The following is a 56,505-nucleotide window of genomic DNA, read 5'->3' on the forward strand; positions in this document are numbered from 1 at the left end:
CCGACGGCAAGATGATCCGCGACGCTCACGTCGAGACCAGCACGTACGCCCGCACCTTGGCGAACGACGCTGTCGACGAGAACGGCACGGTCATCGTCGCTCGCGGACACGATCTCGGTGACCCGGCCATCGACGCGCTGCTCGCTGCGGGCATCACGTCGGTCAAGGTTCGCTCGGTGCTCACCTGCACCACGGGAACCGGCGTCTGCGCCACCTGCTATGGCCGTTCGATGGCCACCGGCAAGCTGGTCGACATCGGTGAGGCCGTCGGTATCGTTGCCGCACAGTCCATCGGTGAGCCCGGAACCCAGCTGACCATGCGTACCTTCCACCAGGGTGGTGTCGCCGGAGATGACATCACCGGCGGTCTGCCTCGCGTGCAGGAGCTGTTCGAGGCACGTGTGCCGAAGGGCAAGGCTCCGATCGCGGACGTGTCGGGACGCATCCAGCTCGAGGACGGCGATCGTTTCTACAAGATCACCATCGTCCCGGACGACGGCGGCGAAGAGGTTGTCTACGACAAGCTCTCCAAGCGTCAGCGTCTGCGCGTCTTCAAGCACGACGACGGCACCGAGCGCCTTCTGGCGGACGGTGACCACGTCGAGGTCGGCCAGCAGCTCATGGAAGGTGCTGCCGATCCGCACGAGGTCCTGCGCGTGATGGGTCCCCGTCAGGTGCAGATCCACCTCGTCAACGAGGTCCAGGAGGTGTACCGGTCGCAGGGTGTGTCGATTCACGACAAGCACATCGAGACGATCGTGCGCCAGATGCTCCGTCGCGTGACGATCATCGACAGCGGCTCCACCGAATTCCTGCCCGGTTCACTCACCGAGCGCAGCGAATTCGAGTCGAGCAACCGTCGCGTCGTCTCCGAGGGTGGCGAGCCCGCAGCCGGACGTCCGGTCCTGATGGGTATCACCAAGGCGTCGCTGGCCACCGACTCGTGGCTGTCGGCAGCGTCCTTCCAGGAGACCACTCGTGTGCTCACCGACGCGGCGATCAACTGCCGTAGCGACAAGCTCATAGGTCTCAAGGAGAACGTCATCATCGGTAAGCTCATCCCGGCTGGTACCGGCATCAACCGGTACCGGAACATCACGGTGCAGCCGACCGAAGAGGCACGTGCCGCGGCATACGCGGTGCCGTCGTACGACGATCAGTACTACAGCCCGGACGGCTTCGGCCAGGGAACCGGTGCTGCAGTGCCGCTCGACGACTACGGTTTCTCCAACGAATACCGCTAGAGCGACTCCGTCGCACGTGAGCGGAACTTCGTAGCCCACTACGAGTTTCCACTCACGACGACAGGGCGTGACCAGCAAAGCCCCGCATCGACTTCGGTCGGTGCGGGGCTTTGTTCTATGTGGAGGGGGCGCGGTGAGTTTGCCGCGGCACTCGAGTCGGTACCGGTATGACCGAGCAAACACCCAGCACAATCGTGAACATCGGCGTGGCCATGTTCACCGTCGCCGATCAGGACGCAGCCCTCGATTTCTACTCCCGCGTTCTCGGGTTCGAGATTCGCGGTGATCTGCGCTTCGGTCCCGAGAGTGAATACCGGTGGTTGGAAGTGGCCCCGCCGGGTTCGACGGCGCGGCTCGCCCTGAACCCGCCGATGGGAGGTACGCCCGGCGGTGGATCCATCGGTGTCGAGACTGCCGATGTCGCGGCCGAGCACAAGCGGCTCAGCGCTCTCGGCGGCGTCGATCTCGACGACTTCATGGAAGAGGTGGACGGCGTGCCGCCGATGTTCGCCTTGCGAGACCCCGACGGCAATTCGATCTGGGTCGTCCAGACCTGATCCGGGCAGCCGACAACCTACGCGCGCTGCGATCGCGCCGCCGCTGCAACACCGATGAATGCGAGCGCCGCAAAGGTGAACAGCAGCAACTGAGCCGATCCCACTGTCGCCGGTTCTCCGAGGTTCACCAGGACGCCCGCCAGAGCTGCTCCGAAGGCGTTGGCGATCAGCTGAACAGTGTTGATGGCGGCCGAGGCTCGTGCGCCTTCGCCCGGTTCGGCGACCGATGTCATGGCACCGACGGCCAAGTGTGGCCACGCGATTCCGATTCCGACGCCCGCGACGAGCAGACCCACTACCCACGTAGTGATCGAACCGGGACCTGCCTGGTCGGTGAGAAACGCTGCCACGATGCACAATCCGGCGGCGACGAGGATCGGGCCGGCGATGACGATGCGTCGTACGACGCGTGGAGCGGTGGCCGACGCGCTCGGTATCTCGCCGAGTGTCCACCCGAGCGCCAGTGCGGCTCCGAGGAATCCGGCGGCCAGCGGTGCCAATCCGGCGAGACGTTGGCCGAACAGTGGGATGAAGGTCTCCACTGTGGACGCGACGGCGAGGACCACGATGGTCAGGTATATCCATTTCAGCGCGGACGCGCCGAAGGTCGACGGGGGGAGCACGCCGTGCGCTGCGCGACGGTCGGCGGCCACGAAGGCGATCAGCAGGAGTGCTCCTCCCAGGACCATTGCGGCGGTGATCGCGAGGTTGGAGACCACGCCGGCGATGCTCACCAGCAAGGAAGCCGTGGTGAGCAGGGTCAGCGACAGTGTCGGTACCGGGCTGGGTTCGGTGGCCTCAGCGGTGTGGGCGGGCAGTGCTCGCGGGATGAGGGCAGCCATGGCCATAGCTGCGAGAACGAGCACACCGAAGGCCATTCGCCAGGCTCCGAATTGCGCGAAGATGCCGCCGACGGCCGGTCCGGCGAACGTTCCCACACCCCACATGGCCGAGACCAGAGCCGCACCTCGCGTCCAGAGGTGTTGCGGCAGTGCGGCATTGATGACGGCGTAGCCGAGTCCGGCCAGTAGGCCACCTCCTGCGCCCTGGATTGTGCGGCCCACCAGTAAGAGTTCCATCGTGGGGCTGACGGCACACACGACGGTGCCGAGAGCGAAGACCGTCAGGCCGATCAGGTAGGCACCGCGAGGTCCGCGGGCGGCCAGAACTTTGCTGACCAGCATCGAGGAGATGACGGACGCAACGAGGAAAACCGTTGCAGTCCAGGCGTAGTAGCGCTGGCCGCCGATCTCGTCGATGGCCGTGGGGAGCAGGCTGGTCGTCAGGTAGACGTTCGTGGCGTACAGCGCGACGCCGCCGGCGAGAACGGTAGCGGTGCCGAGGTAGCGAGCGCCGAGCAGCTGTCGCCAGGTTCCGGTCGTGGATTCGGTGGGGGAGTGCATGGTGTGGAAGGCTACGATCTCGAGTGCACTTGAGATCAACTCGTCGTGTCGGCTGGGAGGCAGCATGATCCGTATCAGTGACGAACTGTTGTCCATCGGGGAGATCGCGGCCAGAACCGGCGCCGCAGTGTCCGCGGTCCGGTATTACGAGACTCTCGGGCTCGTTCCCGCCGAGCGGACGGCGGGCAACGTCCGAAAGTTTCCCCGTCACGCGATTCGGCGGATCTCGCTGATTCAGGTGGCGGTGCGGTTCGGAATACCGCTTGCCGAGGTGGCCGAGGTCTTTGCGTCCCTACCGTCGGGGCGCACCCCGAACAAGCGCGACTGGGCCAAGATTTCGGTTGCATGGAACCAGCGGTTGGAGGATCGGAAGCAGTCGATTGCGCGGATGCAGGAGCAACTCACCGGCTGCATCGGCTGCGGATGTCTCTCCCTCAACAAATGCAGTCTGCTCAATCCAGGCGACGAGCTGGGCAAGGCGGGCCCCGGGGCGCGGCTCATCTGACGCGTGCGTCGGCGGTGTCGAGTCTTGTGGGTGGCCGGCTATGGCTGGTCGATGAACGTGTACAGCTCGGTGATCAGGTTGTTCTTCACGACGACGAAGTCCTGGCCCGAGACTACGGCGGGGGCGTCGGGCGGCGACAGTGCCCAGGAGATTCGGGCGACGTCACCCAGGGCGGTGGGCTCGGCAGTGACGGCGAATGTCAGACCCGCGGAGGGCCCGACCAGCGCTCGAATCGCCTCGATGACCGACTCTGAAATCTCGGATGACGACCTGGTTCATCCGTGGTGACACACGGCCTCGAGGTCGATGCCGTTGAGGTCCCGCACGAAGGATCCGTAGTAGGTCGCGTGGTATTCCGGCTGTAGTCCTGGAGGCCGGAGTTCGGTCGCGCCCGCCGACAGTGCTGCCGCGTGGAATGCGTCGACTGTGGTGCGGTCCGGGGCGCTGAACGCGAGATGGGTGTGGGGGCCGATGGCCGACCCGGTGCGTCGACGATCCAGAAGAAGGGCTTCACCTGCGCCCAGCCGAATGCGACCATGGCGAGCTGGTTCGCTTCGGGTGTGAGCGGCACGCGCATGATCTCGGTGATGCCGAGCGGTGCCAGAGCGGCACCGTACAACTCGGCACTGGCGGCGAGATCGGCGACGCCGATATTGAGGTGGTCGATCTGGGATCCTGTGCGGTCGATGTTCGTCATGCCCTGACGATTCCCGAGATCGCGGACGGTTACGGTCCTGAATCGAATGGATCTACCGTGTTCATTTCTGCGTCGAATCGATGACGGATGTAGTTTGCCCGGGCACGAGAGTCTCGGGCAATGGTGAACCGAGGTAACGACGTCAGGATCGGCCGCGACATTTCGCTGCGGGCCGGAGCCACACGTCGACAGTTTCTGACGTGGAGTGCGTTGGTGGGGGCGCTTGCCTTCACGCCCGAGCTCGCGGGGACATCCGCGACTGCAGGTGCGCAGTCCGTGATCACCCCCGACTATCCCTTCCGTCTCGGTGTTGCCTCCGGTGATCCGTTGCCCGATTCGGTGGTGCTGTGGACCAGACTCGCCACCGATCCGTTCGCCCCGCTGGGCGGCATGACGCCCGGCGTGGTGCCGGTCCAGTGGCAGATTGCTGCCGATGAAAAGTTCGGTCGTATCGCAGCGCAGGGTATCGAGCTGGCAACCGAATCCGACGGTTGGTCCGTTCACGTCGATGTGCGCGGGCTCGAGCCGGCGCGCGCATATTTCTACCGTTTCCTGGTCGGCCCACATGCGAGTCCCGTCGGTCGCACCAAAACTGCACCCGCACTTGGGCAGCCGCTGAGCACCCTCGATTTCGCCTGGGCCTCGTGCCAGAAATGGGAGGACGGGTTCTTCGGCGCGTACCAGGACCTGGCGGCCTCGAATCTCGATGTGGTGTTCTTTCTGGGCGACTACATCTACGAGTACGCGATCAAGAACGAGGGTGCGCGGGCGGGCGAGCCGCGCACCGAGTCGGCGGCCCGAGAAACCATGGTGCTGGCCGATTATCGCGATAGGTACGCCCTGTACAAGGCAGACGAGAATCTGGCGGCGGCACATGCGTCGGCACCGTTCGTCTCGACGTTCGACGACCACGAGGTGGACAACAACTGGGCCTCGCAGATCAGCCAGGACAACGACGATCCACGAGAGTTCCTGCTACGGAGGGCCGATGCGTTCAAGGCGTGGTGGGAGAACACTCCGGTGCGCGCGAACCTGCGGCCCGTCGGCCCGGACATGAAGGTCTATCGCCGGTTCTCGTTCGGTGATCTGGTGGACTTCTCGGTACTCGACACCCGGCAGTACCGCAGCGATCAGGCTCATGGAGACGGTGAGCACGCGCAGGACGCCGAGACGGCGGATCCGGCGCGCACCATCACCGGTGCGGCACAGGAACAATGGATCCTCGACGGATTCGCGTCACCGTCGAGGTGGAACTTCCTGGCGCATCAGACCGTCATGTCCGATCTCGCGCAGGGACAGGGCAACGACCGGAAGGTCGGCATGGATCCGTGGAGCGGCTACGAAGCGTCCCGGCATCGAATTCTCGACGGAGCCAGGGATCGTGGCACGAAGAACGTGGCGTCGATCGTCGGCGACATCCACCGGACGATCGTCTCGGAGTTGCGACGCGACTACCAGGATCAGGTCTCGCCGTTGCAGGGAGTCGAGATCGCCACCACGTCCATCGCGTCGGGCAAGGACGGTGCCGTCATCGACAAGACCGGTGCTGCGATCGCCGACGGTTCACCCCACGTCAAGTACGGAAACGCCCGTCGCGGCTACCTGCGCAGCACCCTGACACCCACCGAATGGCGTTCGGAGGTAAGGGTTCTCGACGCCGTGTCGACGCCGGGTAAGCCGGTTCGCACGGCCATGACGGTCACCGTTCCCGAGGGGCGGCCGGAGATTCAGCTGGGGTAGCGCCTGGTGCCGCAGGCTCATCCCGTGCCGAATGTTCGGATCATGGACCACACCTCGGGCCCCTCACTCGGTGTGGCGTGGCTCGAAACACGGAACCCGGCCCGCTCGTACAGGCGAACGTTGCGCAGATCCGATGTGTCCAAGACCAACCCGGAGGCACCACGTTGCTGAGCTTCCTCGACGGCCTTCTCGAGCAGTAGTCCGCCGATCCCGTGCCCTTGCCGATGCGGTTGCACGCCGAGCGTTTCCAGTGTCCATGACCCCGGTGCCGCGTCGCTGGAGGACAGTCGGTCGATCCGATCTCCGTGTAGCTCGATGATCCGCGCGATGGATTCGTCATCGGGCGGAGGGGCATTTGCGGGCAGTAGTGCAGCGACCCCGGCGTAGTCGGCGGTGAGCAATACGATTCCGTGTCGATGCGCATGTTGTAGGTACAGCTGCTGGAGTTCCTGCAGCGTGGCCAGGTAGTCCTCGGCCGGGATCACCCATCGCGTCCATGGGTAGTCGGCAAATGCGTCGCGCAGTGTGTCGGCCGCTGTTGTCAGATCGTGGTTTTCGGCGAGTCGGGTGGCGGGATGGTGCATGGGTAAAACCTCTGGAAAGACGGCTCAGCGCCCGTCGGCGATGATCTGTGCGACGTTGCGTTCGGCGAGTGCGGTGATGGTCAGTGACGGGTTGGCGGCACCGGTGCTGCCCGGGATCAGGGCACCGTCGACGACGTAGAGCCCGGGGTGGCCCTTGACGCGACCGTAATCGTCGGTGGCGTCGCCGAGTACTGCGCCGCCCAGGGGGTGCGCGGTGAAGGTGTCGTCGACATCGCGGGTGAACGGTTCGGCGGCGACGATGGTGCCGCCGGCCTGCGCCATGCGATTCTGCACGGCGCGTAGGGCTTCGACGGTGTCTCGGCTGCCACCCTTGGGCCAGTTCAGGGTCAATCTGTTTGCGGCGGAATCGAATCCGAAGTTTCCCCGAAGCGGGTCGATGGTCATACCGAGTGAGCCGAGGAAGCCCATGTTCACGGGAACGCCTGGGGTGTACCAGTTCTCGACGGTCAGGGGCAGTCCGGAGTCGTCGACGATGCGGGATGCGCAGGGCGCAGCCTGCGGTCCGGCAGACATCGGTCCGAGGGACCTGGTCATCGAGGCGTCGCCGTTGGTGCCCCAGCCGGTGCCGACGAATTCGTTGAGGTTCGACAATGCTCCGGTGGTGCGTGCGCGCATCAACAGTTCGGTGGTACCGATGGATCCGGCCCCGAGGACGAGGGTGTCGCACGTGAGTGTCCGGGTCTCGACGATGTTGCCGAACGGGTCGAGGCGTTCGATGTCGACGCGGTAGCGGCCGCCGGATTCGCTGCCGATCGCTGCGACGCGGTGGCTGTGGCACACCGTCGCGTTACCGGTGGCTTCGGCTTGGGGGATGTAGTTCTGGGTCAGGTCGTGCTTGGCACCGTTGGAGTTACCGAAAGTGCTTTCCCCGACGGTCGCGGACGGCCGGGAGCGGCCGGCGATCTCGTCGCGCACGACGTTCCAGTTCCAGTTGCCGTCGACTGCTTCGGGGCGGAAGCCTGCACGGCGGGCGTGATCGTCCCAGGTTCGTGAGTGAGCGAAGTTGGGGCTGTTGTAGACGTCCTCGGGCATCGCCGACGGCCGGAGCATGGAACGGGCCTTGGGATACCAGGTGGCTGCCATCTCGTCGTAGTTCAGGCGTCCGCCGAACGAGAGGTCGAAGAATTTCTTGTTCGGTGCGATGGTGACGCCGGTGTAGACCACGGAGCCGCCGCCGACGGCTGCGCCGCGCCAGACCGAGAGGTTCTCGTAGCGGGTGGTGTCGAGGACGCCGCCGAAGAGGTCGACCGGTCCGACAGGGAGACCGGTGATGTTGGTGAACGAGGTCTGCTGCCACAGTCCGCGGCCGTCGGCCGTCATGTCCGCCGTGAAGATTTCGCGCCAGGGGTCGCGCGGCCAGCGCAGTCCGCGCTCGAGAACGGTCACCGCGGTGCCGGCCTGGGCCATGCGTAGGGCGGCGGCGCTGGCTCCGAAGCCGGAACCGATGACGATGACGGGCGAGTGGTCCGGTGGCCGGGGAGGGTCGGCGAACAGTTCGGGTACCAACGACCGGATTCGGTCTGCTCCGATCGGCAGAGCGCCGGCGACGGAGGATCCGGGCAGTCCGGTCGAACTCAGGACCGGGGCTGCAGCGGCGCCGAGCATTCCGGCAGCGGCCAACCGCAACAGTTGCCTTCTATTCACGGCAGTACTTCCCCCTCGGACACCTCGCGGACAGCGCTCCCGATTCTGTCGTGTTTGCGACAAGAAAGCCAACGGTCCGGTCGTATTTCGGGACGGCTCCCAGCTCGGCCTCAGGTTTGCCTGCCAGACTCCGCTCATGGTGTCGGCATCGGTGGCTGTATTACTGCTCGTCGTAGCGGTCACGGGGGTCGTCGCGCACCTGTTCGACGGACGTGGGCAGCCGATGGCGGTCGCTGCGGCTTTGGCACATGTCCTCATGCTCGCGGCTGTGCCCGGAACCGTGTTGGCAGGTGTGGCCTTCGGTGGGTGGGGGCTGGCGGCAGGATCGGCGGTCTCTGCCGCGGCGGTCGCGACCCAGTTCCGGCTCCGCTACCGCCGCGTCGCCCGGAGGCCGAGCGAGTCGGACCTGACGGTGTTGCACGCCAACATCTGGCTGGGCCAGGCCGATCCGGATGCGTTGATCGCGCTCGTCGAACACCATCGGCCGGACGTGCTCACTCTCGTCGAGCTGACGCCCGAGGCCGATGCGAGTCTTCGACCCAGGCTGTCCGAGCTGTTACCGCACGCCCACGTCAGCGCCGGACCCGGAGGCAACGGAACCGGCATCTACAGCCGATTTCCTCTCGCCGACGAGCAGCGGCACGACGGCTTCGTGACCGAACTGCTGTCGGCTCGGGTACAGATGCCGGGCCGGCCGCTGGTGTTCGCGGTCCATCCTGTTCCGCCGTGGCCGCGGGAGCCGTCCGAATGGGTACGTGAGCTCGGGCTGCTTCGGCAGCTGCTGGCCAAGATCCCCGCCGACGACGGACCCGTCGTGGTGGCCGGGGACTTCAATGCCACGCAGGACCACCGGCGCTACCGCGATCTGCAGGACGGCCGATTCGTCGACGCCGCGGTGGCCACCGGAGCAGGCATGCTCAGGACGTATCCGGCGCACACCTGGCACCCGCCGGTCATTGCCATCGACCATGTTCTGGTGGCAGACATGGGGGTTCGTTCGGTGGAGGCCGTGACCGTCCCCGGCTCCGACCACCGCGGCATCCTGGCGCGATTGGCTTTCTTACCGAACCAGGGCTTTCCGAACTAGGGCTTTCCGAACTAGGGCTTTCCGAACTAGGGCTGTGCCGGCAACTGCTGCAGCGACCACTTGTTGCCGTCGGGGTCCGCGAAGTACACGAATGTTCCCCAGCCCTCGTCCTTCGGCTGCTCGACGGTCAGGCCCACCGCGGTGAGGTGGTCGTAGGCCTCCTGGGCACTGTCGACGACCATCAGAATGCCTGCGCCGGCACCGGGTTCGGCGTCGGTGATGCCCTCGCCGATGGCGATGGAGCACGCCGATCCCGGGGGAGTGAGTTGGACGTACCGAATGCCTTCCCACGGGCGTGCGTCGTGGTCGGCATCGAACCCGATCGAGGTGTAGAACTCCTTGGCGCGGTCGACGTCGGTGACAGGGACGGTGATGAGTTCGATCTTCATGGTGAGAGTCATGAAGCAATGATGAGCCCCATTGCGGACAGATTCGGTCCGCGATGAGCAGGTCGTTCCGAGAAATATGCCCGACGCCTCGCCGGTTGCAGCTGATGTGTTCTTCTCACTGCTCGACCGATCCCGCACGAGGGCAGGCGTCGACGACGCCGCAGCGCTCCGTCACACCGTCGAACGCGGCGTGCACGCCGAAAAGCTCGGGCTGCACCGGTTCTGGGTGGCCGAGCATCATGCTGTACCCGGTATCGCTTCGGGCGCGCCTGCGGTTCTCGCAGCGGCGGTGGCGTCGCAGACCTCGCACATTCGCGTCGGATCCGGCGGGGTGATGCTGCCCAACCATCAACCGCTGATCGTGGCCGAGCAGTTTCTGATGCTGGAGTCGCTGTTTCCGGGTCGGGTAGACCTGGGCGTCGGGCGGTCGCTCGGGTTCACCGAGCCGGTGCGCGCTGCCCTGCGTCGAGACCGCGACGCCCCGGATACGTTCGAGGCCGACGTCGCCGAACTGCGGTCGTATCTCGACGGGTCCGGTCCTGTGACTGCGAGGCCGGCAACCGCGCCGCCGCCGATGTTCGTGCTCGCGACCGGTGCCGGTCTCGAGGTCGCCGCCCGCGCCGGGCTGCCGGTGGTCGTCGGTGGCCCGGTATTGCGCGGGGACGACCCACTGGCGCTGTATCGCAAGCACTTTCGGCCGAGTTCGCAACTGTCGGATCCGTACGTGATCGTCTCGCTCGATGTGACGATCGCCGCGGATGCAGCAGACGCGCGCCGTCTCGCACTCCCGGAGGCATGGGCGATGGCGCGATCGCGGCGCGAGGGCGAATTTCCGGCGCTCGAACCCGCCTCGTCGATCGACGAAACGCGGTGGACGCCGCGCACCCGAGATCGGATCGAATCCTCGTTGGATGCAACCATCCTCGGCACGGCCGAGCAGGTCCGGCCCCGGCTCGACGAGCTGATCGAGCGCACCGGCGCGGACGAGGTCATGGCCTCCACGTCGACGTTCGACCGGGCCGAACTGTTCGCCGCGGACGCTGCTTTCGCTCAGCTCTCCGGCGCTGTTTCTTGAACCGGAGCTGTGGGCTGAACCGGAGCTGTGGGCTGGGCCGGTGCCGTATCTGCCAGCGCGGCAACCAGATCGCGTTGAATGTCGGTGGCCGGCACGGTCGCGTCGACCACTGCCGAGACGGGTAGTCGCAGCCGACGGTCGGCCTCGGTGCGAAAGACGAGGCCGGTTTTGGGTGTGCTCTCGGCCGTGCTGGCGTAGAGGATCGACCAACATTGCGGGTGGTTGAGCAGTTCGGCGCTCGCGGTGTGATCGGACGCCACCGGCGGGCCGAAGGTCAGTGGAAGCCCACTGCGTTTCATCTCGCGTTCGATGACGCGGTGCAACAGGATCTGCTCGCTTCGTTTGGGCAGCAGCAGTGGGTATTCGGCGAGTTGGCTCAGGCTCGGGTTGGGTTCCCCGGCCAGGGGATGGCCCTCTGCGAGGACGACGACGAGGTCCTCGGTCCACAGTTCGGTGACGTGCAGACCGGAGCGTTCGACGCTGCCGCGGATCAGTGCCACCTGGCAGTCACCCGACGTCACCGCTTCGATCTGTTCTGCGAATCGTTTGAGAACGAAGTCGATCTCGGCGTCGGGATGGCGTTCGCGTACCGCGACGATCGCCGAGATGGCGTTCGCGGCGAAAGTCATGTTTCCGGTGAGGCGGAGTTGGTTTCGACGCCTGGTCGTCAGCGCCAACGCTGCCTGTTCGAGCTCCACCATGTGGCGGGCGATGGACACCAATTGTGCTCCGACGACTGTCAATCGGACTGTGCGTGAGGTGCGCTCGAACAGCGGCTCACCGATCTCGCGTTCGAGCTTGGAGATCTGCAGACTGATCGCCGACTGCGAGACGTAGCACCGCTCGGCGGCACGGGAGAAGTTGAGTTCTTCCCCGACCGCGAGGAAGTACTTCAGTTGCCGCAGCTCCACGGCTACCTCCATTCATGAGTTCTGCTCATGGATGCTATTTCAACTTTCGCGTTGATAGCGCAGGAACGGCGGAGTTTCATGGAGGTAGTTCTTCGATCTACAAGAAATGTGTGCTCGGAAAGGGAAGTGCTGTGAAAACGTACGACGTCGTCATCGTGGGTTCGGGATTCGGAGCGTTGGCCGCGGCCAAGGCTCTGGGCAAGGCCGGTGTGACGTTCTCTCTGATCTCCAGCACCACCGAGCACCTGTTCCAGCCGCTGCTCTACCAGGCAGCCACCGGGATGATCTCGACAGGCGAGATCGCCCCGCCGATCCGGCGCATTCTCGCGCAGTACGACTCAGCCGATGTGCGTCTGGGCCGAGTGGTCGACGTCGACCCCGAGAGCCATCAGGTCACCTACGTCGGTGGCGGCGAACGCCACACCATCGGTTTCGGTCGCCTGATCGTCGCAACCGGAGCCACTCAGGCCTACTTCGGTCGCGACGAGTTCAAGGACCGCACCTTTGCGCTCAAGACCGTCGACGACGCAATCGCCCTGCGTGAGCAGATTCTGAGCTGCTACGAAAAGGCGCACCAGACCACCGATCTCGACGTACGCAAGGAGCTGCTCAGCTTCGTGGTCGTCGGTGCAGGCGCGACCGGTGTCGAACTGGCCGGCCAGATCAGGGATCTCGCGCACCGCTACTTCGCCGGTTCGTTCCCCGATATCGGACCCGACGACGTCACGGTCACCCTCGTCGACGGTGTGAAAGAGGTGCTCCCCGCTTTCGGCGGCAAGCTCAGTGCCTATGCGCGCACCAAGTTGGAGAAGTCGGGCGTCGACGTCGTCACCGGTGCCATGGTCACCGATATCGCCGACGACGTCGTGACTGTGCAGGACGTCGACACGAAGACCTCGCGCACCTACCCGGCCAAGACCGTGATCTGGTCGGCCGGCGTTCAGGCCAGTGAGCTGGCGGCGACGATCGCCGAGCGCACCGGGTGCGAGACCGATCGGGCCGGTCGGTTGCTCGTGCACGACGACCTCACCGTCGGTACCGCGAAGGACATCTACGCGATCGGCGACGTGACCTCGCTGCACAAGCTGCCGGGACAGTCGCCGGTCGCGATGCAGCAGGGTCGCCACGTAGCCAAGACGATCATCGGAAAGGTCGACGCGGGAACGCCGTTCAAGTATGTGGACAAGGGCAGCATGTCGATCGTGGGCCGATTCAGTGCGGTGGCTCGGTTGTTCGGCAAGGTCGACATGTCCGGACCGATCGCTTGGTTGATGTGGCTCGCGGTGCACCTGATGTACCTGGTGGGCTTCCGCAATCGTTACGTTGCAGTGGTGTCGTGGATGACGTCGTACATCGGCGACAAGCGACCGCACTTCCAGTACACCGACAAATCCGGGTCGATGCTGGAACTTGCCGACGAGACATCGGACAGCGAGACATCGGACAACGAGGAACGTTCAGCGGCCTAGGATTCGGATAGGGTTAGCTGCTCACCAGACCGTTGCGGTAGGCCCAGATCACCACGTGCACTCGGACGTACGACGCGGTGGTCCACAGAAAGCCTTAGCACTGCCCCCACACCAGGCAGGCGGCTAGGCTCACCGGCGTGATCGTCCTCCGGGCCCTAGGGCGTCAACCCAAGATGTTCTGGGTCTTCGTCTCGGTTGCAGTCATCGCACTGGGAGTGATCGTGGCGGGCCTCCGTGCGCCGATTGCCGGGGACATCGACATCCCCGAGACCCCAGGATCGACCGACGCTCTTGGAGAGTCTTTTTCCCCGAGGGATTCGTCGGCGACGATCCCTGGATGCGACGTGGTCGAGGCCCTGGACGGGCGAGCCGTTGCGTTCTATCAGGCCTTGGAAGAGTCCTACGACAATCCCCGTTACCCGTGGTTCTCCGGGCGGAAGGCAACCGCCCTGTCCGACGCTCTAGCGGCGGCGCTACCGGCGGGCACGGATATCGAGTTTCCATCGGCCGGAACGAGTGCGTTCGGCACGGAGTCGGCGCTTCGTTTCGGTCCCGTTCAAGGGCCGTCCTCCGACAGCTCGGTGGATGACCCATCGTTGTTTGCGGGCAGCAAGGCAGCAGGATTGCTCATTCGACACGGCCGGGGCGTCGACATCACCGTCACCATCTCGAAGCAGACATACGGCGTGCCGCCCTGCGTCGGTGGCAGTCTGGACAGCAGACAGGTGCTGGGAGACGGCACGGTGATCGACGTGTCGGAGTCCATCAGCGAAGGTTCCGGGAGGACTTCGGTCATCAGGTCGGTGTCTGCGTATGCGCCCGACGGGACGAACCTGCAGATTCAGGCGACTCAATTCGTGTCCGCGGATGAGGCGCTGTCGATGGACGACCTGGTGTCGATGGCGTCGAGGAGCGATCTTCGCATCGACGCACCGATACCGCGCGGAACCCGGTCGGAACCGCCCCCGTGCGGCACGCGGGCAGGGGTGCAGGATGGGCCGCCGGTGACCGCGGCAGATGCAGACCGCCTCGGTCGTGCCCTGGACCGTGCTCGTATCCGCGCTCTGCGGGCCGTCGTTGCATTCGACCAGCCGATGACGTCGATGTGGCGCGTGGCCTTCTCGGTCGATACGTTGTGCACGACCGGCACGATCGTCAGCCCCGACTCGAGAGGTGTTGTGAACGTGTCGATCACAGGTGGGCAGCCACTTCCGAAGATCGCCGACAAGTACGACCCGGATGTCGATCGGTCGGTCGATACGGTTCGCCTGCCGGACGGATCCATCTCCGAGCGAACGAAGCGCGGTGGCAGGACCGTGACTGTCACGCGGCCGTCGGGCACTCGCGTTCGTATCTCGTCGACGTCGGCGGGCGAACTCGTCACCGTTGCCAACCTGGAGTCCATCGCGACTGCACCGGGGCTGGACTTGTGAGCGACCGGTGGCCCGTGTGGCTGGCGGGCACCGCCGCAGTCGTAAGTATCGTTGCTGCCCTGATCGTCGTGCAGGAGAACGCTCCGCCGACGGTAGCGATGGCTCCGGAATCTGCGGACCCGACGCCCTCGGTGGTTCCGCTTCCGCCGGAGGTCAAGTGGTCGAGGTCGGCCGAGGAGGTCTACGGTCGAAAGTTCGCCCAATTTCGTGATCCTGGTGCGGGGAACCAAGGCTATTCCAGTGCAGCAGCTTTCATCGATGCCGGTGACGTGTACATCACGGCAATTGGGCTGCCCGATCCCTCCAATGGCAATTTCGACGCTCCGGCTATCGTGGGGCTCGACGCGTCGGACGGATCCACCGTATGGCGACGTGACGACGTTCGAGTGGACGCGTGCGCCGACCGACTTTTGCTCGGAAGTCTGATCTGCGTCTCGGGCGTCGACTCGGTCGAGCTGGATTCGACAATCGTTCTGATCGACGCCACGACCGGTGAAGGCCGTTCCATCCGAACGCCGCAGCATGTGCTCGCGGTCGGGACCGACGGTGCGTCGGTCTACACAGTCAATTCCACCGTGACACCGCAGGGTTACGAGGGCACGCCGCAGCTGCGGAAGGGCTCGGTGGACGATCTCGACCGCGACTGGATCAGCGAGTTCCCCGGCGTCGCCATCTACGCGGCTTCACGGGGGACGGCCATCACTGTCGACGGGACCTACGGACTGGGCCGGTTCGGTTCGACGGCAATAGGATTCGACTCCGTCACCGGGGTCATCACCTGGTATCGGGGGTACCCCGACAGGTGTGTGCAACAGCCGTACCGGATACAACCTGCACTGGTGATCATGACCGAGGCGGTGTGCTCGCAGTCCGAATCGTTCACCGGCACTGCGGCAGTGGCGTCCAACGGCCGTATCGTTGCCAGATCACCGACGCCGATCTATCCCTATCCTGAGATCGACGCCCCAGCCGACCTCTCGTTACCGATGATCGTCGGTGACACCGCATTCGAGCGAACGACTGGAGCGTTCGCTTGGTCGAGCCCACTGTTGGCCTCCACCAACGGAGTAGCGGTCGTCGGTGATGTTGTCATCGTGCGTGCACCTGGAACCGCCCATGTGACGGCCCTCGATCTGAGAACCGGGTCCGTCCGGTGGGAGGACGACCCCGGCGACTACTATCCGATCACCGCATCCATCGACGGTCTCGCTTATTTCTCGGTAGGCGGTGTCGTACAGTCCATCGCTCTGAACGATGGTTCGACCCGTCGGCGTACAGAGATCGAGCCGACACCGGACCCCTACGCATCGAATCGTCACCTGGGATCGCGGGTGACGCAGTCCGGCGATCGGCTGGTCTATTCGTCCACAGCAACGCTTGCTGTCCTCGACCGTAGGTAGCCCGCTGCGGGTGCACCTACAGTGGAAGTACGCATATACGGCATACGAAACCCGGGAGTCGACGATGGCAGGCAAGAAGATCGACAGAGTCCATGCACAGTCCGCGCTGGAAACGGTTCGCGAGAATCCCGGTACTGCATTGATTGCCGCCGCACCTGCATTGGTGGTGCTCGCGGTGGTGTGGTGGCTTCTCGGATTTCCCGCCGCGCTGATTCTGCTGATCGCCGCAGGCGGTGCCGGCTACCTGTATCTCCGGAACCGTTAGTCGGGTCTACGCGCCGTCGGAATCGGCGCGGGGGATGCAGAATTCGGTGATCGTGGCGGTACTCGCTGCCAGCTCGGCCCAGCTGCATTCGGTGGTCAGCACAGCGATCGCCGAGGTGGGAAAGCGGTGTCGCACTTCGCGGGCCACGTCGGTGTCGTCGTCGACGGCCAGTTCGAGTGCCGTCCACGGGATTCCGGGCTCGTGCCCGACGACCAACAGTGTCGAGACGGTCACGTCGTCGAAGTAGGTGTCTGCCAGTTTGATTTCGTCGATGATTTCGTCGGCCGAACCACCGTAGATGTCTCGCTCGAAGCGGGTGGGTGCATCGCCGAGGCCGGTGGCGGCCAAGGTCTCGCGAGTCCGCAGAGCCGTCGAGCACAACACGGCGTCGACGGAGCCGACGTGCTCGGTGATCCAGGCTCCCGCCAGTCCTGCTTCCCGTTGGCCGCGTGGAGCCAGTGGCCGCTCGTGGTCGGGCACGCCGTCGGGGTAGCCGGATTTTCCGTGCCGCATCAGCACGAGGGTCCTAGTGGTCGCCATGCCGTCCACCGTAAACGGTCAGGGCAACCTCGTCGGGAACCACGTTCACCGGCTCGGGGAAAACGAACTTCCGCATTGCCCACCACCGGAAGGCGGTGGCGAGCAGGGTGCCGACGATGGATCCGCTGACGAAGTCCGCGATGTTCTCGGTGATGAAAGACACGTTGGGAGCGCGCAGATCCAGCACGTAACTCGACACCCAGAGCGGCAATTGGTTGATGGCCAGACCGGTCCCGGCGACGGCGAAGAACAGCGCTGCTTCGTGATGGCGACGTCGTCCGCCGCGGGCAGTGAACGACCATTCCCGGTTGAGAACGTACGACACGATCGTCGCGATCAGCACGGCCAGAACATTGGCTGTCACCGGCTTGTCCTGCAGGATCGTCCACTTCAAGCCGAAGAACAGCACGACGGTGACGACGAAGGTGATTGCTCCGACGATGAGGAACTTCAGAGCCTCGGCGTGCTTGACGAGGGGCGCGAGCCAACGCTCGGGAACGTGGTCGGTGAGGCGGTCGGACACATGCATCCCATCGACGTTACCTCGAGTAACGGGTTGGGTAGTCCCATCAACGATAGGCTCGCGGCACTATGGGCCGCCCGAAAACCAGTGCTCGCTTGTCCGTTCTGATCGTATTCTTCGTCAACGGCGCGGTGTTCGCCAACTGGGCACCCCGCATTCCCGAGATCCAGAACTCGTTGTCCATCGATGTAGCCACGCTGGGTCTCGCTCTCGCCGGGGTCGGTGTCGGCGGGCTTGCCGCAGCACCCGTTGCCGCCGTGCTGGTACACCGGTTCGGCAGTCGGTGGGCTGTTCTCGCGTCGGGACTCTTGTTGTGCGGTGCGTTCGTGCTCCCCGCTGTGGCGGTGTCGTGGTGGACGCTGCTGGCAGCTCTGGTCCTGCTCGGCGGGGCCGACGCGGTGATGGACATTTCCATGAACGCCCAGGGAGTTCTCGTCGAGGAGCGGGCCGGTCGGTCTCTGCTCAGTGGCTTTCATGCCGCGTGGAGCGTCGGGGCTGTGGTGGGCGGAGTGACGGGTTCTGCGGCCGCGGGTGCTCGCCTTCCGGTCGCAGTGCACTTCGCCTGCGTCGCCGTGGTGCTGGTTCTTGCGCTCGCGGCGGTCGGCCGGGGTCTGTTGGGTCCGGATGCGCGGCCGGACGAGTCCGCCGACGGCCCAACTCCTCAGCAGGCCGTCGGCCGTCCGATTGCGGCGCTCGCCCTGCTCGGCGCGGTGGTTCTGCTGGCCGGCCTGATGGAGGATTTTCCGCAGTCCTGGAGCGCGGTGTACATGACGGCCGAACAGGGTGCCGGTCCTGGCGCTGCCGGTCTGGCGTTCGTCGCGTTCTCGGTGGCCATGTTGGTGGGACGCCTGGTGGGTGACCGGATCGTCGATCGGTTCGGACCGTCGTCGGTACTGACGGGTGGCGCAGCGTTGGTTGCGGTCGCATTTGCGGGCATCGCGGGGCTGTCGGTGCTCGCCGTCGACGTGCCTGTACTGGTCATCGCTGCATTCGCGGTCGCCGGCCTGGGTTCGAGTCCGCTGTTTCCCATCGTGTTCAGCCTGGCCGGACGGCTTCCCGGCGTCTCGTCGGCTGCGGCGATCTCGACCGTGTCGCTTATCTCGCGTGCCGGATTTCTGCTGGCACCGTTGGTGGTCGGGCGGGTCGTCGAGGCATCGGGCTTCGGGTCGGTATTGGCCGCGATTGCTGCCGCGGGCGTCGTCGTCGCGGTGATCGGGTGGCTCTACGGCCGCAGATTTCCGGTGGACTCGGTTCAGGACTGCGGCTCCAGATAAGAGCGCAACAACCGACGTACCTCGTCGGCCGTGAGTTGCTCGGGATACGTCACCGCCTGCAATGTCAGTCCGTCGATGTAGGTATGCAGTTCGGCCGCGGCATATTCGTCGACGGTGCTGTCGAATGTGAATGCGGGGGAGTCCGGTCGATCGAGATCGTGCAGGTGCGCCCACGCGAGCCGGCACAGGTACCGGCTGCCGAACCACCCGGCCGTTTTGAGGGCGGCGAGTCGCTCGTCGAATCTGGCACGCACGAGCGCTTCCAGCCACACCGATGCCTCGGCACGGCGGTCCTCGTCGAGTGGCAGTAGTTCCTCGAGGACTCGGATCGCGCGAACAAGGCCGTCACCGCCGGCCGGATGCTCCTCCAACCGATGTACGACGCGTTGCGTCATGGCCTCGGCCGCGAAGAGGACAAGTTCTCCTTGATCGGAGAAGTAGTACCGCAGTGATCCAGGGGAGACGCCGGCTTCGGCAGCGACGCTGCGTACCGTCGCCCCGTTCATTCCTGCTCGTTCGATGACGCGCCACACGGCGGCGACGATCTCCGCTCGGCGTGCGTCGTGGTCGACGATCTTCGGCATCGGTCTGTTCTAGCACGAGAGCGTTTTTTCGACACGACTGTGCTGAAACCGTGTTACGGTACAGCTGTGTTAATTAAGCTCGCCGGGCTTGCGCTGGTGGACAGCATCGGAGTCGGGACACTTGCAGTTCCGTTGTGGATGATGCTGCGGCCGTCGTTTCGGGCAGGTGTCGTTCTGCTCCATCTGTGTGTGTTGGGGCTGCTGTACCTCGGGGTCGGTATCGCCGTCTGGGCGGCCTCCGACGGCCTGAGGGTGGCGATTCCTGGTGACGCGTGGATTCGGTTGGCGGTGGGTGTTGTAATCCTGCTCGTGGGGGTGGTCTGCGACCGTCGGCGTCGAGTCCCCAGCAGTGCGTGGTGGACGCGGCCCCCGGGAAGTGTTCGCGGGGTTGTTCTGCTCGCGGTCGCTGTGGGCGCGGTGGAGGTGGCGACGATGCTGCCCTACTTTTCGGCAATTGCCATCGTGGGAGATGCGGACCTGGGGCGGTTGTCCTCGGTGTCGATTCTGGCGGCGTACGTGCTTGTGATGCTGTCGCCTGCCCTCGTCCTGCTGGCTGTCGGAGTGGTTGCGCAGGAGCGTATTTCGTCGGTCACGCGACCGCTGGTGCGGCGCGTGGACCGTTGGACCGGCGACGTAGCGGCAACGGTGTCGATCGTGGTGGGCGCACTACTTGCCGCGGATGCGGCAATCGAACTGAACCTGGTCTGACCTGATTGTGGTCCGAATCGATGAAAGGGAAGCGATGAAGGCAAGAGATGCGGGCAGCATCGTCGTGATCGTCGTCGGAGCTGTGCTGGCGCTGTTCTTCTGGGACCTGCAGTTCTCCTGGTTCCAGGGCGGCCCGATCGGCTGTGTTCTGGTGGTGCTCGCGATGGTCGACGTATGGGAATCGCGTCGCGGCACCCCGAGGAAGGGGCTGCTCGCGGAACTGCGAAACGACATCGTAGGAACGAAAGATTCGAGCGATGAGTCCGACCGTGACACTCGGCCGTGAGTGGCACCGCCGGTTCGTATCGCCGGGACCATACTGATTTCTCGGCCGAGGCGTGATAAACAAGCTGTTCGGCGATCTGTATCGAGCGGAATGGTGGTGGTCCGGTGACGACCGGTGTCGACGCGGGTCTTCGTGCTCGCTCGCCTCGGCGTGGTCTGACCGCTGCCGGTACCGCCGTGATGGTTGCGGCTCTGGTGGTCGGGTGGGTCGTCGTGTATTTCATCGGCTTGGTGGGTGCGCTGTGGCGTTTTCGTGAGCCGCATGCGCCGGCACCAGTCCTCACGATGCACGATCAGTGGACCGATCTCGCGGTCGGCGCACTGCAGGTCGTTGTGGGGGCTATCGCGATCGGCGCGGTGCATCTCGCACGGCGACGGACTTTGCCGGCGGTGATGCCTCTGCGGCATGGCTCCGCGCGCGAGGCTGCGTTGACTTGGTGTGCTGCGATCGGCGCGGCGTCGGCGATAGTGCTCGTATTGTCGCGACTGAATATCGTTCGGTTCGGGTTCTCTATCCCTGCCTCTGTCGAATCAGAGTGGCTTGCAGTCGTTTCGGCGCTCGCTGTCGGTCTGCGGGAGGAGCCGATTCTGGTGGCTCTGCCGGTTCTGCTGTTGGTGGGCAGGATGCCGATCTGGGCGATCATGGGGTTGTCGGCAACGTTGCGGGGCTTCCTGTACCTGTATTTCGGCGGCGGCGGATTCCTGTGGGCAGCCATATGGGGCGCGGCGGCGGTGTGGGTGTATTACCGATATCGGCGATTGTGGGTCCTGATCCTCATTCATGGATTCGTGATGAACATCCAGGTCTTCGACCGGGTGATTCCGTCCGACAATTCGGCGACGGTGCTGCAGTGGATCAACATTTTGATCCTGTTCGCGGCCCTGCTGTGGTGGATCACGCCCCGCGCCCTCGATGCGTTCCTGCCGAACACGGTGGCTGTCCGTTCCAACGATCGGGCTGTCGAGACGACGCCTGTGGTGACCGACGTCGTGCTGAATCCAGAGAACGCGAACTCCGACCGATCCAGAGACGAACCACCCGTCAAGCCCTGACCATGCGCGCCTCGTGGCATTCCCACGTCGAGTCGAAGCGGGCTTCGCCGTCCAGCTCGAACCCGTTCTTGCGATAGAAGGCAATCGCGCGCTCGTTGGCCGCGGCCACCCACAGATACGCAGCGGGAGTGTCCTCACCTAGTGCGTCGTTCATCAACGCCAGTGCAATGCCGGTGCCGTGGTGTTCGGGAAGAACGTTCAACGACCACAATTCCCTGTGCGCGGGCGGATTTTCGTCGCGCGGGGGTCCTCCGGTCGTGAAGCCGACAATGCGTGAGTCGGCGACGTCGACTGCACATCGGGTGCGAACTCCGCGCGCAGACGACTCGTGGCGATGGGCGATGATCTGCTGCCACCGTTCGATGCGGTGCGCGGGCCTCATCGCATCCAACTTCGCACCGTTGATCATTCCCGCATACGTTGCCTTCCAGATCGCAACGTGTGCTGTACCGATCTGCTGCTCGTCGCCGGGCCGGATGTCACGAATCGAGTAGCTGCGCATGGTGCCGTTATACCGGCCCGAACTCGGTGACCGAATCGAATTTTCTTGTCGGACCCCTCTCGTACTATCGAATACATGTTCGATACCGGGGGGTGGGGAGCGGTGGAGACGCCGTCGGTCGATGACTGTATTGCGGGGTTTCTCGATGTCATCGCGCTCAGCCGTGTCCAGGAGAATCTCGCCCGGGCGGGGACCGTCCTGGCGTACTGCGACGTGCTCGAAATGCGGTTGGAGGCTGCTGAATCCGACGGTGGGGACCCCGGCGAGACCGTTCGCGGCGCGTTGTGCGACTTGGCCGTGACGATGACCGGTACGCGTCGTGATGCGGGGGTGATGCACGACGTTGCGGAGCGTTTACATCGAATGCCGTTGACGGCCTTGCGTTTCGTGACCGGCAGCTTCGACTGGTCGACGGTGGTCACCATCACCTCGGTGTTGCATCGCGCCAGTGACGAGACCATCTCGACAATCGAATACGAGGTCTGCGCCGCAGGGGGCCGAATGCGTCCGCAGGCCTTGCGGAACCGAATCTGGCGGTTGTGGATGAGGGCCGATCCGGACGGCGCTGCGCAGGCTCGCGAGACCGCGAAGTCGGAGGAAGTCGGAGTGCGGATCGACCGCACCGGTCCCGGCGGTATTTCGTCGCTCATCGCAAAAATCACGCATCTCGAGGCGGCCGAAGCGGATGCGCTCATCGTCGAGATTGTGGGGACTGTCTGCAAGGACGATCCGCGGTCGACGGGGATGCTGCGGGCGGCGGGACTGATGGCGTTGCTACACGGCGAACATTCGCTGGCCTGTCAGTGCGATCTGGGCGACGACTGCCCGGTTGCGGGTGGCACCGATGATCTCCCTCCTCGGCGCGGGCATCTCCTTCAGATCGTGGTGGCGGTGGAGACGCTGCTGGGACTGTCCTCGGATCCCGCGACCTTGGCGGACGGGACGCCCATCGATCCGGAGGTGACGCGCATCGTCGCCACCGACGCGAAATGGCAGGCCATGCTGACCGAGTTGGTCGACATGCTCAAACCCGAGGGAAACAGTTCCGGCGACGACGGCGACGACGGCGAGGGCGACGACGGCCCTGAGGGTGGTGAGTGCGGCGACGACGACGAGGGCGACGACGGCCCTGAGGGTGGTGAGTGCGGCGACGACGACGAGGGCGACGACGGCCCTGAGGGCGGTAACCCGAAAGGTGGAGGACCGTCTGGCAGAGGGCCGGATGGCGGTGACCCGAACGGCGTGAATCCTGATGGCAATTCCGGCCCTGACGGCGATTCCGGTCCCGACAGCCATGGCGGTTCCGACGGCGATGCCGGTCCTGACGACGATGCGGGTCCAGGCACCGGCGACCAGGACGACCGTCGCAGAGAAGAACCGGACAGCGGTGGATACTCGCACCGCGGTAAGTACAGCGGTCGAGACCCGGGCAGCGGTCAGGACCCAGGCTTGCGGTTGTCGACCGGTTTGTTGCTACGTCGAGTGGTGGGCATCGGGCGCGTGCGCGGTGCGGGCGAGCTTCCGTCGATACGCGGGGCAGGTGGCTGCGCGCGTTCACCCGCAGCCCCTGTGCTGGGGGAGGAGTCTGTCCGCGATGGGCTGGTCGCGCGGTGGCTCGCATGGATTGCCGAGAAGCCCGAGCGTGCTCGGGGCATCTTTCCCGACGGCCACGGCGGGGAGCGCAGTCCATCTCAGGCTGCGGTGACCTATCGACCCAGTGCCCGCGTCGCTGCTGTCGTTCGGGCCGCGTATCGCACGTGCACGTTCCCCCGTTGCGACGTGCCGTCGGCGCGGTGCCAGATCGATCATCTGGTGCCGTTCGATCAGGACGATCCGCGGCGGGGAGGTTGGACCATCGTGACCAATCTTCAACCGGTGTGCGTGTTCCATCATCAGGCGAAGACCTCGAAAACGTGGTCGGCGGCGATGGTGGCCGGAGGGGTAATTCTGTGGTCGAACTCGCTCGGGTTGCGCTCGATCACGTTGCCGGACTTGTCGATCGGATCGCACGCGGGTCGCAGCCGACGTCGGAAGCGGTCTGCGGAACTAGTGAAGTCCCTGTCCGAACCGACCCGATGGGAACTCGACTACAGCGGATCCGCACCCCCGACGCTCGCGGACTTCCGTGCTGCCTCGACGGACTCGGCAAGGAAGAGGCTCGCAGAGAAGAGGCGGGCCTATCTCGAACATTGCCGCGTTGTACACGCACGCATACGACAGGACTGGAGTCGATACGATCCCGCGCCCTTCTGACGCCGGCACGGCCGGTGCCCGATAGGTGGTCAGGGCCACGCACCTGCTACCTTGAACGCCGTTCAAGTATCTGGGGCAGGTGATCGCCCCTTCCTCGAGGAGCCACCGTGTCAGGTATCGACAGCAGTACTCGCCCGCCGAGCCGTAAGGTCGGTCGAATGAACGTCTCCGCCCGCGACATGGCGCAGATCGCGGTGTTCGCGGCGCTCATCGCCGCGCTCGGACTGCCGGGATCGATCACGGTGGGCTTCTCCGGAGTCCCGATCACCCTGCAGACCCTCGGCATCATCCTGGCCGGCGCAGTTCTGGGACCACGCAAGGGCACGGCCGCAGTACTCGTGTTCCTCGCCCTGACGATGATCGGCCTGCCGCTGTTGGCGGGCGGACGCACCGGCCTCGCGGCGATGGCCGGCCCCACCGTCGGATACCTGATCGGCTGGATTCCCGCAGCGCTGATCATCGGTTGGCTCACCGCCCGCATCCTGCCGAAGTACTCGATCGTGCTCGGACTGCTGATCAACGCCGTCGGCGGGATCCTCGTCATCTACATCTTCGGCACCATCGGATTGCTGCTCCGCACCGACGTCGGGCTCTGGGCCGCGATCACCACCAACGGACCGTTCCTGCCCGGCGACATTGCCAAGGTCGTCGTCGCCACGGTCGTCGCCAAGAGCGTGCACCGCGCTTACCCGGGACTGATCAAGAGGTGACTTTTACGCTGGGAGGTCGAGGCCAGGACACCGCCATCGTCTGGCGCGGTCGCAGTCTCTCTTACGCCGAACTCGACGCCGCCGTCGAGCAGTGGCCTCACCTCCCGGCACACGCCCAATCACACGACGCCCAATCACACGACGCATCAGCACTGGATCTGCCGGACGCGTTGGTCTGTGTTGTCGCGGCGGCTCGGCAGGGGTGCGCGGTGCGAGTCGAGGACCCGGCCGCCAGGCCCGAACGCAGCGGCGACCCCGATCCCGACGCCTTCCTGCTGGTTGCGACCTCCGGTTCCACCGGCAGACCCAAGCCGCTCGCGCGGACCGCGGCGTCGTGGGTCGACAGCTTCGCCGAGTTCACCGCCATCACCGGCATTCATCCCACCGATTCGGTAGCGATCACCGGACCCCTGCACGCCACGATGCATCTGTTCGCGGCACTGCATGCGCTGTGGCTCGGTGCCTGTGTCACCGGCGACTGTGCGCAGGCCACGGTGGTACATGCGGTCCCTGCGGTGTTGCGGGACGTCGCTCCGCGGATGCCGCACCTTCGGATCGCGGTCGTTGCTGGAACGATGCTGGACTCCGTTGCAGCTCAGTCTGTTCCGGACAGTGTGAGACTGGTCGAATATTATGGGGCCGCCGAGTTGTCCTTGATCGCAGCGAGGGTGGTGGGTGAGCAGCCGTCATTGGTACTGCTTCGCCACGTCGAGGTGCGCACCGACGACGGATACCTGTTCGTGCGGTCCCCCTACGCCGCCTCGAGTGCACGTGCTTGGTTCGCCGTCGGCGACCTGGCCGACGTGCGTGGCCGGGAACTCGTCGTCCACGGGCGCGGAGATGCGGCGATCAACGTCGGTGGCACCACCGTGATCGCCGAGGACGTCGAGCGAATTCTGGTCTCGATCGACGGCGTCCTCGCCGCCGCGGCGATCGGGACCCCGCACTCCATTCTCGGCGAAACCGTCTCTGCCGTGATCGAACTCGACGGTTCACGCGATCTGGACGTGGTGCGCGCCGATGCCCGAGCGATCATGACCAAAGAGGCACTACCGAGGCGGTGGACGGTGGTACAGCAGTTGCCCCGCACCGCCAGCGGAAAAATCGCACGCGGGGCCCTACTAGCTAGAGGGGCACTGGCATGACGCCCACACCCGTTGTAGTCGCGGGTAAACGGACCGCGATCGGTATCGCAGGGCACGGGTTCGCCGATGTCACGGCACCTCACTTGGCCGTAGCGGTTCTGAAAGCTGTTGCTGCAGAGATCGATCCGCTCGGTGTTCCGATCGACGACGTGATTCTCGGCAACTGTCTCGGCCCAGGCGGTGACGTCGCCCGAGTGGCGGCCTTGGGTGCCGGGCTCGGTGTCGCCGTCCCCGGGGTCACCGTCGATCGGCAGTGTGGATCCGGGTTGGACGCGCTCGCCCAAGCCGCGTCGCGCATCCGGAGCGGCGACGAGACGATGATTCTGGCCGGGGGAGTCGAATCTGCGAGTACCAGCCCGTGGCGGTTCTGGCCGCCCGTCGGCGACGCGGAGCCGGTCCGCTACACCCGAGCGCCGTTCGCGCCCGACGGTTTCGACGACCCGGACATGGGTGTTGCGGCGGATGATCTCGCGCGGCGTCGTGGGATCGGTCGCGAACGCCAGGATGCCTATGCCGCACGGTCTTTCGCCCGAGCGGCAGCGTACGACTTCTCCGCGGAAATCGTGGCTGTGAACAACATGGATACCGACGAGCGCATTCGGCCCAACATGACGACGCAGCGCCTGGGCAGGCTGCGCCCCACGTTCAGCACAGACGGGACCGTGACCGCCGGTAATTCGTGTGGAATCTCCGACGGCGCAGCCGCTCTGGCGGTCACCAGCCTCGAGCGAGCCGCAGGCATGCCGGCGCTGCGCATTCTCGGCAGCGCTGTTGCCGGGTCCGATCCTGCCCTTCCCGGGCTCGGACCGGTACCCGCGATCGACAAACTGCTCGCCCGCACCGGGGTGGCGCTGAGCGACATCGAAACAGTCGAGATCACCGAGGCCTTCGCGTCGGTCGTGCTTGCCGTCGCGGACGAGCTCGGCATCGACGAGGACCGCATCTGCCCGGACGGTGGTGCCATCGCAATGGGGCATCCGTGGGGAGCGTCGGGCGCAATATTGTTGGTGCGGTTGCTCTCTCGTATGCTGCAGCCCGGAGGCCCCGCGCTGGGGTTGGCGGCCTGCGCTATCGGCGGCGGGCAGGGAATAGCAATGCTGGTGGAGAGAGTGTCATGAGTACGGTCGCCTTCGAGAACATCTCTCACGCCTTCGGCGAGCGGCAAGTGTTGCGCGGCATCGATCTCGAATTCGACGAACGCCGTATCGGCATCATCGGGTCCAATGGATCGGGAAAATCCACGCTGGCCCGCATGATCAACGGGTTGATCAAGCCCGATACCGGCCGGGTCACGGTCGACGGAATCGACGCGGCCAAGAAGGGCGCGCAGGTCCGCAAGAAGGTCGGCTTCGTCTTCACCGATCCCGACTCTCAGATCGTCATGCCCACCGTCGCTGAGGATCTCGCGTTCTCGCTACGGAGGTCCGGGCTCAGCAAGACCGAGGTGGCCGAGCGTGTCGACGAGATGCTCGTCAGGTTTCGACTCGATCGGCACCGCGACCACCCTGCTCACCTGCTGTCCGGTGGACAGAAGCAGTTGCTCGCCATCGGGGCCGTCCTCATCCGGCGGCCCGAGGTGATCGTCGCGGACGAGCCGACGACATTGCTCGATCTGCGTAACGGCCGCGTCGTCGCAGACGCCTTGAATTCGATGGACCAACAGGTCATCGTGGTGACTCATCAGCTGGCATTGCTGGACGGCTTCGAGCGCGTCATCGTCATCGACGACGGGCGCATTGCATTCGACGGCACCCCGGCTGCCGCGGTCCCGGCCTACCGCGAGTTGATCGGATGATCGGTCTCTACCGCCCCGGTGATTCGTTGCTGCATCGGATGAGTCCGGGATCGAAACTGCTGGCGCTGATCGTTGCCATTCTGGCGGCGGTGATTTTCGCACGCACACCGCTCGAGGTCGGCGTGGTTGCCGTGATGGTCGCAGTACTGTTCGCGGTCGCCCGCATCCCTGTCAAAGTTGCTCTGGCGCAACTACGTCCGGTGCTGTGGATGCTGCTGATCATTGGCGTGTTTCAGGTGATCATCACCACCTGGCAACGCGCAGTGGTGGTCTGCGGAGTGCTGATCGTCTCCGTCGCGTTGGCCGCTTTGGTCACGCTGACCACCCGGGTCACCGACATGCTCGATACCGTCACCCGAGCCCTCGGTCCCGTCCGCCGCTTCGGCGTCGACCCGGATCGAATCGGTTTGCTTCTGGCCCTTGCCATTCGCTGCATACCGTTGTTGGCGTCGATCGTGCAGGAAGTGTCGCAGGCCCGAAAGGCCCGCGGCCTGCAGTGGTCGATGACGGCCCTGGCCACACCGGTGTTGGTGCGCGCGCTCCGTACCGCTGATGCGATGGGCGATGCCCTGGTGGCGCGCGGTGTCGACGACGACGGTGTGGATGACGACGGTGCAGATGACGAGTGATCTTCTCACCGCGCGGATAGCGCAGCATTGCGACCGGGCAGACATCGCGATCGTCGACGCGACAGATCGGATCACGTACCGGGATCTGTGGCGTCGGGTTGAAAGAACCGCCGGGTCGATGGCCGGGATGCGTCGCATCGCGGTGTTGCCGACGTCGGACATCGACTCGCTGGTCGTCGTCTCGGCCGCGATGCATGCCGGCGTGAGTGTCGTTCTGCTGCATCGGCATCTGCTACCCGGCGAATTCGTCGACGCGATGTCGGTCACTGCACCGTCGCTCATCGTGGCCCATCCGCGTCAACACGCACGATCGCACAGGTGGGGTGCCGACGCGGTGCTGGCACCCGAGCAGCTCGCCGGCGACCGTGTCGCGCGCGTGGATCCGCCGGCACGCAGCGCCGAACTGCTCGTGGGCATCACCTCCGGAACCACCGGCCCACCGAAATTGTTCGTTCGTGATCAGGCGTCCTGGGCGGCCACGCTCGACCGTTCCGATTCTCTGTTCGATCTCGGTCCGGGCGACAGAGTGTCTGCATCGGGAACTCTCGATCACACGCACTTTCTCTACGGTGCGTTGCACGGGCTTACTCGCGGCGCGACGGTGGACCTGCGCACGGCGGCTGCTGCTCTCGAAGATGCTCCGACACACCTGTATTCGGTACCGACGATCGCCTGGGACATCGCGCGGTCGCATGTGCAGTACCCCAGCGTCCGCGAGGTGCTCTCTTCCGCGGCGCGATGGCCGCAGTCGGGTCGGGCGGCACTTGCCACGGTGCTACCGAACGCGACCATGACGCACTTCTACGGCGCGTCGGAACTGAGCTTCGTCTCCTACGACCGTCGAACTTCCGAGGGGGCGGAGATCGAGGGGGCGGAGATCGAGGGGACGCTGTTCGACGGCGTCGAGGTGGAGACCAGGGGAGAACTGCTGCACGTGCGCAGCGACATGCTGTTCGACGGCTATCTGAGTCGGGTGGGTGAGCACACCAGCCTGACGGACGGACCGGTCGACGGGTGGATGACGGTCGGTGATCGCGGCAGCGTCGACCAGGGCCGGCTGACTTTGCTCGGCCGCGGCAGCGAGACGATCGTTCGAGCCGGCCTCACGGTCGAGTTGCCCCCGATCGAGGCGGCGCTGTTGTCGGTCCCCGGTGTTCTCGATGCCGGAGTTCTGGGCCTGCCCGATGACCGAGCAGGAGAGATACCGGTCGCCGGAGTGGTTGTTGCACAGAATGATTCACCGACGGTGGCGCAGATACGGCGGCGCCTGCGTTCGTTGCTACCCGACCCGAGTCTGCCCGTCGTCATCGCGATCGTCGACGGTTTGCCGCGTACCCCGCGCGGCAAGCTCGATCGTCAGGCCCTGGGTGCAACCTTGGCGACGGTCCGGACCGTCGGTTCGCCCGAGGCTCCGGTGACGACGAACCAGACGGTCAGCGCTCCGCCCTCGTAGCGGTGACGCAGCGTCACGCGTTCGTTCGCCAGTACGGGCGTGAGGTATTCGATGACGGCGCGGTGGGGCGCTGCGGCCAGGTGCGGCAAGTCCACCAGCAGTTCTTCGACCGCGTGCCAGTACGCCGCGTTGTTGAGGTGATTGAAGGGGTCGATATCGGTTGCGCGCAAGGGGAATTCGATATCGTCCTGGGATTGCGACGGTACCGGTTCGGTCAGCCACGCCTTCCAGCGCAAGCGGTGCTGATCGGTGGTCTTGGCCAGCATCTCCAGTGCCCCGTCGCTGATGCGCGTCGGCATGCCGGTGTCCTTGCTGATGTTGATCCAGAAGCCCTCGGTCTCGATGCGACCGCCCTTGGGGGTCGTCACCGCCACCCGCATGTTGGACCAGCGCGTCGACATCGAGGAACACCAGCGCCGCAGGTGCACGCGGTCGGGAAAGTGGATGGGCTCGAACACGTCGATGACGGTGCGTCGCACGATCCACATCGGGTCGGTCTTACCCAGAGGGGTGGCGTCGAGATTGTCGGTGCCGATGTCCTGGAGGTAGCGCGCGACACCGTCGAACCGCAGTCGGTTGTTGGGGTCGATGTCGCCGGTACGTACTGGCCAGCTCGTCTCGAAGCCTTCACCGGGCGGCGGCTCGGGTGCCAGTTCGTCGTCGAAGCCGGCCGGTTCCACGCGTGCATTGGTCACGTCCGCACTGTACGCGGGTGGACCCACGTGATACCCGTCAGAGGATGTGGCGAGCTCGCATCCCGTCGAACACCGGTGCCACCCGCACCACGTCACCGGTGGTGGGCGCATGCACCATTTGCCCGTTGCCCATGTAGATCGCCACGTGTCCCGGGCCCGCCGCGCCCCAGTTGCCGAACAGTAGATCGCCCGGCTGGGCGAGGGCCATCGGCACCTCGGTGCCCACGTTCCACTGCGTCTCCGACGTACGCGGCAGGGTGACCTTTCCGCCCGAGGCCTTGAACAGTGCGTAGGACGTCAGGCCCGAGCAGTCGAATCCGCCGCCGGACGGTCCGTTGATGTTTCCGCCGCCCCACACGTACGGCAGGCCCAGGTAATCCATCGCCAATTGCACTGCCCGCCCGCCCATTCCGGTGAGATCGAGCCCAGCGAACGGAGTGAGGATGGCCGCGAACTGGGCCTCAGTGGCCCGGATGCGCGCTACGTAGGGCTTGGTCTGAGTCTCGTAATCGACTGACCCCGAAGGCATTCCGCCCGAGCGCAACACTGCGCCCGCTCCGGCGTTGTATCCGGCGAGGGTCAGGTCCGTCGTGTCGCCCGAGACCTTGCCGTCGCGCTTCCAGCCGTCGACCTGTCCGTAGATGTCGCACAGCATCGTTCCCGACGCCATGACCGAGTCGCCGATGCTGTTGACGTCGACCACGCCGTTGCCGTCGTAGTCCTTGCCGTAGGTTGCCCAGGTTCCCGGCATGAACTGGCCGGGTCCCTGTGCGCCGGTGCTCGATACCGGAGCTGTCGGACCGTATCGAAATCCGTTCTCTGCGGCATAGAGCGCGGCGATCGTTGTGGCCTTGACGCCGCCGCAGATGTTGCCCGCCTTCTGCAACCACGGAACGAACGCGGTGATCGCTCCCACCGCACCCAAACCGATAGGACCGACATTGATGCCGGTGAACGTGATGGGTAGACCGGGGAACAGTGCTCGCCGAATGGCTTCGGCCGATGCCATGAACGCCGTCTGGGTCGCGATGTCGGCGGCGGTATACGTCCGGCCGGCGAATTGCAGGGCGCCGGTGGCGAGCCCGGCGACGGCGCTGGATGCCGCATTCGACGAAAAAACACTGCTCGACGAGAAGACACTGAAGGGAAGCGGGGCACCGGCAGTGATCGCAGCCTGTGTGACGGCTGCCCCTGCAGCTGGGGACACCGCCTCAGGCGCAGCAGTGTCGGCAGCGCCTGCAGCTGCGATAGCGTCCGGCGTCTCGATCTCGGCAACCGTGGGCATTTCCGGAAGCATCGGTTCGACGGCGGTGTGCAGTCCCTCGGCGGCGTCGTTCAGGGTTCGGTCTGCGACGTCGGCGGCGGGTTCGGGCATGGTGCCCATCAGGTCTGCCCATTGGTCGGACATCGTTTTGCCCTGGTCCTCGGCAGCGGCAGCGACCGCGGCTGCCTGATCCTTCACCGCCTGATTCTGCAGTGGAGCTGGGGCGTCCGTTCCGGCGACTGCGCCTGCGGCAGACACGATGACGGCAACGATGACTGCGAAGGGATCGCCTGCCATGCTTCGACTCCTGTTACTCGATCGTTCTTCCCCGAGCCAGGAGCTGTGATCAGACTCACCCGGGTGCTGCAACCATCATGCACGGTGCAGCCGATCGACTCATGAGTTTTGCGAAACTGTCAGAGCAGCGAAACTCAGAGCTGCGAAACTGTCAGAGCAACGAGGCCCAGTAGTCCGAGAACCGGATTCCGATGAGCGCGACGACGATTGCGTACCACACGGCGAGCAGCGTCCACCGCCATTCGAGGAAAAGACGGCCGACTGTGCCCGGGCGTTCGTCCGGATTACTGGAGCCGGTGCTGATCAGTCGGCTCAGAGCCAGTACGAACAGTGGCATCGTCACCGCCCACACCACCATGCAGTACGGGCACAGGGCACCGATCTCGTAGAGACTCTCGAAGATCAGCCAGTGCACGAACACTTCGCCGAGCAGCAGACCGGCACTGAGTCCGAGCCAGAACCAGTGCGGGAGTTCGACGCGGCCGAGCCACAGGATACCGGCGACGAGAGCGACGGAGAACGCCACGATTCCGAGGATTGGATTGGGAAATCCGAACAGCGCGGCTTGCTTCGTGACCATCACCGACCCGCACGAGAGCACCGGATTCAGGCTGCACGACGGAACGTAGGACGCGTCTTCGAGGAGCTTGAATCGTTCGACCGTCAGGGTCAGTGCGGCGAGGAGCCCCAGTGCGCTGAAGAGTGTGAAGACTGCAGCGCCGGCGCGAGTTCTCATGGTCGGTTACCGGTTGCTGCTCAGTTTCCGGCTGCCGCGGCGGCAGCGAGGATGTTCTCGGGTGTCGGGGTGGCGACGTCGGTGCCGTTGACGCGGACGCTCGGCGTTCCGTTGATGCCCTCGCCGATGACGGTCTGAGTCTGGGTGGTGACCCAGTCCGTGTAACTGCCGTCGGTGATGCACGACGCGGTGGCGGGGGAGTCGGCACCGGCTGCGGCAGCGATCTCGACGAGCTTGTCGTCGGGCAGACCGTTGCCGTTCTCGGCGGGCTGCTCGGCGAACATCGAGTTGTGCCAGTTCATCCAACTGTCCCGATCGTTCTCGGCGACGCAGATCGACGCACTCGCAGCACGGGTGGAGTACATCGTGCCGTTCGAGAAGCGATCGAGAATGGAGATGGGACGGTAATCGACGGCGACGTTGCCTGCGTCGGCCAGCTGCTGCAGAGTCGATCCGCTGACCGACTCGAATGCCTTGCAGGCCGGGCACTGGAAGTCCTCGACGACGCTGACGACAGTGGTGGCATCGGGGTTGCCGAAACGAATGGCACCGTTCGCGGTGAGCGACGTGGGCGTCAGCTGCGGGCCCGATGTGGAACTCGCGTCGGGAGATGCCTCACCCGACGTCGAATCCTTGTTGACGATGAACAGAGCAATGGCTGCAACGAGCGCGATGAGAACGACTGCGACGACGATCTGAATCAGCGTTCGACGATTCTTGTCGCCGTTCTGCATTGCCCGGATGTCCTTGGACGCTCTGCCGTCTCTCGATGCCTTGTTGCTGGTGTTCACGGCGACCAGTTTATGCAGGACAACCTGAGTGTCAGATGAGAGCAGTGTCGAACAAGTGCAGTATCAGATAAGAGCAGTATCAAATAAGAGCAGCGAGTCGTTCGATTGCGAATCGGTATCCGTCGATGCCGAGTCCGGCGATGACTCCGCTGGCGATCGGCGAGACGTAGGAGTGGTGCCGGAACTCCTCGCGGGCGTGCACGTTGGAGATGTGCACCTCGATGATCGGGACCTCGGGGATGACGAGTGCGTCACGCAGTGCCACCGACGTGTGGGTCAGTCCGCCGGGGTTGATGACGATGCCCGACGCCACCCCGCGTGCCTCGTGGATCCAGTCGATCAACTGTCCCTCGTGGTTGGACTGCTCTGCTTTCACGTCGAGTCCGTGTGTGGCGGCGGTCTTCTCGCACAGGGCGACGACGTCGGCGAGGGTGGCACGGCCGTACACCTCGGGCTGACGGGTGCCGAGCATGTTCAGGTTCGGACCGTTGAGCACCAGCACTTGCTTGGCCATGACGTCACTCGCTTTCCTGCTCTACGAACTACCGGGTCCGATCATTCCACAGCGTGGTTGACACAATTGCCCCGTGAGCATTGGGAAGACGGTGAGTACTGGCAAGACAGTCTGGGTGGTGTGGGGCATCGGTGTCTTCGCGTATGTCATCGGGGTGCTGCATCGAACGGCCTTCGGGGTCGCAGGGCTGAGCGCTGCGGACCGGTTCTCGATTTCCCCGTCTCTGTTGTCCTCGTTCGTGGTGCTGCAGGTGGTCGTGTACGCGGCGATGCAGATTCCGGCCGGAGTGCTGCTGGATCGGATCGGTTCGCGCAAGATGATCGCTGCCGGTGCGCTGATCATGGCGTCGGCGCAGATCACGTTGGCGCTCACCGAATCGCTGCCGGTCGCGGTGGCGGCGCGTGCGTTCGTGGGCATCGGCGACGCTCTGACGTTCATTTCGGTCCTGCGTCTGGTGCCGCGTTGGTTCTCGCCGCGGCGGGTGCCGATCGTGTCCCAGTTGACCGGGCTGCTGGGTCAGCTCGGGCAGGTGCTCTCGGCCGTGCCGTTTCTGATTCTGTTGAACGGGCCGGGGTGGACGTTCGCTTTCGGTAGCGCGGCGGCACTGGGTTTGCTCGCACTCGTCCTCTCGCTCGCTCTGATTCGAGATCGTCCCGACGACAGCACTGCTCCGGAACCGGAGCCGACGTCGTTGCGGCAGACGCTGGACTCCATCGGCGAGGTGTGGCGACGACCGGGAACCCGGCTCGGATTCTTCTCGCACATGGGGACCCAGTTCTCGATCACCACGTTCGCCTTGTTGTGGGGTGTGCCGTACATGACCACCGCTCAGGGATTGTCGGCGTCGACGGCCGGAGCGCTGCTGACGTTGTCGGTGCTGTCGGCGGTGGCGTCGGGCATCGTGCTCGGTTTGCTCACCGGGCGCTACCCGATGCGTCGGTCCTGGCTGGTGCTGGCGATCATGGTCAGCAACGCCACGATGTGGGCCATCGTGCTGTCGCTGCCCGGACCTGCGCCGCTGTGGCTGCTCGTTCTTCTCGTCGTGGTGATTTCCGTGGGTGGGCCCGGGTCGGTGATCGGATTCGACCTCGCCCGCACGTTCAATCCGAGTGCCAATCTGGGGACGGCTCAGGGGATGGTCAACATCGGCGGCTTCCTGGCATCGCTGTTGGTCATCGCGGCGATCGGGTGGATTCTCGACGCCATGGGCGGTTACAACTTCGACAGTTTCCGGGTCGCGATGCTGGTGCAGTTTCCCGTGTGGATCATCGCGATCATCGGGGTGCTGGCGACACGGCGCAAGACGCGCAAGGTGCTCGCGGCCGACGGCATCCACCCGCACACGATGCGCGAGGTCCGAGACCGGATGCGCCGCAAATAAACCTTTGCTTAGTCGGCTTTCTACGAGCATGCTGGTGGTCCGAATATCGTTGTAGGACACAAGCAAACGTTACGTAAAGGTGAAACAAAGAGATGGTAAGCGAGCCTGAAGCGACCGCCGAGCGTGAAGCGAGTGCGGTGAGTGGCGAGTACTCGCACCGCGAGATCATGACCATTCTGTCGGGCCTGATGATGGGTATGTTCCTGGCGGCTCTCGATCAGACCATCGTGTCCACGTCGGTACGTACTATCGCCGACGACCTGAACGGGTTCTCCGTTCTCGCCTGGGTGACAACGGCATATCTGATCACGTCCACTGTCTCGACCCCGCTGTACGGCAAGCTCTCCGATCTCTACGGGCGCAAGCCGTTCTTCATGACGGCCATCTCGATCTTCGTCGTCGGGTCCATGCTGTGCGGCATCGCGACATCGATGTACGAGCTCGCAGCTTTCCGGGCCGTGCAGGGTTTGGGTGCAGGTGGCCTGATGTCGATGGCGTTGGCGATCATCGGCGACATCGTGCCCCCGCGTGAGCGCGCCAAGTATCAGGGTTACTTCCTGGCGGTGTTCGGTACGTCCAGTGTGCTCGGGCCGGTCATCGGCGGTCTGCTGGCCGGACAGTCGTCCATTCTCGGCATCACCGGCTGGCGCTGGGTCTTCTACATCAACGTTCCGCTGGGCATCATCGCGCTCGTCGTCGTCTGGCGGGTCCTGAACCTGCCGGTCTACCGCCGCGAAGCCCGCGTCGACTGGTGGGGCGCAGTGCTTCTCAGCGTCGGGCTCGTGCCGCTGCTGATCATCGCCGAGCAGGGCCGCGTCTGGGGATGGAGTTCGCCGCGGGCACTGCTGTGCTTCGGAATCGGCATCGTGGGCGTCATCGCATTCGTTCTCGCCGAGATCAAGATGGGCGACGACGCCCTGATCCCCATGCGGTTCTTTCGAAACCCGTTGTTCTCGTTGTGTATTGCCGTCAGTGTCATCGCGGGCGCAGCCATGTTCGGCGGCATCTCGTTGCTGCCGCAGTACCTGCAGGTGGTCAAGGGTTCCTCGCCGACTCTCGCCGGTTATCAGACCTTGCCGCTCGTCGGCGCTTTGATGATCGCGTCCATCGTGTCGGGTTCGATCATCTCGAAGACGGGGCGGTACAAGATATTTCCGATCGTCGGCACTGCGCTGATGGCGATCGCCATGTTCACGTTCCACTACGTGCACGCCGACACTCCGTTGTGGCAGACCATGGTCGTGATGGGTGTGTTCGGTCTCGGTCTCGGTTCGATGATGCAGCCGCTCACGTTGGCCATCCAGAATGCGATGCCGCCCAAGGACATGGGCGTCTCCACCTCGGCGGCAACCTTTTTCCGTCAGATCGGTGCGACGGTCGGCGTGGCGGTGTTCCTGTCGATGCTGTTCACGCAGCTGACGCCCAAGACCGGCCATGCGTTGGTCGCCGCGAGTTCGACGCCCGCGTTCCAGCAGGCCGTGCAGAGCGCGGCCACCAGTGCCGATCCGTTGGAGTCCGGGTTCGCGAAGGCCATCGCCTCGGGTGATGCATCCGTTGCCGGTAGTGCCTTGCAGGACAGTTCGTTCATCCAGAAGCTCGATCCCGCGCTCGCCGAGCCGTTCCGCATCGGCTTCTCCGACGCGATGGACTACGTGTTCCTGGCCGTGTCGATCCTGATGCTCCTCGGATTCGTCCTGGTGCTCTTCCTCAAGGAGGTGCCGCTGCGCACGATGTCGGGTCTGGCGGCAGCTCAACAGGAACGCGACGAAGAGCGAGCGAACGACGTGGGCACGGGTCTACATTGATGGCGTGAATTCGGAGAACTGGGTTCGGCTCGGCTCGGTGGACACCTGGTACGCCGAGGTGGGCGACGGGGAACCGCTGGTCCTTCTCCATCCTGGGGGCGCTGATGCGCGAGCGCTGGATGTCACTGTCGCAGGGCTGTCCTCGGCGTTTCGGGTGCTCACCCCCGAACGTCGAGGGCATGGCCGCACCCCTGAAGTTTCCGGGCCTGGTCTCTCCTCCGAGTTGACGTTCTCGGACATGGTCGACGACACCGTTGCGTTCATCGAGCAGGTCGTCGGGCGACGGACGCGGTTGGCCGGGTGCAGCGACGGCGGTGTCGTAGCGCTACTGGTCGCACTGCAACGCCCGGATCTGGTGGATCGTCTCGCCTGCGTCGCGAGTGTCTTTCATCGCGATGGTTGGGGCGGCGGGCAGTCCGGACTCGGCGATGCCGACCGTAGCGATTTCGTACGCCGGCTCGACGATATGCACAGTGCAGATCCCGCACTGACTGCGAGCGATCTCGCCGCGTTGTCGGTGCGCACTCTGGTGATGATCGGTGACGACGACGAGGTGAGCATCGAGCATGCTGCCGAGTTCTACCGCAGTGTGCCGGTCGCCGAGCTGGCAATAGTCCCGGGTACCTCGCATGGTGTGTTGGTCGAGAAGCCCGCGTTGTCCAATGCGATATTGCTGGACTTCTTCACCCAGGATGCAGTGCAGACGTTCGCGCCCATTCGCCGAGCCTGATCCGTGGTCACGGTGTGTGACGCAGGCCGTCGAACAGGGCCTCCAATCCGCGATCGAGCTCGCGGGCACCGTCGTATGCGGTGATGAGTGGCGGCAGTACGGACATGATCGGGAAGTCCTCGATCGGGAGTCTGCGCAACGCGAGGCTGAGTCTGTCGACGGTCTCGTCCGGGTTGTCCGTCGTCTCCTGCGTTTCACTGAGCACGTGACCGCGGAGCATCGACATCAGCAACCGGTAGGCCGAGAGCGCCTCGGGGACAGTGAATCCCGCGGTGGCAAACAGGCTCAATATGCCTTCGAGTGACATCAGGGACCTGGTGGTGCCCAAACCCAGCGGAGTTGCTCGTGGCCGAGTCGCCAGCAAAACGGCCGCGCGCGGATGCGCCAAGGCGAGTTCGCGATAATGCCGGCCGAAGATCGTCAGCTGACGTCGCCAATCGGTGTCCGATCCGTCCACCGACACGAGGTCGCCGAGAATCGAATCGGCAACGGCGTCGAGTAGTGCTTCCTTGGTGGCGACGTACCGGTACACGGTCATGGGGTCGCGATCGATCGAGACGGCCAGGCTGCGGATGGTCAGGCTGTCGAGTCCGGTGTCGTCGATGATGGCGAGGGCGGCCGACACGACGAATTCGTGGTCGATTCTGTCCCGAGAGTTGTGGCTGCTGCGATCCGAGGGGGTCATCACATTGCTCCACCATTTTCGGTTATTCGGATAAGCGGCAAGCCGACGGCTTTCGGTTGATAAACAATCTTATTGTTCACCAACGCTTTTCGCTTGACCCCCGACCCTACACATGGTGTGCTGTAGTTCTACACCGTAGAGATACGGGGAAACTCGCTGTTGCGGAGTGGGCCACGAGCCTCCGCGCCCCCTCTACTCATGTCGCGCAGTTGAACAGCCAGCCGGCGACGCCACCGATATACGGACTCCGCGAGACCTCGACGCCCCTGGTGAATTCCAGTGACCATCGTCGACCGTCGCGGTACCTCTGCAGACACCATCGAATCTCGTCGGGGGAATCGATATCCCTAAAGCGTTGTGCGGCAACAAGCCTCGCACGCATCTCCTCGAGCAGATCGGTACACACCATGTACTCTCCGCAACATCGTCCTGCGCCGTCCACATCCAGACGCAAGGGCTCGGCGTTGATTCCCCTCGTCGGTACCGTCGCACTGGCCACCAGCGCGCTCATGCTGGTCAACGCCTCTTCGGCCGACGCTCAATCACCTGCTGTCGTCGTCCCCACCGTCGGTCTCGGTGCCGCAGATCCGTACGCAATTCTTGCCGGCTCCACCGTGACCGATGCGGGTGGATCTGTGATCAACGGCTCCGTGGGTGTGAGCCCAGGTGACGGGAACCCTTCGAGCGTCAGCGGCCTGCTGCAAGGCCAAATTACCAACGGCGTGATCGATGACAAGAACGAACGGGCCTTGAATGCGAGAGCTGCTCTGCAGGTTGCATATACCAACGCTGCCAACAGATCTGGTCCCGAACTGGTTCCAGTCGAGCTCGGGGGCACCACACGGTATGCCGGTCTGTACAAGGGCGACACGCTCGGATTGACCGGATCTCTGCCTCTGACGCTCGATGCGCAAGGCAATTCCGCTGCGGTCTTCATCTTCCAAGCCGGATCCACTCTCATCACGGGGTCGAACAGCAGTGTGTCGCTGATCAACGGGGCCAGTCCGTGCAACGTGTTCTGGCAGGTGGGAAGCTCGGCCACTCTCGGCACCGGCACCGATTTCGTCGGCACGGTCATGGCGCAGGCGTCGATCACCGCGACGACGGATGCCGATGTGCGGGGACGACTCCTGGCTTTGACCGGCGCAGTCACCCTCGACTCGAACACGATCAGCAACGCAGAGTGTGGGATCACCGAACCGCCGGTCACGACCACGAACCCTCCGGTCACGACCACGACGCCTCCGGTCACGACGACCACACCGCCGGCACCCACGACAACAACACCGGCACCCACGACAACGACGACCGCCCCGGGTGGTGGCGGCGGTACGCCGGGTGATGGTGGCGGAACGCCGGGTACACCAGGTGATGGTGGCGGTACGCCGCCGATCGTCATCGAAGTACCCCCGATCCCGGGTCTGCCGCCGATCCCCGGCATCACGCTTCCGCCGATTCCGGGTATCCCGAACGTGCCGGACAACCCGAACACGCCGGATCAGCCGAACACTCCGGACCAGCCGCGCACTCCGGACCAGCCGAACACCCCGGACCAGCCTCGGACTCCGGACCAGCCCAACACCCCGGACCAGCCGCGCACTCCGGATCAGCCGCGCACTCCCGATCAGCCGGGCGGCCCTGATCAGCCGGGTACATACAACCCCGGTGGCCAGATCACCCAGATTCCCAACGGTGGAGTCGAAACGGGCGATGGCAGCACCAGCGTGCGGCCGACCGCGGCGTCGATGACGTCGATGTGGGCTGTGCTGTTGGTACTCGCTGCAGGCGGGGTCTCCGCCTTGGCGCTCAGCCGTCGTCGACGCTGAGTAACACGTGAACACTGAGATCGATACTGCTGCAGAAGTTTCCCGCACTGTGACCCGTCACCGGGTTGCAGTGCGGGCTGCGGCAGCAGCCTGCCTGATGGTGGTCGCCCTCGTGTCCGGGTGTGCGACACCGGCCGATGAACCCGCTCCGACTGTAACTCCAGCAACGACATCGGCTGACGTTGTTGCTCAACCGAATTCGGTCCCTGCCCAGAGCGGTGGTTCGGCCGATGGTGTCGCATCTCCGCCCGAACGTATCGAGATCGACGCGATCGGTGTCGATTCCGATGTGATGGACCTCGGGTTGAATCCCGATGGAGCAATGGAGGTCCCGCCGGGCGGTTTTCCCGCAGGCTGGTACACCGGATCGCCGGTCCCCGGTCAGCTGGGACCGTCCATCGTTGCCGGCCACGTGGATTGGGCCGGTAGTCCGGGTGTGTTCTACCGACTCCGCGAACTGGAGCAGGGAGACGATGTGTCCGTCACTGCCGAGGATGGAAGTACGGTCCGGTTCGTCGTCAGCGCTGTGGAGCAGTATCCGAAGGATGCTTTCCCCACCCAGAAGGTGTACGGCGATCTCGACCACCCAGGGTTGCGTCTGATCACATGCGGTGGCCAATTCGATTCGGATGTCGCTAGTTACGAGGACAACATCGTCGTCTACGCGGATCGGGTCTGACGCTCTACCTTCCTAGCCCGGCTCGAGTTCGAGGTCGATGAATCTACCTGCTGTTCCGCGCCTTGGGGTCTGCGGTAGACGGTCGGTAGGTGGCCGCAATCGGCGAGCTGCGTGGTTGCAGGCACGGTGACGGCAGTGGTGCCGGCATTGGAGACCCAGAATTCGACGCCATCAGCAAGGATGACCGGAGTCCACAGGCCCGCGGTCTTCAGGCTGTGGTGATAGCGGCACAGGCAGACCCTCATGCCAGCTCGAATCGCTCCAGCACCACCTGAGTGTCGTCGTTCACCGTGAAATTGGGATCGCCCAGCTCCTCGCGGACTTCGGCCGACTGCCAGAATCTCTCGTGTCCGGCACGCCACTGCGCCACATCGGCGTATCCCTCACCCTCGTCGAGCGCATGCTGTAGCGGAACATCGCTCAGCGCAACGACATCGACGGCCGTGGTCTCGATGACCCCGACCACGGCACCCGTCGAATTCACCACCGCACCGCGTTCACCGACCCTCGGCAGCTCCTCGTCGGTGTACTGAGCCAACAGGCTTGCCGTGCTGGTCTTCGCTCCGGACAGCACGGCCGCAACCAGCGTGTCCCGTAGTGGGCCCGGGTAGGCGAACTCGACAATCGGCAGATCGGTCACTCACGCATCATATTTCGAGGTCTACCCACACCAGTCTGTGGTCCGACGGGTGCTCGGCCTGATCGGGCCAATACACCTGGAAGTCGCGAACGGTCAGATCGTCCGACGGTAGTACGTAGTCCACGCGAAGGTCGCCTGGCGTCGGATCAGCGAAATCAGCTGTGTCCGTTCCATGTCCATCGGACGTGGGTGCCGGATCTCGAACCCGCGGAAGATCCAGAACCTGTGCGATGGCACCGGCCACGGAGTCGCCGTCGACCGGATCGCTGTTCTGGTCGCCCATCACCACGAACGACGCTCCCTCGTCGAGTCCGCCTCGCACGCCGTTGTCGTCGTAGAGGTAGTCGGCACCGGAAATGTAATCGGCGCTCAACCGGATCTCGTCGTGATTGCGCTTACCGTTACGGTCCTCGGGTCCGTCGAAGGATGGGGGAGTGGGATGCGAAGCCAACACGTGCAGCGTCTTCCCGTTCACCTCGACGGGCACGTCCCAATGAGACTTGCTGGACAGTCGAAGCGCGTCTGCGTTCTCTCCGTAATAGTCGCGCGGTAACAGCGAGTTCGGCATGTCCTTCCACAGAAAGTTCTGGAACGTGCGTACCGAACCGGTGTCGATCGGGAACTTCGAGTACACCACCATGCCGTACTGACCGGGAAACTGTCCGAATCCCCAGGCGTCACCGGGGCCACCGAGTGCGCCGTCCCCGTCCAGGTCGAGTCCCGAGTCGACGCCGGTGTTCACCGGAGCAGTGAAGAAGAACGGGTACTGCCCGTCGAGGTAGTTCTCGTTGAAGAGGGTGGGGCCATCGGACCCCGAATAGTCGAACTCGTTGACCAGCAGAACATCCGGTGAGTTCGCGGAGATCACGTCGGCTACTGCGCGAGCCTGGGCGTTCTCCGCGCTCAGGTCGGTGACCAACTGTCCGGCCGCGGACCGATTGAGACTGGCGTTGAACGTCGCCACCCGGATGCTCGACGGTTCGTCGAGGGTCGGGTCTGCAGCAGACGGGTCCGTGGCGGAGCAGCCGGCAGCCATGAAGGCGAGGGTAACGGCGACGGCTACAAGTCTCGACGTTTTCACGTTTTCGACCGTAGAGACGGCAAGCGAACGTAAGGTTACGAATTAACAAGCAAGCGTGCTTGCTTTTTTCTCGTGCCTTTGTGAAGCTGGTCCCATGGCAGACCTCGACTCACTCGTCGGCGATCTCCGTGCCGAGGGTGACGACCTCGACGCGCTGGTGGCCGAGCTGGCACCCGAACGCTGGGCGGCACCTACTCCGGCGGCGGGCTGGACGATCGCACATCAGATCGCGCACCTGTCGTGGACGGATCACGTCGCGGAGCGAACCACATCCGCAGCGTCCGGTGATGCCGCGGCCGAGGAGGAGTTCGCCCGCACGCTGAAAAAGGCCTGGGAGAACCCCACCGGGTTCGTCGACGACGCCGCCGAGGAGGAAGCGAGCAATCCGGAACTGTTGAGCGCCTGGCGAACCCGCCGCCACGCCATGACGGACGCGCTGAAGCAGGTCCCGTCGGGCGTCAAGATCCAGTGGTTCGGGCCGCCCATGAGTGCCGCGTCCATGGCCACCGCCCGTCTCATGGAGACGTGGGCCCACGGACAGGATGTCGCCGATGCGCTGGGCGTGACCCGCGTGCCGACCGACCGAATCCGCGGAGTCGCACACATCGGCGTACGGACACGGGATTTCGCTTACGCCGTCAACGAGCAGACTCCGCCGGCGGAACCGTTCGGAGTCGAGCTCACCGCACCCTCGGGCGAAGTGTGGACGTGGGGTCCCGACGACGCAGAACAGCGTGTCACCGGATCTGCACTCGATTTCTGCCTTCTCGTCACTCAGCGCGCACACCGCGACGATCTGGACGTTCGAGCCGACGGGGCCGATGCCGCACACTGGCTCACCATCGCCCAAGCCTTCGCAGGCCCTCCCGGACAGGGACGAGACAAGGCAGGACGCGAGAAAGCATGACCGTACGTATAGGCAACTGCTCCGGTTTCTACGGAGATCGACTGTCCGCGATGCGGGAGATGCTCGAAGGAGGAGACCTCGATTACCTCACCGGTGACTACCTCGCCGAGCTGACCATGCTCATCCTCGGACGCGACCGAATGAAGGACGCGACCCGTGGCTACGCCAAAACCTTTCTGCGGCAGGCCGAGGACTGTCTCGGACTGGCACTCGACAAGGGCGTGAAGATCGTCGCCAATGCCGGCGGACTCAATCCGCGCGGACTGGTCGAGGCGTTGGAGAAGCTCGATTCCGGCGCGAAGATCGGCTACGTGGACGGCGACGACCTCCTCGGCAGGGCAGGCGAACTCGGCCTCGGGAGCCCGCTGACGGCAAACGCCTACCTCGGTGCGTGGGGAATCGTGGAATGCCTGAACTCCGGTGCCGACGTCGTCGTGACCGGTCGCGTCACCGACGCCAGTGTCATCGTCGGCCCCGCCGCCGCTCACTTCGGCTGGTCGACAACCGATTACGACGCATTGGCCGGCGCAGTAATCGCGGGCCACGTCATCGAGTGCGGTACTCAAGCGACCGGCGGCAACTACTCGTTCTTCACCGAGATCGCCGACATGTCCCGTCCCGGGTTCCCCATCGCCGAGATCGAAGCCGACGGATCCTCCGTCATCACCAAGCACGAGGGCACCGGCGGTGCCGTCAGTGTCGGTACCGTCACCGCGCAACTGCTGTACGAGATCACCGGTGGCCGATACGCGAACCCCGACGTCACCGCGCGCATCGACACGGCGGTCCTGGCGCAGGAGTCCAGCAACCGAGTATCGATCAGCGGGGTCACCGGAGAAGCGCCGCCGCCCACCTACAAGGTGTCGCTCAACGCACTCGGCGGCTTCCGCAACGAATTCACGATGGTGTTGACCGGCCTGGACATCGAGGCCAAAGCCGAACTGGCGCAACGGCAGTTCGAGTCGTGGTTGCCCGCCCGACCGACCGAGTTGGACTGGACTCTGGTGCGTACCGACAAGCCCGACGCCGAGACCGAGGAAACCGCAAGCGCGTTGCTGCGCTGCGTCGCCCGCGACAGTAACCCCGACGCGGTGGGACGCCAGTTCTCGGCTGTGGCGGTCGAACTCGCGCTCGCCAGCTACCCGGGCTTCTCGGTCACCGCACCGCCCGGAAACGGAGCCCCGTACGGGGTGTTCACCGCAGGTTTCGTCGACGCACACGACGTACCGCATACGGCCCACCTGGCCGACGGCACCGAACGCAGCATCGCACCCTCGGCGCAGACGCGAGTCCTGGAATCGCTGGTCGAACCGCAGCTGCCGGCACCGCGAGCCGCCGAGGACACCATCCGACTACCACTCGGCACCATCGCCGCGGCCCGCAGCGGCGACAAGGGCGGCAATGCCAACGTCGGGGTCTGGGTGCGCACCGATGACGAATTCGCCTGGCTGGTGCACGCATTGACGGTCGAGACCCTGAAGAAGATGTTGCCCGAGGCCGAAAAACTCACTGTCACTCGGCATGTACTTCCCAACCTGCGGGCGGTGAACTTCGTCATCGACGGCATTCTCGGCCAAGGCGTGGCGTCGCAGGCCAGATTCGATCCACAGGCCAAGGGACTCGGTGAATGGCTGAGGTCGCGGCACATCGACATCCCCGAAACACTCGTGTTCACAGGAGTGGAGCCTGCGGAACGACCCGACAAGAAAGCAGCACTCATATGAGCATCTGGACTACCCCGGAGCGTCAGCAGCTTCGCAAGACCGTTCGCAGTTTCGTCGAACAGGATATTGCGCCGCACATGAATCAGTGGGAGACCGAGGGTGAGATCCCGCGCGAGCTGCACAAGAAAGCGGCCTCTCTCGGTTTGCTCGGCGCAGGGTTTCCCGAGGACGTCGGCGGCGACGGCGGTGATCTCGCGGACGCGGTGCTGATCTGCGAGGAGATGCACCAGGCCGGCGCGTCGGGCGGACTGTTCGCTTCTCTGTTCACCTGTGGAATTGCGTTGCCGCACTTGGTTGCCGCGAGAGATCCTGAGCAGATCGACAAGTGGGTACGGCCGACGCTCGCGGGGGAGAAGATCGGCTCGCTCGCGATCACCGAGCCGGGCGGCGGCTCCGACGTGGGTCATCTGCGGACCAAGGCGGTCAGAGACGGCGACCATTACGTCGTCAACGGGTCGAAGACCTACATCACCTCGGGGTGCCGTGCGGACTTCGTCGTCACCGCGGTCCGGACGGGAGGCGAGGGTGCAGCCGGAGTGTCGCTCCTCGTCGTCGAAAGGGGCACACCGGGCTTCGAGGTCACCAGCAAGCTCGACAAGATGGGGTGGCGCGCCTCCGATACCGCCGAACTCTCCTTCGTCGACGCCCGGGTTCCGGTGGCCAACCTGGTCGGTGCCGAGAACAGTGGCTTCGTCCAGATCGCGCAGGCATTTCTCACCGAGCGTATCGCTCTCGCCGCTCAGGCCTACGCCAGCGCGCAGCGGTGCCTCGATCTGACGCTGCAGTGGGTCCGTGATCGCGAGACCTTCGGAAAGCCGCTCATCGCACGGCAATCCGTACAGAACACCGTCACCGAGATGGCGCGCAAGATCGACATCGCTCGCGTGTACACCCGCTCCCTCGTCGAGCGGTCCATGCAGGAGGACGGTGACTTCATCGCCGAGGTCTGCTTCGCCAAGAACACCGCCGTCGAGTCCGGGGAGTGGGTGGCCAATCAAGCCGTCCAACTCTTCGGCGGACTCGGGTACATGCGCGAGAGCGAGGTCGAACGGCAATACCGCGACATGCGCATCCTCGGTATCGGCGGCGGAACCACCGAAATTCTCACCGGCCTTGCCGCAAAACGATTGGGGTACCAGGCATGAGCGTGCTGAAGTCCACTCTCGACACCGCATCGGAGCAGTACACCGGTGCCACCGAAGCCATGCACACCAAACTGGCCGAGATCGACGCCGAACACGACAAGGCGCTACTCGGTGGCGGTCAGAAGTACGTCGATCGCCACAAGAAGCGTGGCAAGCTGCTCGCCCGTGAGCGCATCGAATTGTTGATCGACGAGGATTCCGCGTTTCTCGAACTGTGCCCACTTGCGGCGTGGGGCAGCGACTTTCCCGTCGGTGCCAGCACCGTCATGGGTATCGGTGTCGTGTGCGGGGTCGAATGTCTCATCGTGGCCAACGATCCCACGGTCCGCGGCGGGTCCAGCAACCCGTGGACCCTGAAGAAGGGGTTCCGCGGCAACGACATCGCCACCCAGAACCGACTGCCGGTGATCTCTCTCGTCGAGTCGGGCGGTGCCGACCTGCCCACGCAGAAAGAGGTGTTCATCCCCGGTGGGCGCATGTTCCGCGATCTGACGCAGCTCTCGGCGGCCGGTATTCCGACCATCGCCCTGGTGTTCGGCAACTCGACTGCGGGCGGTGCTTACGTTCCCGGCATGTCCGATCACGTCGTCATGATCAAGGAACGATCCAAGGTGTTCTTGGCCGGGCCGCCCCTGGTGAAGATGGCCACCGGTGAGGATTCGGACGACGAGTCACTCGGTGGAGCCGAGATGCACGCCCGGAAGTCCGGTCTCGCAGACTACTTCGCCGTCGACGAGCAGGACGCCATCCGCATCGGACGCAGCATCGTCTCCCGGTTGAATTGGAAGAAGAAGGGGCCCGAGCCACGCACCGAGGTCATCGAGCCACTCGCCGATCCCGAGGATCTGCTCGGCATCGTCCCCACCGATCTGAAGATCCCGTTCGATCCCCGTGAGGTCATCGCCCGCATCGTCGACGGTTCCGACTTCGACGAGTTCAAGCCGATGTACGGCGGCTCGCTCGTCACCGGTTGGGCAGAGTTGCACGGCTACCCGATCGGCATTCTGGCCAACGCACGCGGCGTGCTGTTCAGCGAGGAATCGCAGAAGGCGACGCAGTTCATCCAGCTCGCCAACCGGTCGAACACGCCACTGTTGTTCCTGCACAACACCACCGGCTACATGGTCGGCAAGGAATACGAGGAAGGCGGCATGATCAAGCACGGATCGATGATGATCAACGCCGTCTCCAACTCGAAGGTGCCGCACATCTCGATCCTGCTCGGGGCGTCCTACGGAGCCGGCCATTACGGCATGTGCGGCCGTGCTTTCGATCCGCGCTTCCTCTTCGCCTGGCCGTCCAGCAAATCCGCCGTCATGGGTGGCGCACAGCTGGCCGGCGTCATCTCCATCGTCGGACGCGCCGCCGCAGAAGCTCGCGGTCAAGCGTTCGACGCGGAGGCCGATGCCGGACTGCGCGCGATGATCGAGAATCAGATCGAGGCCGAATCGTTGCCGATGTTCCTGTCCGGACGCCTCTACGACGACGGCGTCATCGATCCCCGTGACACCCGCACGGTAGTGGGAATGTGCCTGTCGGCCATCGCCTCTGCCCCGATCGAAGGCACCGCGAACTTCGGTGTCTTCCGGATGTGATGCCCGCATGCTGAACAAAGTCCTCGTGGCCAATCGCGGCGAAATCGCCCGACGCGTCTTCACCACCTGCCGCGCGGAGGGCATCGATACCGTCGCGGTCTTCTCCGACGCCGACGCGGCATCTCCCCATGTGCGTGAGGCGGACTCCGCTGTGCGTCTGCCTGGGCAGAGCCCGTCCGAGACCTACTTGCGCGGAGAATTGATCATCGCCGCCGCGGTGCAGGCCGGAGCCGACGCGGTGCATCCGGGATACGGATTCCTCTCCGAGAACGCCGAATTCGCCCGGCAGGTACTCGACGCCGGGTTGACCTGGATCGGACCGCCCGTCAAGGCCATCGAATCGATGGGCTCGAAGGTCGAGTCCAAGAAGATGATGGCCGACGCCGGAGTGCCGGTGTTGACTCGACTCGATCCCGAGTCGGTCACCGAGAACGAGCTACCGGTACTGATCAAGGCCTCCGCGGGCGGCGGCGGTCGGGGGATGCGCATCGTCCGCAGTCTCGACGCAGTGCAGTCGGAGCTCGAGGCAGCCGGACGAGAAGCCCTGTCGGCCTTCGGCGATGGAACGGTGTTCATCGAGCGGTACATCGAAACCGGACGGCACATCGAAGTTCAGGTCATGGCCGATCGATTCGGCACGGTGTGGACGGTGGGCGAGCGTGAATGCTCGATCCAACGCAGGCACCAGAAGGTCGTCGAGGAAGCTCCGTCGCCGCTCGTCGAACGCATCGACGGCATGCGCGAGAAGCTGTTCGAGGCAGCCACACTGGCATCCGAGGCCATCGGCTACGAGGGTGCAGGGACCGTCGAATTCCTCGCCGACGAAAAGGGAAATTTCTTCTTCCTCGAGATGAACACCCGCTTGCAGGTGGAGCATCCGGTCACCGAATGCACGACGGGTCTGGATCTCGTTGCGCTGCAGATCCAGGTTGCGGCGGGGGAGCGGCTACCGGCCGAACAGCCCACGACACGGGGACACTCGATCGAGGTTCGGCTGTACGCCGAGGATCCGGCTCAGGACTGGCAGCCGCAGAGCGGTGCCGTGCACCGATTCGAGATCCCCGGTGCGAAGTTCGAGGTGTCGGACAAAGCTGGATACATCAGAGTCGATTCCGGCGTCGAGACGGGCAGCGTGGTGGGAACGCAGTACGACCCCATGCTCGCCAAGGTGATCTCCTTCGCCCCGACGCGGGACCGAGCGGCGACTCTGTTGGCGAAAGCGCTGCAGAACGCCACCATTCACGGTCTGAAGACCAATCGCGATCTGCTGGTGAACATTCTGCGCCATCCGGCGTTCCTGGCGGGCGACACCGATACTGCCTTCTTCGACACGCACGGCCTCGATGTCCTGGCTCAGCCGATTGCACAGGGCGGGGCCGAGGAACTGTCGGCGCTCGCGGCTGCCTTGGCCGACGCGGCGAGCAACGTCTCGCGAGCTCGGGTGAACCGGGGTCTACCCGGCGGCTGGCGCAATCTCCGGTCGCAACCGCAGCGCAAGACGTACAACGACATCACCGTCGAATACTCGATCGGACGCAGCGGACTCACTTCCTCGGTGGAGGGTGTCGAACTGGTGGGGCACACACCGACCTCGGTGACGCTCGACGACAACGGTATTCGTCGTATCTTCGCAGTGAGCACCTACGGGTCCGACGTGTTCGTGGATTCTTCCCTGGGCCCCGTCCGATTGGTTCGAGCACCGAGGTTCACCGACCCCACCGACGAGGTGGCGGCCGGATCACTGCTTGCGCCGATGCCGGGCAGCGTCATCAGAATTGCTGCTGCGCAGGGAGATACCGTCACCGCAGGCCAGCCCATTCTGTGGCTGGAGGCGATGAAGATGGAGCACACCGTGACTGCACCCGCCGATGGTGTGCTCACCGAACTGAACGTGCAGCAGGGTCAGCAAGTCGAGGTAGGACAGGTCTTGGCAGTAGTCACCGACACGCCAGTAGTCACCGATAACGGAGTGGAGCAACCATGAGTTTCATCGAAACCGAAGAGCAGAAGGGTCTGCGCAACGCAGTCTCGTCACTGGGCAAGCGCTACAACTACATCGATTACGTGCTGCCCAAGGCGCGTAAAGGTGAGCCACTGACCGAACTGTGGAACGAGGCGGGCAAGCTCGGCTTCCTCGGGGTCAATCTGCCCGAGGAATACGGCGGCGGCGGCGCAGGCATCTACGAACTCGCGCTCGTGCAGGAGGAGTTGGCCGCGCACGGTGCCGGTCTGCTGCTCGTCGTCGTCAGTCCGGCCATCTGCGGCACCATCATCGGCAAGTACGGCACGGCAGACCAGAAGCAGGAGTGGCTCACCGCTCTCGCCGACGGTTCCAAGATCATGGTCTTCGGCATCACCGAGCCCGACGCCGGATCGAACTCGCACCAGATCACCACCACGGCGCGTCGCGACGGTGACGAATGGATCTTGAAGGGCAACAAGATCTATATCTCGGGCGTGGATCAGGCCGACGCCGTGTTGATCGTTGCGCGGACCGAGGATTCCAAGACCGGCAAGCTCAAGCCGGCGCTGTTCATCGTGCCTACCGACGCTCCGGGACTGCAGAAGACGCAGATGGAGATGGACATCGTCGAGCCCGATCATCAGTTCGTGCTGTTCCTCGACGACGTCCGGTTGCCCGCCGAGGCGCTCGTCGGTGAGGCCGACGCTGCCCTGATGCAGCTGTTCGCCGGCTTGAACCCCGAGCGCATTCTCGGTGCCGCGATGGCTGTCGGTATGGGTCGCTACGCGCTGGACGCGGCGGTGAAATACGCCAACGAGCGGACGGTCTGGAAGACGCCGATCGGCGCTCACCAGGGTTTGGCGCACCCGTTGGCGCAGTGCAAGATCGAGCTGGAGTTGGCGAAATTGATGATGCAGAAGGCCGCGGGGCTCTATGACTCCGGCGACGATTTCGGAGCGGCAGAGGCCGCGAACATGGCGAAATATGCTGCTGCCGAGGCCAGTATCAAGGCACTCGATCAGGCGATCCAAACCCACGGTGGTGCCGGGTTGAGCAGTGAATACGGATTGGCTGCGATGCTCGGAGCCGCCCGTATTGCCCGCGTTGCTCCGGTGAGCCGGGAGATGATCCTGAACTTCGTGAGCCAGCACTCGCTCGGCCTGCCGAGAAGCTACTGATGGCCGTTCTCGTCGAGTCGGGCAAGGACACAGCGTATTTGACGTTGGATTCGCCGCAGAACCGAAACGCGCTGTCGTCGGTGTTGGTCGAGGAGCTGACAGCGGGCCTCATCGCTGCGGCGCACGACGACGACATCAGAACGATCGTGCTCGGTCACACCGGTACGACGTTCTGCGCCGGTGCAGATCTCCGGGAAGCCGGGGCGTCGCCGGAGCTTCGGACTCGGCAGATGCTGGATCTGATGCGGCTGATCATCGACACCCCGAAACCCGTCGTCGTACAGATCGATGGTCATGTGCGGGCAGGCGGGATGGGGCTCGTGGCGGCGTGCGACGTCGCCATTGCCGGACCGGAAAGCTCGTTCGCGCTGACCGAGGTTCGCCTCGGACTGGCGGCGTCGGTCATCTCCGTCGCCGTGTTGCCGCGACTGTCGTCCCGGGCGGCGAGTCGATATTTCCTCACCGGCGAGACGTTCGACGGTGCCACGGCCCAGGAGATCGGGCTGGTCACCGTGGCCGACGCCGTTCCCGCGGCCGCGGTGGCCGACTACATGATCATGTTCAGGAAGTGCTCGCCGCAGGGCTTGGCCGAGTCCAAACAGCTCACCACCGCTGCGATCCGGCGCGAGATCGACGAGCGCGGAACGGCCGTCGCCGAGCAATCGGCCAGGTTGTTTGCATCGGAGGAGGCCCGAGAGGGGATGATGTCCTTTCTGGAGAAGAGGCCGCCGTCCTGGGCTGCCGAAAAGTAGGTCGAGAAGGAGCAGGGAGATGGTGATGGCGCGCGAACCCAAGCAGGATCGCAGCAGGGTGACGCGTCAGCGACTGCTCGAGGCGACGATCGACTCGCTCGCCGAGCAGGGCTGGAGCGCAACGACGGTCGGGGTCGTCGCCGAGCGCGCCGGCGTCTCTCGCGGTGCCACCCAACACCATTTCCCGACGCGTGAGGACCTCATCACCGGGGCACTCGAGTACATGTTCGACACTCGGATGGACCATGCTCGCCGCGAGGCACAGGAGATTCCGCCCGGACCCGGCCGAACGAAACTGGTGGTGGAACGGCTCGTCGAGTACTACACGGGTCCGATGTTCAAAGCGGCACTGCAGGTCTGGACAGCCGCGTCGGCCGATCCGGAGCTGCGCGATCGGATCGTCCCACTCGAAGAGCGATTCGGTCGTCGAGCACACACGATGGCCGTCGAGAACCTCGGAGTCGACGACAACGATCCCGTCACCCACCGTCTGGTCCAGGCGACGCTCGACCTGGCGCGTGGGCTCGGTCTCGCGGACGTCCTGACCGACGACGCGCGTCGCCGCGTCGAAATCGTGCGAGCCTGGGCCGATGTGCTCGACGCCTCGTTGAACGCGCGGCTGTCCGCCGTAGGAGCGGTAGCGCACTAGACGCGCACGATCTGCAGTTCCGATCCACCTGTGCTTGAGTCTGCTCGTGACTTCCGATTCCGCACGCGTCCACCGTGGCCACATCTTTCACATCGCGGGCTCGCCCACAGTGCTGGACGCCGCCGCGTCGTTGGTCTCGATTCCCGACGGTGCCCTCGTGGTCTCAGGCGAGGGCAGGATCGAGTTCTGCGGCGAGTTCGATTCTCTGCCAACGCAATACACTCATGTGGATGTGTCGGATCACCGGCCCGGCTTTCTGCTGCCGGGATTTGTCGACACGCACATTCATTTCCCACAGACCTACGCCGGTGACTCCTACGGCGGCGGACAATTGCTCGAATGGCTGAACACGTGCATCTTTCCGTCCGAAGCACGATTCGCCGATCCGGAATTCGCGGCGGCGGCCGCGCGCGACTTCTGCGCAGCACGCATTCGCGCTGGGACGACGCAGGCCATGGTGTTCGGGTCGGCATTCCCGCACGCACAGGATTCTTTGTTCTCCGAGACGCTCGAGCACGGACTGCGCATCGTCAGTGGCCGCGGGATCCAGACCACCGGCCCCGCGTCGGCGCACGCGCTGATCACCGGTGAGGACGAGGCGATCCGCCTGGTGTCAGAGGAGATAGAGAAGTGGCACGCCGCCGATACCGGCGACGTCGACACGGCGATGCTGCACGTTGCCGTCGTACCGCGGTTCTCGCTGTCGGTGACCACGGACACACTAAGGAACCTCGGCGAGCTCTACGACTCCGTACGCGGCAGAGGCGTCTACTTCCACACGCACCTCAACGAGAACAACCGACCGGGCACCGGCGAGATCGACGCCACCAAGGGCGCGTACCAGGTCGAGAACTACCTCGATACCTACGACGGCAAGTTCCTGCCGGGCTCGAAAGTAGGGGGCAAGAGCCTGCTGGGTCGACGGTCGATCCTGGCGCACGCGGTGCACTGCGAGGACGCGGAACTGACGAGGTTGGCCGAGACGGGTACGTCCATCGCGCACTGTCCCACCTCGCAGCAGTTCCTGGGCTCGGGCACGATGCCGTGGAAGAGAACCGTCGCCGCCGGGGTCACCATCGCCATCGGGTCCGATTTCGGTGGCGGTGACGAGTGGCTACTACCGCAGGTACTCGCCGACGCGTTCAAGGTGCACATCTCCGAACCGGGAGACGCAGGCCTGTCGTTGCATCCGGCCGAACTGTTGTTCACCGGAACGCTCGCCGGGGCACGTGCTCTCGACATGGAGGAGCGCATCGGAAACTTCGACGTGGGGAAAGAGGCGGACTTCGTCGTCGTCGATCCCGACGCGTGGCCGCAGCTGGCTGCGGCCGTCGACCACGGCGTGCGCGCCGAGGACCCCGAGCTGGCCCGCGACCAGACCCTGTTCGCCCTGCTGATGGCCATGCGAGAGCCGGCCATCGTGGGTGTGTACGTCCAAGGACGCGCTGTGCACGGCACATGACCGCTGCCCTGTTCGGTTGGTAGGTTCAGTGCGACGCGAACTGCAGCATCGGACCAGCACGCGAAGGACGGCATGAAGCGAGTGACACTGGTGATCACCGCGGTCGCCGCGCTGATCGCAGGCTGCGGTGGCTCGGATACCGACGCCGCCGATACCGCGCCCGAGCCGTCGACGAGCAAGGCCGCGTACGAGCCCGGCCCGTTCTTCGGCGAATGCGGATCGATCAGCGACGCCGAGGTGCAGGCCGCGTTCGGTGCCGGACCGTTTGCCCAAGTCACCCGCAACTCCGTCGGCTGTCAGTGGGAAACCGTGGCCATCAGCGGACCGAGTGTCAGCTTCTCCTGGTATCGCGGCAGTCCGATCGGCCGCGAACGCGCCGGTTCCGAACTGATCGGCCGTCCGGCCAAGGACATCGCCATCGACGGAAACCCCGGATTCGAAGCCGAGCAGGGCCCGTTGTGCGAGATCGGTGTCCAGTTCGGAGACGACTTCTTCCATTGGTCGGTCACCTACTCCGAGCAAATTCCGGCGCGCCCGCCGTGCGACGTCGGGAACGAGCTGGCGAAGCTGACCGTGGAGCGTAAGCAATGAAATCTCGAGCAAGTACTTCGAGACGGGTTTTCGCCGCCGCAGCGACCCTGCTGCTCGCAGCCGGTTGCTCTCAGTCGGTCGAGGGCACGGCCAAGCCCCAGTCCTATGCCGGCTCGGGCAACCAAGAATTCACCAAGTTGTTGACCGAGTGCGATGCCGTCTCCGATGACCAGATCGCCGATGCCACCGGAGCCGACGAGATCGCTCGTGGCTTCTTCGGAGCGATCTGCCGATGGGATCTGATCGGTTCCGCGGGCATCGTGAAGGTGACGTTCAACTGGTTCGAGTCCGGCACCCTGGCCGCCGAGCGGGCGGCCGACGAGAAGATGACGTACACCGTCAGCGACACAACAGTGCAGGGCCGCAAGGCAATACAGGCTCAACGCCCGAACGACCCGGACTCGTGCGGAGTGTCGGCCGGAGCGGACCAGGCGGGCATCTTCGGGTGGTGGGTGCAGTACCGTCCGGGCGTCGCACACCCCGATCCCTGCCAGGCGGCCGCGAAGCTGGCAGACCTCACACTCAACCTGAGCAGATAGGTTGCGTATCAGAGCGAAGGGTGTTTTGACCCGAGGCCGCGCCGCCGGGTATCGTTATGGGTCGTGTCCGGCCTGGCCGGACCGTTTGTGTGCCTATGCGAGGTACAGCCGTGCGCACGTTCGTCTCGAGAGCGCGCAACCGGCTGGACGTGTGGGGGTATGCGACACACCCGACCGCGGGGTGCAAGAGACCCGCGGAGACGTCATGGGTGAGGAGCAGTGTTCTCTTGCTCCAACTGCTAGATCCCTGTTTATCGACACGAAGAAAGCCGGTTTATGCCAACGATCAACCAGCTGGTCCGTAAGGGTCGCACCGACAAGGTCGCGAAACTGAAGACCGCTGCCCTCAAGGGCAGTCCCCAGCGCCGTGGTGTGTGCACTCGCGTGTACACCACCACCCCCAGGAAGCCGAACTCCGCTCTCCGTAAGGTCGCGCGCGTTCGCCTGACCACCTCGGTAGAGGTCACCGCGTACATCCCCGGTGAGGGCCACAACCTGCAGGAGCACTCGATGGTGCTCGTTCGCGGCGGTCGTGTGAAGGACCTCCCGGGTGTGCGTTACAAGATCATCCGCGGCTCGCTCGACACCCAGGGTGTCAAGAACCGCAAGCAGGCTCGCAGCCGCTACGGAGCCAAGAAGGAGAAGAGCTGATATGCCACGCAAGGGCCCAGCACCCAAGCGGCCGCTGATCAACGACCCGGTCTACGGATCGCCGTTGGTCACGCAGCTCGTCAACAAGATCCTTCTCGACGGCAAGAAGTCGACCGCAGAGCGCATCGTCTACCAGGCGCTCGAGCAGGCTCGCGAGAAGACCGGCACCGACCCCGTCGTCACGCTCAAGCGTGCACTCGACAACGTCAAGCCGGCCCTCGAGGTTCGCAGCCGACGCGTCGGCGGTGCCACCTACCAGGTGCCCGTCGAGGTTCGTCCCGGCCGCTCCACCACGCTGGCACTGCGCTGGCTGGTCACGTTCTCGCGCGCTCGTCGTGAGAAGACCA

At 64.7% G+C, this 56,505-nt stretch carries 59 protein-coding genes (2 of these 59 running past the window's edge); 41 read left to right on the forward strand and 18 right to left on the reverse strand.

The window, feature by feature from the left end; translation table 11 throughout:
• Nucleotides 1-1,244, forward strand: partial view of a DNA-directed RNA polymerase subunit beta' gene (locus CH268_RS20385; RefSeq protein WP_027498213.1) — the 3' portion only. It extends 2,713 nt beyond the left edge of the window; only the last 1,244 of its 3,957 coding nucleotides appear in the window; the start codon falls outside the window, past its left edge; it ends in the stop codon at nt 1,242-1,244.
• A gap of 167 nt (nt 1,245-1,411) precedes the next feature.
• Nucleotides 1,412-1,801, forward strand: coding sequence for a VOC family protein (locus tag CH268_RS20390; protein ID WP_045840689.1), 390 nt, complete (start codon nt 1,412-1,414; stop codon nt 1,799-1,801).
• Between the two features lie 17 nt (nt 1,802-1,818).
• Here the strand turns inward: CH268_RS20390 and CH268_RS20395 are convergent, their stop codons facing one another.
• On the reverse strand, nt 1,819-3,204 hold the full coding sequence (locus CH268_RS20395; RefSeq protein ID WP_094665776.1) for an MFS transporter: 1,386 nt from the start codon (nt 3,202-3,204) through the stop codon (nt 1,819-1,821).
• 67 nt (nt 3,205-3,271) lie between these two features.
• Between CH268_RS20395 and soxR the strand changes: the two genes are divergently transcribed.
• Both soxR and CH268_RS20405 read left to right on the forward strand, forming a co-directional pair.
• Entirely contained in the window at nt 3,272-3,709 is a 438-nt protein-coding gene (soxR, locus tag CH268_RS20400; RefSeq protein ID WP_176458012.1) for a redox-sensitive transcriptional activator SoxR, read from the forward strand.
• A 51-nt stretch (nt 3,710-3,760) separates the two neighbouring features.
• Nucleotides 3,761-3,997 carry a hypothetical protein gene (locus tag CH268_RS20405; RefSeq protein WP_094665729.1) on the forward strand — a complete coding sequence of 79 codons (237 nt, stop codon included), beginning with the start codon at nt 3,761-3,763 and terminating at the stop codon, nt 3,995-3,997.
• Here CH268_RS20405 and CH268_RS28470 read toward each other — a convergent pair.
• Nucleotides 3,985-4,239 (reverse strand): VOC family protein, encoded by a 255-nt coding sequence (locus CH268_RS28470; protein WP_369597517.1) that lies wholly within the window; start codon nt 4,237-4,239, stop codon nt 3,985-3,987. The two genes, CH268_RS20405 and CH268_RS28470, sit on opposite strands and share 13 nt — an antisense overlap.
• On the opposite strand from CH268_RS28470, the gene CH268_RS27970 reads away from it, so the two are divergent.
• A complete protein-coding gene (locus CH268_RS27970; protein WP_176458007.1) occupies nt 4,120-4,413 on the forward strand; it encodes a hypothetical protein in 294 nt (97 codons plus the stop codon). The two genes, CH268_RS28470 and CH268_RS27970, sit on opposite strands and share 120 nt — an antisense overlap.
• Nucleotides 4,414-4,526: 113 nt before the next feature.
• A complete protein-coding gene (locus CH268_RS20415; protein WP_094665730.1) occupies nt 4,527-6,146 on the forward strand; it encodes an alkaline phosphatase D family protein in 1,620 nt (539 codons plus the stop codon).
• A gap of 17 nt (nt 6,147-6,163) precedes the next feature.
• Here the strand turns inward: CH268_RS20415 and CH268_RS20420 are convergent, their stop codons facing one another.
• Together CH268_RS20420 and CH268_RS20425 are read right to left on the reverse strand one after the other, a co-directional pair.
• Nucleotides 6,164-6,730 carry a GNAT family N-acetyltransferase gene (locus CH268_RS20420; protein WP_094665731.1) on the reverse strand — a complete coding sequence of 189 codons (567 nt, stop codon included), beginning with the start codon at nt 6,728-6,730 and terminating at the stop codon, nt 6,164-6,166.
• Between the two features lie 24 nt (nt 6,731-6,754).
• A complete protein-coding gene (locus CH268_RS20425; RefSeq protein WP_027498205.1) occupies nt 6,755-8,395 on the reverse strand; it encodes a GMC oxidoreductase in 1,641 nt (546 codons plus the stop codon).
• 136 nt (nt 8,396-8,531) lie between these two features.
• On the opposite strand from CH268_RS20425, the gene CH268_RS20430 reads away from it, so the two are divergent.
• Nucleotides 8,532-9,482, forward strand: coding sequence for an endonuclease/exonuclease/phosphatase family protein (locus CH268_RS20430; protein WP_032399425.1), 951 nt, complete (start codon nt 8,532-8,534; stop codon nt 9,480-9,482).
• Between the two features lie 26 nt (nt 9,483-9,508).
• Here CH268_RS20430 and CH268_RS20435 read toward each other — a convergent pair whose 3' ends face one another.
• Complete coding sequence (locus CH268_RS20435; RefSeq protein ID WP_032375389.1) at nt 9,509-9,883, reverse strand: VOC family protein; 375 nt, start codon at nt 9,881-9,883, stop codon at nt 9,509-9,511.
• Nucleotides 9,884-9,947: 64 nt separating this feature from the next.
• On the opposite strand from CH268_RS20435, the gene CH268_RS20440 reads away from it, so the two are divergent.
• Nucleotides 9,948-10,946 (forward strand): MsnO8 family LLM class oxidoreductase, encoded by a 999-nt coding sequence (locus CH268_RS20440; RefSeq protein ID WP_094665732.1) that lies wholly within the window; start codon nt 9,948-9,950, stop codon nt 10,944-10,946.
• Here CH268_RS20440 and CH268_RS20445 read toward each other — a convergent pair.
• A complete protein-coding gene (locus tag CH268_RS20445; protein ID WP_032381391.1) occupies nt 10,922-11,857 on the reverse strand; it encodes a LysR substrate-binding domain-containing protein in 936 nt (311 codons plus the stop codon). The genes CH268_RS20440 and CH268_RS20445 overlap by 25 nt on opposite strands.
• Before the next feature lie 131 nt (nt 11,858-11,988).
• On the opposite strand from CH268_RS20445, the gene CH268_RS20450 reads away from it, so the two are divergent.
• The 4 genes from CH268_RS20450 (at nt 11,989) to CH268_RS20465 (ending at nt 16,424) form a co-directional block, all read left to right on the forward strand.
• Complete coding sequence (locus tag CH268_RS20450) at nt 11,989-13,326, forward strand: NAD(P)/FAD-dependent oxidoreductase (RefSeq protein ID WP_094665777.1); 1,338 nt, start codon at nt 11,989-11,991, stop codon at nt 13,324-13,326.
• 137 nt (nt 13,327-13,463) lie between these two features.
• A complete protein-coding gene (locus CH268_RS20455) occupies nt 13,464-14,759 on the forward strand; it encodes a hypothetical protein (protein ID WP_141215176.1) in 1,296 nt (431 codons plus the stop codon).
• Entirely contained in the window at nt 14,756-16,159 is a 1,404-nt protein-coding gene (locus CH268_RS20460; RefSeq protein ID WP_094665734.1) for an outer membrane protein assembly factor BamB family protein, read from the forward strand. The genes CH268_RS20455 and CH268_RS20460 overlap by 4 nt, the downstream gene beginning before the upstream one ends.
• Before the next feature lie 64 nt (nt 16,160-16,223).
• Complete coding sequence (locus CH268_RS20465) at nt 16,224-16,424, forward strand: hypothetical protein (protein ID WP_094665735.1); 201 nt, start codon at nt 16,224-16,226, stop codon at nt 16,422-16,424.
• Between the two features lie 6 nt (nt 16,425-16,430).
• Here CH268_RS20465 and CH268_RS20470 read toward each other — a convergent pair whose 3' ends face one another.
• Both CH268_RS20470 and CH268_RS20475 read right to left on the reverse strand, forming a co-directional pair.
• Nucleotides 16,431-16,964 (reverse strand): SixA phosphatase family protein, encoded by a 534-nt coding sequence (locus tag CH268_RS20470; RefSeq protein ID WP_032390682.1) that lies wholly within the window; start codon nt 16,962-16,964, stop codon nt 16,431-16,433.
• A complete protein-coding gene (locus CH268_RS20475; protein WP_027498197.1) occupies nt 16,951-17,493 on the reverse strand; it encodes a GtrA family protein in 543 nt (180 codons plus the stop codon). The genes CH268_RS20470 and CH268_RS20475 overlap by 14 nt, the downstream gene beginning before the upstream one ends.
• Before the next feature lie 89 nt (nt 17,494-17,582).
• Here CH268_RS20475 and CH268_RS20480 point away from each other — a divergent pair, with 89 nt between their 5' ends.
• Nucleotides 17,583-18,761, forward strand: coding sequence for an MFS transporter (locus CH268_RS20480; protein ID WP_176458008.1), 1,179 nt, complete (start codon nt 17,583-17,585; stop codon nt 18,759-18,761).
• On the opposite strand, the gene CH268_RS20485 is transcribed toward CH268_RS20480, so the two are convergent.
• Complete coding sequence (locus CH268_RS20485) at nt 18,740-19,345, reverse strand: TetR/AcrR family transcriptional regulator (RefSeq protein WP_094665737.1); 606 nt, start codon at nt 19,343-19,345, stop codon at nt 18,740-18,742. The genes CH268_RS20480 and CH268_RS20485 overlap by 22 nt on opposite strands.
• 66 nt (nt 19,346-19,411) lie before the next feature.
• On the opposite strand from CH268_RS20485, the gene CH268_RS20490 reads away from it, so the two are divergent.
• From CH268_RS20490 to CH268_RS20500, 3 genes are all read left to right on the forward strand, one after another.
• The gene (locus CH268_RS20490; protein ID WP_167328958.1) at nt 19,412-20,053 is read left to right on the forward strand and encodes a GAP family protein; all 642 of its coding nucleotides are present in this window, start codon (nt 19,412-19,414) and stop codon (nt 20,051-20,053) included.
• 34 nt (nt 20,054-20,087) lie between these two features.
• Nucleotides 20,088-20,339: a hypothetical protein gene (locus tag CH268_RS20495; protein WP_032386248.1), complete on the forward strand. Its 252-nt coding sequence runs from the start codon at nt 20,088-20,090 to the stop codon at nt 20,337-20,339.
• Nucleotides 20,340-20,443: 104 nt separating this feature from the next.
• Nucleotides 20,444-21,391: a CPBP family intramembrane glutamic endopeptidase gene (locus CH268_RS20500; RefSeq protein ID WP_094665738.1), complete on the forward strand. Its 948-nt coding sequence runs from the start codon at nt 20,444-20,446 to the stop codon at nt 21,389-21,391.
• Here CH268_RS20500 and CH268_RS20505 read toward each other — a convergent pair.
• The gene (locus CH268_RS20505) at nt 21,381-21,893 is read right to left on the reverse strand and encodes a GNAT family N-acetyltransferase (RefSeq protein WP_094665739.1); all 513 of its coding nucleotides are present in this window, start codon (nt 21,891-21,893) and stop codon (nt 21,381-21,383) included. The genes CH268_RS20500 and CH268_RS20505 overlap by 11 nt on opposite strands.
• 75 nt (nt 21,894-21,968) lie before the next feature.
• Between CH268_RS20505 and CH268_RS20510 the strand changes: the two genes are divergently transcribed.
• The 7 genes from CH268_RS20510 (at nt 21,969) to CH268_RS20540 (ending at nt 29,878) form a co-directional block, all read left to right on the forward strand.
• The gene (locus tag CH268_RS20510) at nt 21,969-24,146 is read left to right on the forward strand and encodes an HNH endonuclease signature motif containing protein (protein WP_094665740.1); all 2,178 of its coding nucleotides are present in this window, start codon (nt 21,969-21,971) and stop codon (nt 24,144-24,146) included.
• 158 nt (nt 24,147-24,304) lie between these two features.
• The gene (locus CH268_RS20515) at nt 24,305-24,856 is read left to right on the forward strand and encodes a biotin transporter BioY (protein WP_239535631.1); all 552 of its coding nucleotides are present in this window, start codon (nt 24,305-24,307) and stop codon (nt 24,854-24,856) included.
• Complete coding sequence (locus CH268_RS20520) at nt 24,853-26,001, forward strand: AMP-binding protein (RefSeq protein ID WP_094665741.1); 1,149 nt, start codon at nt 24,853-24,855, stop codon at nt 25,999-26,001. The genes CH268_RS20515 and CH268_RS20520 overlap by 4 nt, the downstream gene beginning before the upstream one ends.
• Nucleotides 25,998-27,119, forward strand: coding sequence for a thiolase family protein (locus tag CH268_RS20525; RefSeq protein ID WP_094665742.1), 1,122 nt, complete (start codon nt 25,998-26,000; stop codon nt 27,117-27,119). Before CH268_RS20520 ends, CH268_RS20525 begins: the two co-directional genes overlap by 4 nt.
• The gene (locus tag CH268_RS20530; protein WP_027498187.1) at nt 27,116-27,796 is read left to right on the forward strand and encodes an energy-coupling factor ABC transporter ATP-binding protein; all 681 of its coding nucleotides are present in this window, start codon (nt 27,116-27,118) and stop codon (nt 27,794-27,796) included. The genes CH268_RS20525 and CH268_RS20530 overlap by 4 nt, the downstream gene beginning before the upstream one ends.
• On the forward strand, nt 27,793-28,425 hold the full coding sequence (locus CH268_RS20535; RefSeq protein WP_094665743.1) for an energy-coupling factor transporter transmembrane component T family protein: 633 nt from the start codon (nt 27,793-27,795) through the stop codon (nt 28,423-28,425). The genes CH268_RS20530 and CH268_RS20535 overlap by 4 nt, the downstream gene beginning before the upstream one ends.
• The gene (locus tag CH268_RS20540; RefSeq protein ID WP_255182464.1) at nt 28,361-29,878 is read left to right on the forward strand and encodes an AMP-binding protein; all 1,518 of its coding nucleotides are present in this window, start codon (nt 28,361-28,363) and stop codon (nt 29,876-29,878) included. Before CH268_RS20535 ends, CH268_RS20540 begins: the two co-directional genes overlap by 65 nt.
• Here CH268_RS20540 and CH268_RS20545 read toward each other — a convergent pair.
• The 5 genes from CH268_RS20545 to aroQ form a co-directional block, all read right to left on the reverse strand.
• On the reverse strand, nt 29,782-30,573 hold the full coding sequence (locus tag CH268_RS20545; RefSeq protein ID WP_255182465.1) for an acyl-[acyl-carrier-protein] thioesterase: 792 nt from the start codon (nt 30,571-30,573) through the stop codon (nt 29,782-29,784). The genes CH268_RS20540 and CH268_RS20545 overlap by 97 nt on opposite strands.
• A 37-nt stretch (nt 30,574-30,610) precedes the next feature.
• Complete coding sequence (locus CH268_RS20550; protein ID WP_094665745.1) at nt 30,611-32,134, reverse strand: C40 family peptidase; 1,524 nt, start codon at nt 32,132-32,134, stop codon at nt 30,611-30,613.
• A gap of 151 nt (nt 32,135-32,285) precedes the next feature.
• Nucleotides 32,286-32,870, reverse strand: coding sequence for a vitamin K epoxide reductase family protein (locus CH268_RS20555; RefSeq protein ID WP_094665746.1), 585 nt, complete (start codon nt 32,868-32,870; stop codon nt 32,286-32,288).
• Nucleotides 32,871-32,890: 20 nt separating this feature from the next.
• On the reverse strand, nt 32,891-33,661 hold the full coding sequence (locus CH268_RS20560) for a DsbA family protein (RefSeq protein ID WP_027498181.1): 771 nt from the start codon (nt 33,659-33,661) through the stop codon (nt 32,891-32,893).
• A gap of 79 nt (nt 33,662-33,740) precedes the next feature.
• A complete protein-coding gene (aroQ, locus tag CH268_RS20565; RefSeq protein ID WP_032365301.1) occupies nt 33,741-34,175 on the reverse strand; it encodes a type II 3-dehydroquinate dehydratase in 435 nt (144 codons plus the stop codon).
• A 79-nt stretch (nt 34,176-34,254) separates the two neighbouring features.
• Here aroQ and CH268_RS20570 point away from each other — a divergent pair, with 79 nt between their 5' ends.
• The 3 genes from CH268_RS20570 (at nt 34,255) to CH268_RS20580 (ending at nt 38,091) form a co-directional block, all read left to right on the forward strand.
• On the forward strand, nt 34,255-35,556 hold the full coding sequence (locus tag CH268_RS20570) for an MFS transporter (RefSeq protein ID WP_441346992.1): 1,302 nt from the start codon (nt 34,255-34,257) through the stop codon (nt 35,554-35,556).
• A 92-nt stretch (nt 35,557-35,648) separates the two neighbouring features.
• A complete protein-coding gene (locus tag CH268_RS20575; protein WP_048316106.1) occupies nt 35,649-37,361 on the forward strand; it encodes an MDR family MFS transporter in 1,713 nt (570 codons plus the stop codon).
• Nucleotides 37,362-37,365: 4 nt separating this feature from the next.
• Complete coding sequence (locus tag CH268_RS20580; protein ID WP_053068619.1) at nt 37,366-38,091, forward strand: alpha/beta fold hydrolase; 726 nt, start codon at nt 37,366-37,368, stop codon at nt 38,089-38,091.
• A 7-nt stretch (nt 38,092-38,098) separates the two neighbouring features.
• Here CH268_RS20580 and CH268_RS20585 read toward each other — a convergent pair whose 3' ends face one another.
• A complete protein-coding gene (locus tag CH268_RS20585) occupies nt 38,099-38,776 on the reverse strand; it encodes a TetR/AcrR family transcriptional regulator C-terminal domain-containing protein (protein WP_048316104.1) in 678 nt (225 codons plus the stop codon).
• A gap of 407 nt (nt 38,777-39,183) precedes the next feature.
• Between CH268_RS20585 and CH268_RS20595 the strand changes: the two genes are divergently transcribed.
• Together CH268_RS20595 and CH268_RS20600 are read left to right on the forward strand one after the other, a co-directional pair.
• Nucleotides 39,184-40,602 carry an ice-binding family protein gene (locus CH268_RS20595; protein ID WP_094665747.1) on the forward strand — a complete coding sequence of 473 codons (1,419 nt, stop codon included), beginning with the start codon at nt 39,184-39,186 and terminating at the stop codon, nt 40,600-40,602.
• Between the two features lie 97 nt (nt 40,603-40,699).
• Nucleotides 40,700-41,281 carry a class F sortase gene (locus tag CH268_RS20600; protein WP_094665779.1) on the forward strand — a complete coding sequence of 194 codons (582 nt, stop codon included), beginning with the start codon at nt 40,700-40,702 and terminating at the stop codon, nt 41,279-41,281.
• A gap of 241 nt (nt 41,282-41,522) precedes the next feature.
• Here the strand turns inward: CH268_RS20600 and CH268_RS20610 are convergent, their stop codons facing one another.
• Nucleotides 41,523-41,921, reverse strand: a complete 399-nt coding sequence (locus tag CH268_RS20610; protein ID WP_094665749.1) for an ASCH domain-containing protein — start codon at nt 41,919-41,921, stop codon at nt 41,523-41,525.
• Between the two features lie 7 nt (nt 41,922-41,928).
• Nucleotides 41,929-43,002, reverse strand: coding sequence for an endonuclease/exonuclease/phosphatase family protein (locus tag CH268_RS20615; RefSeq protein ID WP_094665750.1), 1,074 nt, complete (start codon nt 43,000-43,002; stop codon nt 41,929-41,931).
• Between the two features lie 94 nt (nt 43,003-43,096).
• Between CH268_RS20615 and CH268_RS20620 the strand changes: the two genes are divergently transcribed.
• From CH268_RS20620 to rpsG, 13 genes are all read left to right on the forward strand, one after another.
• Entirely contained in the window at nt 43,097-43,909 is an 813-nt protein-coding gene (locus CH268_RS20620) for a TIGR03084 family metal-binding protein (protein WP_094665751.1), read from the forward strand.
• Nucleotides 43,906-45,633: an acyclic terpene utilization AtuA family protein gene (locus CH268_RS20625; RefSeq protein ID WP_094665752.1), complete on the forward strand. Its 1,728-nt coding sequence runs from the start codon at nt 43,906-43,908 to the stop codon at nt 45,631-45,633. Before CH268_RS20620 ends, CH268_RS20625 begins: the two co-directional genes overlap by 4 nt.
• Nucleotides 45,630-46,778: an acyl-CoA dehydrogenase family protein gene (locus tag CH268_RS20630; RefSeq protein WP_094665753.1), complete on the forward strand. Its 1,149-nt coding sequence runs from the start codon at nt 45,630-45,632 to the stop codon at nt 46,776-46,778. The genes CH268_RS20625 and CH268_RS20630 overlap by 4 nt, the downstream gene beginning before the upstream one ends.
• The gene (locus CH268_RS20635) at nt 46,775-48,373 is read left to right on the forward strand and encodes an acyl-CoA carboxylase subunit beta (protein ID WP_027498168.1); all 1,599 of its coding nucleotides are present in this window, start codon (nt 46,775-46,777) and stop codon (nt 48,371-48,373) included. The genes CH268_RS20630 and CH268_RS20635 overlap by 4 nt, the downstream gene beginning before the upstream one ends.
• A gap of 7 nt (nt 48,374-48,380) precedes the next feature.
• Nucleotides 48,381-50,357, forward strand: coding sequence for an acetyl/propionyl/methylcrotonyl-CoA carboxylase subunit alpha (locus tag CH268_RS20640; RefSeq protein ID WP_094665754.1), 1,977 nt, complete (start codon nt 48,381-48,383; stop codon nt 50,355-50,357).
• A complete protein-coding gene (locus CH268_RS20645) occupies nt 50,354-51,514 on the forward strand; it encodes an acyl-CoA dehydrogenase family protein (protein WP_094665755.1) in 1,161 nt (386 codons plus the stop codon). The genes CH268_RS20640 and CH268_RS20645 overlap by 4 nt, the downstream gene beginning before the upstream one ends.
• Nucleotides 51,514-52,266 carry an enoyl-CoA hydratase family protein gene (locus CH268_RS20650; RefSeq protein ID WP_032375412.1) on the forward strand — a complete coding sequence of 251 codons (753 nt, stop codon included), beginning with the start codon at nt 51,514-51,516 and terminating at the stop codon, nt 52,264-52,266. Before CH268_RS20645 ends, CH268_RS20650 begins: the two co-directional genes overlap by 1 nt.
• Before the next feature lie 25 nt (nt 52,267-52,291).
• Nucleotides 52,292-52,915 (forward strand): TetR/AcrR family transcriptional regulator, encoded by a 624-nt coding sequence (locus tag CH268_RS20655; protein ID WP_027498164.1) that lies wholly within the window; start codon nt 52,292-52,294, stop codon nt 52,913-52,915.
• Nucleotides 52,916-52,961: 46 nt separating this feature from the next.
• A complete protein-coding gene (locus tag CH268_RS20660) occupies nt 52,962-54,377 on the forward strand; it encodes a guanine deaminase (protein WP_094665756.1) in 1,416 nt (471 codons plus the stop codon).
• 72 nt (nt 54,378-54,449) lie between these two features.
• Nucleotides 54,450-54,968, forward strand: coding sequence for a DUF3558 domain-containing protein (locus CH268_RS20665; RefSeq protein ID WP_027498162.1), 519 nt, complete (start codon nt 54,450-54,452; stop codon nt 54,966-54,968).
• A complete protein-coding gene (locus tag CH268_RS20670) occupies nt 54,965-55,507 on the forward strand; it encodes a DUF3558 domain-containing protein (protein WP_094665757.1) in 543 nt (180 codons plus the stop codon). The genes CH268_RS20665 and CH268_RS20670 overlap by 4 nt, the downstream gene beginning before the upstream one ends.
• A gap of 276 nt (nt 55,508-55,783) precedes the next feature.
• The gene (gene rpsL, locus CH268_RS20675) at nt 55,784-56,158 is read left to right on the forward strand and encodes a 30S ribosomal protein S12 (RefSeq protein WP_094665758.1); all 375 of its coding nucleotides are present in this window, start codon (nt 55,784-55,786) and stop codon (nt 56,156-56,158) included.
• A gap of 1 nt (nt 56,159) precedes the next feature.
• Nucleotides 56,160-56,505 carry the 5' portion of a 30S ribosomal protein S7 gene (rpsG, locus tag CH268_RS20680; protein WP_003941856.1) on the forward strand. It continues 125 nt past the right edge of the window, so 346 of the gene's 471 nt are visible here — the first part of the coding sequence; it begins with the start codon at nt 56,160-56,162; its stop codon lies beyond the right edge, outside the window.

Origin of the sequence: Rhodococcus sp. 06-1460-1B (assembly GCF_002258475.1) — a bacterium.
Lineage (GTDB): Bacteria > Actinomycetota > Actinomycetes > Mycobacteriales > Mycobacteriaceae > Rhodococcoides > Rhodococcoides fascians.

Excerpts from the sequence above, each read along its gene's own strand:
- CH268_RS20390 (WP_045840689.1), top strand. The coding sequence starts at position 1,412 with ATGACCGAGCAAACACCCAGCACAATCGTGAACATCGGCGTGGCCATG.
- CH268_RS20395 (WP_094665776.1), bottom strand. The coding sequence starts at position 3,204 with ATGCACTCCCCCACCGAATCCACGACCGGAACCTGGCGACAGCTGCTC.
- CH268_RS20405 (WP_094665729.1), top strand. The coding sequence starts at position 3,761 with ATGAACGTGTACAGCTCGGTGATCAGGTTGTTCTTCACGACGACGAAG.
- CH268_RS20415 (WP_094665730.1), top strand. The coding sequence starts at position 4,527 with ATGGTGAACCGAGGTAACGACGTCAGGATCGGCCGCGACATTTCGCTG.
- CH268_RS20420 (WP_094665731.1), bottom strand. The coding sequence starts at position 6,730 with ATGCACCATCCCGCCACCCGACTCGCCGAAAACCACGATCTGACAACA.
- CH268_RS20430 (WP_032399425.1), top strand. The coding sequence starts at position 8,532 with ATGGTGTCGGCATCGGTGGCTGTATTACTGCTCGTCGTAGCGGTCACG.
- CH268_RS20435 (WP_032375389.1), bottom strand. The coding sequence starts at position 9,883 with ATGACTCTCACCATGAAGATCGAACTCATCACCGTCCCTGTCACCGAC.
- CH268_RS20440 (WP_094665732.1), top strand. The coding sequence starts at position 9,948 with ATGCCCGACGCCTCGCCGGTTGCAGCTGATGTGTTCTTCTCACTGCTC.
- CH268_RS20465 (WP_094665735.1), top strand. The coding sequence starts at position 16,224 with ATGGCAGGCAAGAAGATCGACAGAGTCCATGCACAGTCCGCGCTGGAA.
- CH268_RS20470 (WP_032390682.1), bottom strand. The coding sequence starts at position 16,964 with ATGGCGACCACTAGGACCCTCGTGCTGATGCGGCACGGAAAATCCGGC.
- CH268_RS20475 (WP_027498197.1), bottom strand. The coding sequence starts at position 17,493 with ATGCATGTGTCCGACCGCCTCACCGACCACGTTCCCGAGCGTTGGCTC.
- CH268_RS20485 (WP_094665737.1), bottom strand. The coding sequence starts at position 19,345 with ATGCCGAAGATCGTCGACCACGACGCACGCCGAGCGGAGATCGTCGCC.
- CH268_RS20495 (WP_032386248.1), top strand. The coding sequence starts at position 20,088 with ATGAAGGCAAGAGATGCGGGCAGCATCGTCGTGATCGTCGTCGGAGCT.
- CH268_RS20505 (WP_094665739.1), bottom strand. The coding sequence starts at position 21,893 with ATGCGCAGCTACTCGATTCGTGACATCCGGCCCGGCGACGAGCAGCAG.
- CH268_RS20510 (WP_094665740.1), top strand. The coding sequence starts at position 21,969 with ATGTTCGATACCGGGGGGTGGGGAGCGGTGGAGACGCCGTCGGTCGAT.
- CH268_RS20515 (WP_239535631.1), top strand. The coding sequence starts at position 24,305 with ATGAACGTCTCCGCCCGCGACATGGCGCAGATCGCGGTGTTCGCGGCG.
- CH268_RS20525 (WP_094665742.1), top strand. The coding sequence starts at position 25,998 with ATGACGCCCACACCCGTTGTAGTCGCGGGTAAACGGACCGCGATCGGT.
- CH268_RS20530 (WP_027498187.1), top strand. The coding sequence starts at position 27,116 with ATGAGTACGGTCGCCTTCGAGAACATCTCTCACGCCTTCGGCGAGCGG.
- CH268_RS20535 (WP_094665743.1), top strand. The coding sequence starts at position 27,793 with ATGATCGGTCTCTACCGCCCCGGTGATTCGTTGCTGCATCGGATGAGT.
- CH268_RS20540 (WP_255182464.1), top strand. The coding sequence starts at position 28,361 with ATGCCCTGGTGGCGCGCGGTGTCGACGACGACGGTGTGGATGACGACG.
- CH268_RS20550 (WP_094665745.1), bottom strand. The coding sequence starts at position 32,134 with ATGGCAGGCGATCCCTTCGCAGTCATCGTTGCCGTCATCGTGTCTGCC.
- CH268_RS20555 (WP_094665746.1), bottom strand. The coding sequence starts at position 32,870 with ATGAGAACTCGCGCCGGCGCTGCAGTCTTCACACTCTTCAGCGCACTG.
- aroQ (WP_032365301.1), bottom strand. The coding sequence starts at position 34,175 with ATGGCCAAGCAAGTGCTGGTGCTCAACGGTCCGAACCTGAACATGCTC.
- CH268_RS20575 (WP_048316106.1), top strand. The coding sequence starts at position 35,649 with ATGGTAAGCGAGCCTGAAGCGACCGCCGAGCGTGAAGCGAGTGCGGTG.
- CH268_RS20585 (WP_048316104.1), bottom strand. The coding sequence starts at position 38,776 with ATGACCCCCTCGGATCGCAGCAGCCACAACTCTCGGGACAGAATCGAC.
- CH268_RS20595 (WP_094665747.1), top strand. The coding sequence starts at position 39,184 with ATGTACTCTCCGCAACATCGTCCTGCGCCGTCCACATCCAGACGCAAG.
- CH268_RS20600 (WP_094665779.1), top strand. The coding sequence starts at position 40,700 with ATGGTGGTCGCCCTCGTGTCCGGGTGTGCGACACCGGCCGATGAACCC.
- CH268_RS20620 (WP_094665751.1), top strand. The coding sequence starts at position 43,097 with ATGGCAGACCTCGACTCACTCGTCGGCGATCTCCGTGCCGAGGGTGAC.
- CH268_RS20625 (WP_094665752.1), top strand. The coding sequence starts at position 43,906 with ATGACCGTACGTATAGGCAACTGCTCCGGTTTCTACGGAGATCGACTG.
- CH268_RS20630 (WP_094665753.1), top strand. The coding sequence starts at position 45,630 with ATGAGCATCTGGACTACCCCGGAGCGTCAGCAGCTTCGCAAGACCGTT.
- CH268_RS20635 (WP_027498168.1), top strand. The coding sequence starts at position 46,775 with ATGAGCGTGCTGAAGTCCACTCTCGACACCGCATCGGAGCAGTACACC.
- CH268_RS20640 (WP_094665754.1), top strand. The coding sequence starts at position 48,381 with ATGCTGAACAAAGTCCTCGTGGCCAATCGCGGCGAAATCGCCCGACGC.
- CH268_RS20645 (WP_094665755.1), top strand. The coding sequence starts at position 50,354 with ATGAGTTTCATCGAAACCGAAGAGCAGAAGGGTCTGCGCAACGCAGTC.
- CH268_RS20650 (WP_032375412.1), top strand. The coding sequence starts at position 51,514 with ATGGCCGTTCTCGTCGAGTCGGGCAAGGACACAGCGTATTTGACGTTG.
- CH268_RS20655 (WP_027498164.1), top strand. The coding sequence starts at position 52,292 with ATGGCGCGCGAACCCAAGCAGGATCGCAGCAGGGTGACGCGTCAGCGA.
- CH268_RS20665 (WP_027498162.1), top strand. The coding sequence starts at position 54,450 with ATGAAGCGAGTGACACTGGTGATCACCGCGGTCGCCGCGCTGATCGCA.
- CH268_RS20670 (WP_094665757.1), top strand. The coding sequence starts at position 54,965 with ATGAAATCTCGAGCAAGTACTTCGAGACGGGTTTTCGCCGCCGCAGCG.
- rpsL (WP_094665758.1), top strand. The coding sequence starts at position 55,784 with ATGCCAACGATCAACCAGCTGGTCCGTAAGGGTCGCACCGACAAGGTC.